The sequence below is a fragment of the Actinomadura sp. NTSP31 genome, assembly GCF_041951385.1.
Taxonomy (GTDB): Bacteria; Actinomycetota; Actinomycetes; order Streptosporangiales; family Streptosporangiaceae; genus Spirillospora; species Spirillospora napierensis.
Genome location: NZ_JBGNUT010000004.1, coordinates 170,925 through 226,652, shown reverse-complemented (window position 1 = coordinate 226,652; position 55,728 = coordinate 170,925). Strand labels below are relative to the sequence as shown.

Sequence of the window (55,728 nt, the reverse complement as noted above, 5' to 3'; positions counted from 1 at the left end):
GCTGGCCGTACTGCCGGACCGCGAATCTCGAGCCGATCCGATCTGCGGTGACCTCATCGAACAGCCGGTCGAGACCATCGCGCAGGTTGGTCGCGGTGGCGGCGGATGCCCGGACGTGCCCGACCGGCGGGAGTGCCTGCAGCAGCAGTGCCCGGCCCGCCGGGTTGAGATCGACCGCGATGCCGATGACGACGTCGTCGGTGCCGCGGTCGGCGCCGGCGAGCCGCGTGAAGGTCTCCTCGGGCACGATCTCCCGGCGCGGTCCGTCGCCGGTGCCGCCCTCCTGTTCGAGCCGGGACCGGTTGTTCAGGATGGCGACGTCGCCCGGCTCCAGTTCGATCGGCCCGTCGATGCCGTCGGTGGTCAGCCGGGCCCGGCCGTGCACCATCGCGATGAACTTCAGCGGGTCCTCGACCGGGGCGCGCGCCACCCACGGGCCTCGTGCCGCGAACCCGCCCGACACCAGCCCGCGAATTTCGACGAGGTCGAAGACCTCGGATAGTTGATCACCGGCCACGTTCGTACTCTCGCACAAGAAATACGCACTATCAATTATTCAGAGTCTGCTTACCTGGGCCCAGGCTGAGGGCATGACACACAAGCAGCACCCCATTGGATCCGGTTTCACCGCGGCCTCGACCACCGGTGACGTCCTCGCAGGTATCGACCTGTCCGGCAAGAACGTCATCGTCACCGGCGGCCACGTCGGGCTCGGCTTGGAAGCCACCCGTGCGCTGGCCAGGGCGGGCGCCTCGGTCACCGTCGGCTCGCGCCACCCGGATCGCTCGGCACCGGCCCTCGCCGGCATCGAGCGCGTCGAGATCGGCCGACTCGACCTGCTGGACCCAGCCTCGATCGACGCCTTCGCCACCCGCTACCTGGACTCCGGCCGTCCGCTCCACATCCTGCTCAACAACGCCGGGATCATGGCACCCGCCGAGCGGACTCTGGACGCACGCGGCTACGAAGCGCAGTTCGCGACCAACCACCTCGGCCACTTCCAGCTGACCCTGGGCCTGCTGCCCGCACTGCGCTCGGCCCACGGCGCCCGCGTGGTCAACACGACCTCGGGCGCCACGCGCATCTGCGACATCCGCTGGGACGACCCGCACTTCGCCACCGGCTATGACGGCCACCTCGCCTATGCCCAGTCCAAGACCGCCAATGTCCTGTTCGCCGTCGAACTGGACCGCCGGTGGGCCGAGGACGGGATCCACGGCTACGCCGCACACCCGGGCGTCATCGTCGGTACGAACCTGGGCAACTCGATGCCCGCCGACCAGGTGCAGGCCATGCAACGGGCCGTGGGGCTGGTCGACGAGTCCGGCCGGCCGATCATCGACCCCGGGAGCGGGAAGAAGACACCGCAACAGGGAGCCGCCACCATCGTCTTCGGGGCGACGAGTCCCCTGCTCGCCGACATCGGCGGCGTCTACCTCAAGGACAACGACATCTCGCCGCTGGACGACGCCCCCGATCCGGGTGTCCAGGCCGCCGACCTGATCCGCTCACAGAACGTCGTGCCGCATTCCATCGACCCGCGGTCCGCACAGCGCCTCTGGGAGCTGAGCGAGCAACTGATCAAGGCATGACCTCACCACTGTCCCGTCGAGATGTTCCGCCACCCGGCGACGCGGAGAAGGAGTCATCAATGTCATCGCGACCTGCGGGCAACGCCCGCACGATCGTCATCACCGGCGGGAACGCGGGCCTGGGTTACGGATGTGCCGCCGCACTCGTGAGCTCGACCGACGGGCCGTGGCACGTCGTCGTGGCGAGCCGGAACGCGGACCGTACGCGCGAGGCCGCCGGCAGGCTGGCCGATACGGCAGGCGCAGGGCACACGGCGGAGGCGATGTCGCTCGACCTCGCGTCCCTGACCTCGGTCCGAGCGTTCGCCGCCGAGCTGGCCGACCGAGTGGCCGCGGGTACGGTCCCCCCGCTGCAGGCGCTGGTGTGCAACGCGGGCGTGCAGGCCGGGACCAAGCAGACCCGGACCGCCGACGGCTTCGAATCCACGTTCGGGGTCAACCACCTCGGCCACTTCCTGCTCGTCAACGAGCTGCTCCCGGCTCTGCGGGCACCCGCACGGGTGGTCGTGGTGGCCAGCGGCGTCCATGACCCCGCGCAAAAGGCCGGCGTGCCCGTTCCCGCGTGGAACACCGCGCCCGCACTGGCCCACGGCGAGCTCGGGCCCGACGCGGCCTCCGACAACGCGTTCGTCGCCGGTCAGCGCCGCTACAGCACCTCCAAGCTCGCCAACATCTACTTCACCTACGCCCTGTCCCGCCGCCTGCCCCACGGCGTCACCGCCAACGCCTACGACCCGGGCCTGGTCCTTGGCACGGGGCTGCAACGATCGGCTCCCGCCCCGCTCCGATTCGCCGCCAAGCACGTCCTGCCCCGTGCCAAGCCCCTGGTGCGCCGGTTCCTGACGGACAAGGTCTACACCGCCGAGGAGTCCGGAGCCGCACTGGCCTGGCTCGCGACCGCCCCCGAACTGGCCGACACCACCGGCGCGTACTTCCACCAGCGCCAGGCCATTCGTTCATCGGACGACTCCTACGACGTCGCACGCGCGGATCAGCTATGGGAGGACAGCCTGCCGCTTACCGCCCGACCCAACTGAACCCCGACGTGGCTACAGCCCGCTCCGCCAGATCGGCGAGGCGCTGGCCGCCGGGCGGGGCGTCCACTCCGGTTCGCTCCGGCCAGCAGGTTGGTCACCGACCTGCTGGCCGTTCGTCGGACGGATTCTGACCCGCGTGGTCGGCTTTCGGTATCGCGCGCCCTGTACTGCGAGGTCCACATACCTGGACGGAGCGGCGGCACGGTCCCGGTCAGGCACATTGACTCTGTCGCAAACCGTGTGATTTCAGTTCGGCAGTAGCGTGCGCTTCCGGAGACAGGTTGAAGTTTGCCCGGCCGAACATCTGGCGTTTGAGCATCTTGACGCGGTTGACGTGGCCTTCGACGGCGCCGGAGCTGTAGGGCAGGGATAGGCCGTTGCGCACAGCTTCCAGGTCACGGCACAGGTTCCGGGCAAAGGAGACGAGCGCGGTCAGTGAGTCGTTCTCGACCGTGCTGATCCAGTCCCCAAGGCGGTCGCCTGCGAGCTCGGTCATCATGATCGAGTAATGGTTATAGCGCTACTATAATCCTTACCTGGAGGTGCGGTGAAGATCCCGATTGATGACTACAGCTGGGGGGTGGTGGTCGCCAACGACCTGGTCGCCACCTCACCCACCGTGCGGACCGGCGGAGACGCGCTGCCCGATCCGATCGCGCTGGCGGCCTTCCTCGCCACGCACCGGCTGCGACGCGAGGGCCCGCTCACCGATGAGGACGTCCGGCAGGTGCACTTCCTGCGCCGCGAGGTGCGGGGAATCATCGAGACCGAGACCGCCGACCAGGCGGTCGCGGGCGCGACCGTGCTGATCCGGCGTGCCGGGCTGGCCCCGACGCTGGAACGGCGGGACACGGGCCATTGGGAATGGCTGATCCCCACCGCGCCGGGAGCCGGCCTCGCCGACGAACTCGCCGCGCTTGTCGCCACCGGCATCCTGGGCGTCGTGCGAACGCTGGGGCACCGGCGTTTCCGTCCGTGTGCGGCCCCTGGCTGCCGAGGCGTGTTCGCCGACATCAGCCGGGCCGGAAGGCGCCTCTACTGCATGCCCGACCTGTGCGGCAACCGCGTCAACGTCGCCAACCACCGCGCACGCCACCATGAAAGGGGCCTGATCCGATGAACACTTCCCTGCTGCAGGGGGCCGTCCGCCTGCCCGACGGCGCCTACATCCGCGGCCGCGGCCTGCGCCGTCCGCTGCCCGAAGGGCCCACGCCCGACGTCGGCCTCTACCTCGGGTCCGGCCGGTTGCGCCGCCGCCACGAGGCCTCGCTGTCCTGGCCCCACGTCTGGATCGACTGGCCCGACTTCCTGCTGCCCCGCGACTCCGACGAGGCCGTCCGGCAGATCCATCACCTGCACGAACAGGCGCGTTCCGGTCTGTCGGCCGAGGTCGCGTGCGGCGGCGGCGTCGGCCGCACGGGCACGGTCATCGCCTGCCTGGCCATCCTGTCCGGGGTGGACGCCGCCGACGCGACCGACTGGGCCCGCGCGCACCATCACCCCAAAGCCGTGGAAACCCCTTGGCAGCGCCGATGGGTGAGCCGTTTCCCGCAGGCCGTCCCCGACCGCTGACAAGGCCTCGGACACGGTCCGCGTTTCCGGTGCCCGGGCCGTAGACGGTCCGGCGCCCCGGGTCTGTTGCCCTCGGATCCGAGCGTGCTGCAGGACGACGGCCAGGGCTCCGGTGCATGTCAGCGCACCATCGTCGGGCCCGTACGGGGCCGGGAAGGCAGGCCGTCCGAGAACGCGCGCCGAAGACCTGTCGCCCCAGCGTCCGCGACAGCCTCGGGCTGAGCGACTCGGTGGTGTCGAAGCACGCGAGCGCGCTGGAGACGGCCGGCTACGTCGAGATCCGCAAAGGCTACGTCGGCAACCGCCCCCGCACCTGGTTCGAGCTCACCCGCCAGGGCCGCCGCGCGTTCGACGAGTACGTCGCCACGCTCCAGCAGATCGTCGGCCGGCCCCTCGCCGACACCCCGGCCGAGAACGACCGCTGATCGCGCGAGCCGCCGGAGAAGCCGGCCCGCCCGAGACAGCTGAGGTTCGCAAGATTCAGGAGGAGATCAGGAGAGAGGTTCGGGTGCGCAGTGCGGCGTCAAGCGCCGAGAGCTCGGCGGTGTCGCGCTCGCCGAGGTGACCCTGGTCGCGCTCGGCCCGCGTCATCACCCGCACGACCCCGACGAACTCCAGAACCAGCGGCGACGAGCGCGCCGGCGGGACCGCCCGCCCACGGCCCGACGAGCAGGAGCGGCCCCCGCACTGGCCGCACCAGGTTGACCCGCATCGTGGCCCCGTGCACCACCCGGGCCGGGTGACGCTCTCCGCGCGCATGGTCGGTGAGCTCGGCAAGTGCGTCCCCCGGACATGCAGCCGCCACGGTCGACCATCGGTGCCGCAACCGAGCAGGCGGGGTGTTCACCGTCATCCGCCGATCCGAACGGCACATCGACTCGCAGGCGGGGGGCGGACATCGCGGCTCGCGCTGGCGGGCGTGCCCGCACTGGCGCTGGCACTGTTCGGGCTGACGCTGCTTCCCCTCGCCGAACTCGTTCTCCCCGAGCGGCGGGCCGCGCTCGCCCTGCCGTCGGCCCTCGCGCTCGCCGTCGCGCTGGCCGTGACCGGGATGACCGCCGAGACCTACGACCAGACGCGCCCCCGCCGCACCCACCTGGCCTACGTGATGAACGCCGACAGCGACACCGCGCACTGGGTGAGCGGTGACGCCGATCCCGGCTCCTGGACCCGGCGGTACGCCTCCGGCCACGACCAGGGCGGGCTCCCGCCCGGATACGCGCGCAACCTGCGCTGGACGGGTCCGGCTCAGCCGATGCGGGCGGCCGAACCCAGCGTCCAGATCGTCTCCCGCGACGGCGACCTGCTCCGGCTGCGGGTGAGCACCGGACGCGGCGCCCGCTCGGTGACGCTGCGCTTCGACCGCCCGATCACCGAGGCGTCAGCGGCCGTACCGGGCTCCAGGCCCGCACGCGTGGCGGTCGACGGGACACGACCCAAGACCTGGCCGGGCGAGGTCCGCTTCCGCGGCCTCCCCGCCGGCGGCGCCTCGATCACCGTGCGCGTACCGGGCGGCCGGCGGCTCACCGCGATCGCGGAAACGACCGGTCTCACGACCGTGCCCGGCTTCGTGCCGCCGCCACGCGATCTGGTGCCCTCCACGCGTGAGGACGGCGACCTGACCGCCGTGACCCGCACCTACAACCTGCGGTAAAGCGCTTGCCGGCCGCCTGGGCGCTCTCAAACCAAGCAGGCCCGCCTGGGCAACCACCGCTCCCGGCCCTGACCGGCAAACCCCGCCGGGAATCTGTTACAGCGCCGTTCAACCTTGCGGGTGCCGAAAATATCATCCACGCAAGTGAGAGCCCATGCGGCTGGTGCAGTGCTGCTGGTCGTTCAGCTGCGAACGGCCGTACGGGAGGTGCTCGCCGCGCCATGATGGTCGGCTGTGCTGTTGCGACTGGCCTACCTGACGGTGACGAACACCTTCCGATGATGCGCCTGATTCCGATGAGTGATGGGGGCAAAGACACCGATATTCTGGTGCTGCGTCATCAACTCGCGGTATTGGAACGTCAGTTGAGCTGGCGATCAGGCGACGAAGTTCTTGGAGTTGCAGTAGGGCTCGATCAAACCGTTGCGGTCGCTCAGGCAGACCGTGAGCCGCACCGGGCTGCCGTCCTTGACGCTGACGACCTTGTACTGGATGTTGCGGCTCTTACCGCTCTTGTTCTCCATGGTGGCCAGGACCAGGTCGGGACCGTTGCGGATCAGGTCGAGTTCCACGTACACCCACTTGTGGTCGCCGCCCTGATTGTCGCGGGCGGCGATGACGGACTTGTTCTTGGGCTGCGCGCCGTTGCCGTCGTACCAGAACAGGCCCGTGCCGCCCTTCGGCCCCGAGTCCCGGGTGTTGACGGACCCGCTGGTGCCATGCGCCAGCGCGCTGATCTCACCCGCATGAGCCGCCGTAGCCGACAGCGCCGGCACCCCCAACGCCATCGGAACGATCATCGCCGACACAGCCAGCCGCTTGTTCATCGTGACCTTCCTTCTGCTCATCGAAACTCCTACGAGAGTTGAGAGCTCTCAGCCATCCCGGATGTGACGTCTACGGCGGTAATGCGACGTAGGTCACACCTATGAAGGTCGCGTCTGACAAAGGTCATCGTCGTCCACCCTCTCGACGTCGAGGCCACGCTCACCGAGTACGAGCAGGCCCCATCCCCCATAGCGAGCCTCCACCGCCTGCGTCGCCGTCTTCCAACGGACCAACACCGTTTGAGCGGCACGTCGCCGGACCCATCTTTAGGACAGCCCCGATGGCGGTGGCGGTTACTGGTCGTCCGAACGTTAATGGGCTCATATGGTGCGCTAGGTTTCCGCCCGCGGAGTCTGCTGGGTCTAGATGGGTCGCTCGTTCCAGCAGCTCGCAGAATGCCGGATGTTCAGCTGGGGTGAACGCATCGGTAAGCGTTCGCTCCAGCACGATCACCTCCTGAGAGGCGTGGGCCAGCAGTTGCCGGCCCTCCTCGGTCGGTGTGGCGATCATGACCGTGGCATGCACCGGGGACGGCCAGCGCATGATGAGGTCGTTGTTCTGCAGGGTGTTGTGCTCCTCGTGGTTGCTGGTGTCATAACCGCGGGCGTCTGCTGCCCTGGGCAGGGAGCCACGGGAGCCGGAGCGGGGAGCCAACGGGCTCGAACCACACACGATCTCTTGCTACCCCATCAGTGCATCACTGCAGGTAGGAGACTCCCCGATCGACCCTCTCCGACGTGGTCGGAGGTCTCGCTTTTACCCGGGAGGTAATGGACGTGGTGACCGGGTGATCGAGAAGGTGGGCCGGGGTACGTTCCGAGGAGGGAATCGATGACGACCGGACTCACGCCCGACCAGATCACCGACGCCATGCCGTTCGCCCGCGCGCTCGGGGTGGAGATCGACGAGGCCGCGCCCGAGGAGGTCACCGGTCACCTCGACTGGGCGGCGGACCGCTGCACGGCCGGCGGGCTGATGCACGGCGGCGCCCTCATGGCGCTCGCCGACACCCTCGGCGCGGCCTGCGCCTTCCTCAATCTGCCGCCCGGCGCGTCCACGACGACGCTGGAGTCCAAGACCAACTTCTTCCGAGGTGTGAAGGAGGGCCGGGTGCGCGGCGTGTCCCATCCGCTGCACACCGGCCGGACCTCGATCGTCGTCCAGACCGACCTCTATGACGGCACCGGGCGCCGCGTCGCACAGGTCACCCAGACTCAAGCGGTGCTGCGCACGTGAGAGGGAGTTTCGGCCCGTATCTGGTGGAGGGCTCCTCGGCAGCGTCGGTCATTGGCCGCGCACCGTACGGCCGGAACTAGGGCTTGGTGAGGGGTTCGGCCTCGTAGGCTTTGTGGAGCAGGTCCACGAAACCGTGGGCTTCGGGGACGGGCGCGGAGCCGATCCGGTGGACGGCGATGCCCGGCGTCCAGGAGTTCATGACCACGGCGCCGGCCAGCGACGGCACGTCGGCGAGCGTGACCTCCTGGACGCGCTGGGGGACGCCGAGCCGGTCCAGTTGCCGCCGGACGATGCCCATCGTCGTCCCGACCAGCATCGGGGCGTCGGGCCACAGCACGGCGTCGCCGTCCCAGAAGGCGAGGTTCCAGATCGTGGCCTCGCTGAGCCGCCCGCGGCGGTCGACGAACGCGGCGTCGTCGAGGCCGTCCCGGACGGCCTGTCGCATGAAATAGGTCTTCGCCACCTCACCGACGTGCTTCACGGCGGGGAGGACCCGTTCGTACTCGACCGCGGCCAAGGCCAGCGGCCCCGCCGGGCCGGACGCGGGCGGCCTGGTGCGGACCAGGACGTCGAGCTCCGCGGCCCCGTCCGCGCCGAACTCCCCTGGCGCCGTGTACACGGTGGCGGTCAGCGAGACGTCCGCAGGACTTTCCTGCAACGCCGTCCGCAGGTAGGACCGCACCCGGTCGTCGGGCAGCGCCCGGCCGAACAGTTCCACCGACGCGGACCGCAGCCGCTCCAGGTGCAGGTCGAGGCCCCGAATCCGGCCCCCGCGCACCTGCATGGCAGTGAAATGGGCGTAGCCCGCGAAGGCCAGCGGCGCCAGTTCCCCGGCGGTCGCCGCGCGGCCGTTGCGGTGGGCGAGTGTGGTCATCAGTGTCTCCAGCAGTGCGTGAATGGTCGCTCGCGGTCGACGTTAGCGCCTGATCCGGGACTCGGTCTTCGAGTTGTCGATCTTGTTGTTGAGCGGGTGGGCGGCCGTTGGGCGAGCGGGAGAAGAGCTGGTGCGCGTGCGTGTGCTCAGGTGGTGGGCGCTTCGGTGAGAGTGGGCCCGCGTTGCGTAGTCGCGGATGTTGCGGCGTCTTACGAACCCCCCGCCTTTACGTTGTAGATTTTTGGGCGACGTGCTCGTCGAAGAAGGCGAAGATGCGCTCCCAGGCGTCGGGGCCGTTCTCGCGGCCCTTGCCCAGCCCGAAGGCGATCTTCGAGACGGGGCCGAGCAGGCCCGGCATCTCGGTCTCGGTGAGGAAGCTGTGCCCGCTGCCCGGGTACTCCTTGACGTCGTGCGGGACGTCCGCCGCGGTCAGGACCCGGTCCAGCTTCGCGGCGGCGCCGCGCAGCGTCCGGTCCTCGCCGCCGTAGCTGGCGACGATCGGGCACGTCCCGCGCAGCGCCTCCTCCGGCCTTCTCGGCAGGATGCCGTAGTTCACCGCGGCGGCCGCGAAGTCGTACTTCGCGGCGGCGACCAGCGCGAACCCGCCGCCCATGCAGAAGCCGCAGACGCCCACGTCGCCGGTGCAGTCGTCGCGGGCGGCCAGCCACGCCCGCGTGGCCTCCACCGCGTCGTAGGCCGGGCCGCGGCCGGCGCGCATCTGCAGCAGCGCCTTGCGGACGCACCGCAGCCACGGCGCCCCGTCATACAGGTCCGGGAGCACCGCCAGGTAGCCGCGGGAGGCGAACCGGTCGGCCTGCGCGCGCATGTCCTCGTTGGCGCCGAGCGCCTCGAACACGATGACCACGGCGGGCCACGGCCCCTCCCCCTCGGGGACGGCGAGGTACGCGGGCAGTTCCCGCGCGCCGGCGGGAATCATGATGTCGGCCATGGCCCCGCATCCTGCCGCAGGCGTACGCCGTACGTACAGAGCCCGGCCGCAGCCGGTCTCCGCGGGCCGTCAGACCTTGCGCCACCGGGGCACCCAAGCCCCGTCCTCGATCTCATAGTCGCCGAACAGGTCGGGCGCCTCCGTGCGCATCAGCTCGCCGATCTTGCCGAAGAGCAGGCGGATCTCCTCCTCGGCCCCGGGCGCGGTGCGGTTCTCCAGGGTGTGGCGCAGGCTGCGGACGTTGGCCGTCCAGACCAGCCCGGTCCCGACGCCCTCGGGGGCGAAGCGGCGCATGAAGGAGGTCTTGTGCTTCTTCTCCTTGAAGGGGGTGCCCTCCTCGTCGAGCCCGAAGTGCTCGGACATCCACCCCTGGAACTCCTCCATCTGCTCCAGCATGGCGGTGGCGCGCTTCATGAGCTCGGCGTCCTCGCGGGCCCACTCGGGGAACCAGAAGGGGATGTCCTGGAGGCGGACGTAGCGCAGGGACTCCTGCGAGATGGCCACCCCCGGCCGGTGCCGGACGAGCTCGTGCGTCAGCACCCGGCTGACGTTGTGCAGGACGAAGCTGAAGCTGACGTGCTCCAGCACCGAGCCGTGCAGGCTCCGGAGGATGTTCTCCAGGTAGGCGGAGGAGTCGGTGCGGACCTTGGTCACGTTCGGGTTGAGGCCCGGCTCCCAGGAGCGGTAGCACAGCCGCCCGGCGAACTCCGCGAGGTTCTGGGGGTCGTTCAGCTCGCCGTCGAGGTCGCCGCGGTCGAGCCGCTCCAGCCAGCTCTCCCCGCCGACGTCCCGCAGGTACCGGGCGACCTCGCCGTAGTCCAGCTCGGGCCGCGCAACGAGGAACACCTCAGGCTCGACGCTCTTCACTCTGCTCCCCCCACGGGTCGTCTCTTCGCCTCATAGGAAACCACCCCGGCGGGGCCGCCGCGACCCGCCGCGGGCGCCAGAGCAGGTGTCATGGGTGAATTGTGGTGATGGTCATGTGGTTACCTCGGAGACCTGGCCATCGACGCGAACGGGAGGACGGATGGCGGCCGAGCTGAAGGTGCTGGGGGCGTGCCCGCTGGACTGCCCCGACGGCTGCTCCTGGGTGGTGACCGTCCGGGACGGGAAGGCCGTCCGGCTGCGCGGCAACCCCGACCATCCGTACACGCGCGGGGCGCTGTGTACGAAGGTCAACCGGTGGCTGGAGCGGGCGGAGCAGCCCGACCGGATCCTGTACCCGATGCGGCGGGTCGGCGCGAAGGGCGAGGGCCGGTTCGAGCGGATCACCTGGGACGAGGCGCTGGACGAGATCGCCGGGCGATTGCGCGGCGTCATCGGCGAGCACGGCGGCGAGGCCGTCTGGCCCTACTGGGGCACGGGCACGCTCGGCTACCTGCAGGGCTGTGAGGGCTACGGCGGGCGGCGGTTCTTCAACGTGCTGGGAGCGTCGGCGCATGCCGTCGACATCTGCTCGGCGGCCGGCGCGGCCGGGATGAAGGCGACGGTCGGCTCGGCGGGCGGCATGGACCCGCAGGATCTCGCGCACGCCCGGCTGATCCTGCTGTGGGGGACGAACCCGCTGACCAGCGGCCACCATGTGTGGAAGTTCGTCCAGGACGCGCAAAGCCGGGGCGCACCTGGTGGCGATCGACCCGGTGCGGACGCGGACGGCGCAGCAGGCCGACGAGCACCTGGCCCCGCTGCCCGGCACCGACGCGGCGCTCGCGCTGGGGCTGCTGAACGTGATCGTGGGGCTCGGCGCGCAGGACGAGGAGTTCCTCCGCGACCACACGCTGGGGTGGGAGGAGTTCCGGGAGCGGATCGCGGAGTTCCCGCCGGAGCGGGCGGCGGAGATCACCGGCGTTCCGGCCGCGGACATCGTCGCGCTGGGCGAGCGGATCGCGCGGACGCGCCCGACCGCCATCCGGGCGACGCAGGGCCTCCAGCGGCACTCCGGCGGCGGGGCCGCGCTCCGGGTACTGGCCGGCATCCCGGCGGTCACCGGGGACTGGCGGCGGCACGGCGGCGGCCTCGCGTTCTCGACGTCGGGCCACATCAAGCTCGACAAGGCGGCCCTGTACCGGGACGACCTGCGCCCGGGCCCGGTGCGCACGCTGTCGATGAGCCGGCTGGGCGAGGGGCTGCTGGACGTCCAGGACCCGCCGGTCAAGGCGCTGTTCGTCATCGCGGCGAACCCGGCGGGCAGCACCCCGCACCAGAACAAGGTGCGGCGGGGCCTGGCGCGCGAGGACCTGTTCACGGTGGTGCTGGAGCAGTTCCCGACCGACACCGTGGACTACGCCGACATCGTGCTTCCCGCGACGGCCCAGCACGAGCACGCCGACCTGCACGAGGGGTACGGGCATCTGTACCTGACCTGGAACGAGCCGGCCGTGGCGCCGCCGGGCGAGTGCCTGCCGACGTCCGAGACGTTCCGGCGGCTCGCGCGCCGGATGGGCGTCGAGGAGCCCGCCGTGTACGACTCCGACGAGCGGCTGGCCGAGCAGCTGCTGGCCTCCGGCCATCCGTGGATGGCGGGGATCACGCTGGACCGGCTGCGCAAGGAGGGGTTCGCTCGGCTGGCGGTGCCGGACCCGTTCGTCCCGTACGCGGACGGTTTTCCGACGCCGTCGGGGCGGCTGGAGTTCCGGTCGGCGCGGGCCGCGGGGGGCCGGCGCGGACCCGCTGGCCGGCTACGTCCCGCCGGCCGAGGTCGCCGACGCCGAGCGGGCCGGGCGCTATCCGCTGGCGCTGATCTCGGCGGCGTCGCACGAGTTCCTCAACACCCAGTTCGGCAACAACCCGGAGCTGCGGCGCCGCGCGGGCGAGCTGACCGTGCGGGTGCATCCGGACGACGCGGCGTCCCGCGGCCTGGCGGAGGGGCAGCGTGTGCGGGTCGGCAACGAACGCGGTTCCTTCGAGGCCGTCCTTCGGGTGACCGACCAGGTCAGGCCCGGTGTCGCGGCGACCGCCAAGGGCCACTGGCCGAGGTTCGCCGGCGGGGCGAACGCCAACGCGGTGGTGGACGAGCGCGCCACCGACCTCGGCGGCGGCCCGGTGTTCCACGACACCCGGGTGGAGATCACCGCGGCCGGCTGACCGGCGTCCCGATACGGTATGCGCCGTACGGAGGGATCGATGACGTTTCAGGCGATGCTGGACCGGGCGCGCAAGTACGAGCGGCAGGGCCGTTCGGCGGAGGCCGCGGAGGCGTACGCGTCCGCGGCGCAGGACGCCGAGGCGCGCGGGGACCGGCCGGCGGCCGCCGCCGTGCGGGCCCGGCAGGCCCGCGCGCTGGCCGCGGCGGGCCGGGTGGACGAGGCGCTCCGGGTGCTGGACGGCGCCGAACGTGCTGCGGCCGCGCTGCCCGGCGGGCCGCAGGTCCGTGCGGCGCTGGACGGGCAGGCGGCGCACGTGCTGGCCGCCGCCGGCAGGACGGGCGACGCGGCACGCCGGGCGTGGGGCGCGATGGCGGGTTTCCGTTCGCTGCAGGACCACAAGCGCGCCGACGTCGCGGGCGTGCACGCCGCGCGGCTGATCGTCAAGGACGCGGGGCCGCGCGGGGCGCTCGGCCCGCTGCGGGACCTGCTGGCGACGATGCCGCCCGGCGGCGACGGGCACCGGCAGGTGGCCGTGCTGCTCGCCGAGGCCGAGCGGCGCCCCGACCGCGACCATGACGTCCTGATCACCGATCCGGACCGCGCCGCGTGGGGACGGCTCGCCGCGGCGCTCGGGGTCGGCGCGCATCTGGCGGTCGGGAACGGCGTCCCCTGGAACACGCTCGCCACCCCGGACGGCGCCCGCGACGACCGGGTCCTGCTCGAACGCGACTGGGGCATCACCGACACCGCGGGCTGGCGCGAGCAGATGGACCGGCTGCTGAACGCCGAGAACAGCGACCCGGCCGTCCAGATGGTCCTCGACCGGCGCGGCCGGGGCACCGACCCGCACGCCTGGCGGTCGGCGATCGTCGCCTGGTGCCGCGAACGCGACATCTCCGACGACACCATCGGCGAGGTCGTCGCGCTGGCGGAGACGATCCGGCGGTACGAGGCCCGGTTCCGCGCGGACGGGCTGCTGGCGCCGGACGGCCTGGTCGAGAGCGTCTACGGCTACGACTTCGGCCGTGCGGTGAACATGGCCCGCTGGGGGCTGAACGCCGGGTACTGCGACGCCGAGGAGGCCGAGAAGTGCGTCCTGCGGGCGGGCCACCACGCGAACCGGGTCTACCCGTCGTGGACGTCGTTCTCGGCGGGGTACATCCTCGGCCGCATGCTCCGGTTCGACGAGGGCGAGTTCGGTGAGTGGTACGACCGGTCCCTGACCGGCCACCGCATCCTCGCGGACGATCCGGCCAGCCCCTGGCGCCGCATGGCGTGGGGTTAGCCGGCGGCCAGCGCGTCGATCTCGGCCGTGATCTCCCGCCGTCCTTCCTCGTCGAGGGACGACGCGGTCACGGCGTTGCGGGCGAGCGCGGCGAGTTCGGCGCGGCCGAGGCCGAACACCTCGGCGGCGACGCGGTACTCGCCGGTGAGCGTGGTGTCGAACATGGGCGGGTCGTCGCTGTTCAGCGTGACGAACAGGCCCTCTTCCAGCATGCGGGGCAGCGGGTGCTCAGCCAGCGACGCGACCTGCCCGGTCCGCAGGTTGGACGTGGGGCACACCTCCAGCGGGATCTGGGTCTCGCGCAGGCGGGCGGTGAGGCGCGGGTCGTCCAGGCAACTGGTGCCGTGGCCGATCCGCTCGGCGCCAAGGCCGTCGATGGCCTCCCAGATCGTCTCGGGGCCGGTCATCTCGCCGGCGTGCGGAAGGCTGCGCAGCCCGGCCGTGCGGGCGGCGCGGAAGGCGTCGCGGAACGCGTCCCGGTGCGGCGGGCGGCACTGCTCGACGCCGCCGAGGCCGAATCCGACGAGGGCCTCGGGCGGATGGGCGAGGGCGTGGTCGAGGGTGCCGCGGGCCGCCTCGGCGCCGAACTCGCCGGGGATGTCGAAGATGTAGGCGACGCGGATGCCGTGCCGGTCGCGGGCCTCGCGGGCGGCGAGGTCGAGGGCCTCGGTGATCGCGGGCATCGGCATGCCGGCGCGCTGGTGGGTGTAGGGGGTGACGGTCAGCTCGACGTACCGGGCGTTCTGCGCGGCGAGGTCGCGGGCGGTGCCGAGGACGAGGGTCCCGACGTCCTCGGGGGTCCGCACCAGGCTCGACACCGCCTCGTACACCTCGGCGAAGTGCGGGAAGTCGCGGAACTCGTAGAAGGCGCGCAGTTCGCGCTCGTCCGGCGGGACGGGGCCGCCGGGGTGGCGGCGGGCCAGTTCCAGGACGGTGGGGACGGAGGCGGAGCCCACGAGGTGGACGTGCAGCTCGACCTTCGGGAGGGCGTCGATGAACGCCTCGAGGGGGGATGTTCTGGTCAGCACGCCGCGAAGCTAACAGCCGTCCGCCCGGCCGGAACAGCGAAATCGGGTGAACCTGCCACAAGATTGTCAGGAACGTCCGGCTGGGTTCCCGGCCCGGCGAGAATGGGGGCATGCGCGCCGCCCGGTTGATCTCGCTCGTCCTGCTCCTGCAGTCGCGGGGGACGATGACGGCGGGCGAGCTGGCCCGGGAGCTGGAGGTCTCGGAGCGGACCGTGTACCGGGACGTGGAGGCGCTGTCGGCGGCCGGGGTCCCCGTCTACGCCGACCAGGGCCGCAACGGCGGATACCGCCTCGTCGGCGGGTACCGGACGCGGCTCACCGGGCTCAGCCGGGAGGAGGCGGAGGCGCTGTTCCTGTCCGGGCTGCCCGGCCCGGCCGGGGAGATGGGGCTCGCCGACGCGGTCGCGGCGGCGGAGCTGAAGGTGCTCGCGGCGCTGCCTGCGACGCTGCGGGACGCGCCGGTGCGGGCCGGGCAGCGCTTCCACCTCGACGCTCCGGGCTGGTTCGGCGACGCCGGAACCCCGCCGCTGCTGCGCGACCTCGCGCGCGCGGTGTGGCGGGACGAGACCGTCGTGCTGCGCTACCGCAAAGACCGGGAGGTGACCCGGACCGTCGACCCGTACGGGCTCGTGCTGAAGAACGGCACCTGGTACCTCGTGGGGCGGGTCGGCGGGCAGCCCCGCACGTACCGGGTCGACCGCGTGAAGGCGGTGGAGCCGGCGGGCGCGGTGTTCGAACGGGACGAGACGTTCGACCTCGCACGGCAATGGGACGAGCAGGCGGCGGCGTTCGTCCGGTCGATGCTGCGCGAGGAGATCACCGTGCGGCTCACCCCGGACGGCCTGCGGCTGCTGCGCTTCGCGGTCGAGCCGGTCGCGGCCGAGCAGGCCGCCGAGACGGCCGGGGAGCCCGACGAGCGCGGCCGGCGGGTCGCCACGCTGCGGGTCGAGTCGCTGGAGGTCGCGGCGTCCCAGCTGATGCAGCTCGGGGCGGAGGTCGAGGTGCTCGGCCCGCCGTCGCTGCGTGCGCGGATCGCGGACGGCGCCGCCAGGCTCGCGGCGCTCTACGCCGGCTGAGCCCGGCTTCGACCACCGGCATCACGGGGCCGCTGTGACCATGCACACATAGGACGGTAACCGAATATTTCGGACACCGATGTAAGTTGTGCAGCGGACGACGGTGCGATGCGCCGCGCCGCCGAGGGCGGCCGCGGCCGGAGGTGACGTGAGCGATCAACTGGCGGAACGACCCCTGCCCCGGCGGCTGCCCGCCATGCTGGTCCAAGAGCGGGCGCGGCCGGAGCGGGTGCGCGAGCATCCCCGCGCCTGGTGGCTCGCGGTCGCGACCGTCTGCTTCGGCGCGTTCATGGGCCAGCTCGACGCCAGCGTCGTCACCCTCACCTACGGCAGCCTCCGCGGGGAGTTCGGGGCCTCCCTCGCCGCCGTGGAATGGGTGTCCCTCGGCTACCTGCTCACGCTCGTCGCGCTGCTGATCCCGGTCGGCCGGCTCTCGGACGCGCGCGGCCGCAAGCTGCTCTACCTGCACGGGTTCGGCGTGTTCGCGGTCGCGTCGGCGGCGTGCGGGCTGGCGCCGTCGCTGCCGGCGCTGATCGCCTTCCGGGTCGTGCAGGCCGCCGGGGCGGCGATGATGCAGGCGAACAGCGTGGCCCTGGTGGTGACCAGCGCGCCGTCCGGCCGGACGCGCGGCGCGCTCGGCGTGCAGGCCGCCGCGCAGGCGCTCGGGCTGGCGCTCGGGCCGACGGTGGGCGGGGCGCTGGTGTCCACGCTGGGCTGGCGCTGGGTGTTCGGCGTCAACGTGCCGATCGGGATCGTCGCGCTGGTCGCGGCCCACTACCTGCTGCCGCGGACGCGCGAGCACAGCGAGTCCCGCGAGCTGGACCGGGCCGGCGCGGTGCTGCTGACGGTCGCGACGACCGCGGGCCTGCTCGGCGTCTCGGCGGCGTCCGGGCTGCCGGTGCCGGCGTGGGGCGTCGTGGCGCTGTTCGCCGTGGCGGCCGCGAGCGGCTGGGCGTTCGCGGCCCGGCAGCGGAGGGCGCCCTCCCCCCTGCTGGACCTCGGCCTGCTGCGGGTGCGCGCGGTGTCGGCCGGGCTCGCCGGGGCGCTCGGCGCGTACCTGGTGCTGTTCGGCCCGCTGGTGCTGGTCCCGATCGTGCTGACCGACCGCGGCTCGTCGGAGCTGCTCGCGGGGCTGGTGCTGACCGCGCTGCCCGCCGGGTTCGGGATCGGCGCGGTCGGCGGCGACCCGCTGCTGCGCGGCATGGGCGACCGGGCCCGCGGCGTGCTCGGCGCCGGGATCGCGGCGGCGTCGCTCGCGGCGCTGCTCTTCCTGCCCCTGTCCCCCGGCTGGCTGGCCGCGCAGTCGGCCGTCCTCGGGCTCGGGCTGGGCGTGTTCACCCCCGCCAACAACGCGCTGATCATGAAGGCCGTGCCGGCGCGATGGTCGGGCACCGGCGGCGGCCTGGTCAACATGGCGCGCGGCCTCGGGACCGCGCTCGGGGTCGCGTTCGTCACGCTGGCCCTGCACCTCGGGCCGGACGGCGGGCGTCTCGACGGGACGCACTGGGCGATCGCCATGCTGCTCGCGGTGGCGGTGGTCACCGTGGCGGCGGCGTGGGCGGCGACGGGCGGGCGGAACGGCGCGCACGGACGGAACGGCGGGTACAGGGAGCCCGGCTAGAGTTGCGCGCATGTCCGAGCCGCCGCCCCCCGAACCCGGCACGCCCGCGCGCGCGACGGACGCGCGCCTGCTCACCGAGACCGTGACCCGGCTGCGGCGGTCGCTGCGCGCCTCGATCCGCACCGAGTACCCGTGGGAGACGCTGCCGATGGCGCAGGTCGAGCTGCTGCAGGTGCTCGCCGAGCGCTCCCCCGTCCGGATCGGCGACCTAGCCGCCCGGCAGCGCCTCGCCACCAGCACCGTCAGCGGGCTGGTCGGCCAGATGATCAGCGCGGGGCTGGTGGCGCGGGCCGTCGACCCCGCCGACCGGCGGGCGTCCGCGGTCACCCTCACCGACGCCGGCCGCGACCAGCTCGCCGCGTGGGCCCGGGCGCACGAGCGGCGCCTGAACACCGCGCTGGAGGGCCTCGACGAGACCGACCGCACCGCCATCCGGGACGCGCTGCCCGCCCTCGTCCGGCTCACCGACCAGCTCGACGGCCTGGTCTGACGCACCCTGCCGCCGGGTGGTGCGGCCCGTCACGTACACGGTGGCGCCCGCGGCGCCCAGCTCGGTGGCGATGCCACGGCCGGCGCCGCGGGTGCCGCCCGCGTCGAGTGCGATCGTGCCTTTCAGTTCACGGCTCAGGGGGACGATGCCGGCGCGAAAACCTGACAGCCCTCGTCACCTTTTCGTCCCGGGGGGGGCGCCGGTCCGGCGGGGTCAGGTGAAGATGCTGACTCCGCCGGGTCCGACGAGGAGGCCGACGACGATGAGGACGATGCCCCAGATCAGCTCGCGCCGGGCGAGGATCACGTAGATGCCGGCGATCACCAGGATCGCCGCGATGATGGACAGAAGTGCAATCATGGCGAACGGAATCCCCGGAAAGAACCCGACAAAACCACCGTCTTGATTCGGTCAACCCCGAACCGGCGTTTCGGCGCGGGAGAAGCCCGGCCGAAGGGGCGCGCACGGAGGGGTTTCCGTGCGGAGGGGGGACGCGTCCCCCCTCCGCCGGGATAACGGCGATCACGCGCGCCGCGCGGCGCGGTGGCCGGTCACCGAGTCTTCCGCGTCCGCCGGGACCGGTCCATGAACCACGGGACCATTTCCGGGCGCCCGCGATGGTGCTTCAGGACGAGACCCGGCTCCTGCGTGCGGCGGGTTGACATTTGGCCCCGAACGAGCAGGCCCCCTCACCGGTCCCGGCAGAGCCGCAGCACGTTCGCCACGATCCGGTGCCCCGCGCCGCCCGCCGCGGTCAGGATCGACTCCGGATGGAACTGCACCGCCCACCGCCGCCGCTCCCGGTCCTCGACCGCCATGACGACGTCCCCGGTCAGCGCCGTCACCTCGAAGCCCTTCACCCGCTCCGGGGTGGCGTGCAGCGAGTGGTACCGGGCCGCGGTGAACTCGCCGGCGAGCCCCTCGAACAGCGCTCCCCCGGTCACCCGCACCCGGCCGGGCTTGCCGTGCGACGGCTCCGGCAGCAGCGTCAGCTCGCCGCCCGCGTGCTCGACCATCGCCTGCAGACCGAGGCACACCCCGAACACCGGCAGGTCCCGCTCGTCGAGGTCGTCCAGCAGCCGCCGGGTCGCGAAGTCGTCCGGACGGCCCGGGCCGGGCGACAGCACCACCAGGTCCGGCGCCTGCTCGTCCAGCATCCGCGCCGGGAACCCGTGCCGCAGCGTGACCACCTCGGCGCCCTGCTGCCGGAAGTAGTCGGCGAGGGTGTTGACGAACGAGTCCTCGTGGTCGACGAGCAGCACCTTCAGCCCCTCGCCCGGCGTCTCCGGCGCCGGCGCCGGCTCCTCGGCCGCCGCCCCGGCGGCCTGCCGCTGCGCGGCCTCCAGCGCCCCGAGCAGCGCGCTCGCCTTCAGGTGCGTCTCGCGCTCCTCCTCCTCGGGGTCGGAGTCGTACAGCAGCGTCGCGCCGGCCCGCACCGTCGCGATCCCGTCGCGGATCTGCGCGGTGCGCAGCGTCAGCCCGGTGTTCATCGACCCGTCGAAGCCGACGCAGCCGACGGCGCCGCCGTACCAGCGGCGCGGCGAGTCCTCGTGGTCCTCGATGAACTGCATCGCCCACGCCTTCGGCGCGCCGGTGACCGTGACCGCCCACATGTGGGTCAGGAACGCGTCCAGCGCGTCGAACCCCGGGCGCAGCCGGCCCTCGATGTGGTCGACGGTGTGGATCAGCCGCGAGTACAGCTCGATCTGCCGGCGGCCGAGCACCCGCACGCTGCCCGGCACGCAGATCCGCGACTTGTCGTTGCGGTCGACGTCGGTGCACATCGTCAGCTCCGACTCGTCCTTCGCCGACGACAGGATCGCGCGGATCTGCCGGGCGTCCTCCAGCGCGTCCGCGCCGCGCTTGATCGTCCCGGCGATCGGGCAGGTCTCCACCCGGTCGCCGGCGACCCGCACGAACATCTCCGGCGACGCCCCGACCAGGTACTCGCCGTCGCCCAGGTTGAACATGAACTCGAACGGCGCGGGATTGGTCTCGCGGAGCCGCTCGAAGAACGCCGCGGGCGCGTCGCAGCGGCCGTACATGGCGTGGCCGGGCGTCACCTCGAACAGGTCGCCGCGGACGAACCGCTCCTTGGCGTCCCGCACCATCTGCGCGTACACGCCCGGCACCGGCTGCGGCGGCAGTTCCCCCCGCCCGGGGACCGGCGTCGGCTCGGTCGCGCGCGGCAGCCCGGCCGTGCTCGCCCCGCCGACCTCGAACTCGTACGACATGCGGTGCGAGGTCTCCCGCTTGCGGTCCACGACGACCATCTCGTCGGCCAGGTGCAGCACCAGGTCACGCTGGTCGTCGGGCCGCTCCAGGCGCGTCCGCAGCGGCTCGAACTGCAGCGACAGGTCGTAGCCGAACGCCCCATACAGGCCGAGGTGCGGGTCGTCGCACCGGAACAGGTCGACGAGCGCGCGCAGCGCCGTGAAGACGGTCGGCTGACGGCTGCGCTCCTCCTCGGTGAAGAACTCCTCCGTCGGCGGGACGAAGACCTCGAACACCTCCGGCGCGTCCGCGCGGACCTCGCCGACCGGACGCAGCGCCCCCGCCACCGCCGGCAGCACGACCCGGCCCCGCCCGTTCAGCGCCCGGACCGTCACGCCCCGCCCGCGCGCGACGATCTCCAGGCACGGATCCACATAGGCCATGTGCCAGCGGCTGTAGCGGCCCGGATACTCCATGCCCGAGCTCAGCACGCCGCCGCGCCGCTCCCCCACGGCCGCGACCAGGGCGTTGAGCACCGCGGATTTGCGCTCGGAGTCGACCGGGACGGCCGTACGGGTCACCCGCACGCCCCCGGCCGTGACGAACTCGCCGGTCCCGGCCTGTGGTACGTCTGCCTGCTGTGAGACGGTCTCCACCGCGGTGGCCCCTCGTTTTCGGGCCCTGCATCCGGCGGACAACGAGAAACGACCGCCGGTGAGGGCGGTCGCCTGGTCTGGACATGCACGAACCGGCGCCGCCTCAGCGGCGCCACCACCACTGTCGGGTCGCGGTTCGCATGGAGGGATGTTAGCACCCTGTTGGTCCAGGGGGGCGACCCCCTGGAACCCCCGTTGCGGCCGGCAGGCCGTTTCCCGCTCCGCTGGCGCTCCGCGCGAAACGGCCTGTCGGCCGTCGGGCAGGCCCGCTCCGCTCGCTGCACTCGCTCCGCGTGCCTGCCCGTGGCGGTGGCTGGGGTTCACACGCCGGGGCGGGCGCATGCCCATGGCGGTGTGCGCTTTGGGGGGTTGAGCTGGGGGTTCGGGGTGGTGGAACGGTCCAGCCGAGTCGTGCCGCGGCTGATATCGGGCTGTTATCGCGCCTGGATAGCCTGTCCCGGTTTCACCCCCTGGCACGGCCCGTCTCGCGATCCGGGCGGGCCGCGCGCCGAACGCACGAGGAGGATCCCTTTGGCCTCGCAAGACCCGCCGGAGCCGGCCGCGCGCTCCGACCGCAGCCCGTGGAACTGGCTGCTGGTGGTTCCCGTCGTCGTCCCGCTGCTGACCTTCCTGTTCAACAGCGACGGCCCGCGGCTCGCCGGGTTCCCGGCCTTCTACTGGATCCAGTTCGCCTTCATCCCGCTCGGCGTCGCCTGCACCGTCGTCGTGTACCTGATGACCCGGAAGAAGGACTGACCCATGGCGCACGGGCACACGACCGAAATGGTCGTCTTCGTGGTGCTGTTCCTGCTGGTCAGCGGGCTGGGATTCGTCGCCGCGCGGTGGCGGCGGCCGGACAGCATGCACTCGCTGGACGAGTGGGGCCTCGGCGGCCGCAGCTTCGGCAGCTGGATCACCTGGTTCCTGATCGGCGGCGACCTCTACACCGCCTACACCTTCGTCGCCGTCCCCGCGCTGGTGTTCGGCGCGGGCGCGGCCGGGTTCTACGCGGTCCCCTACACGATCGTCGTCTACCCGCTGGTGTTCCTCGTGCTGATCCGGCTCTGGTCGGTGTCGCACGTGCACGGATTCGTCACCCCGGCGGACTTCGTCCGGGCCCGGTTCGGCTCGCCGACGCTGGCGCTCGCCATCGCGGTCACCGGCATCGTCGCCACGATGCCCTACATCGCGCTGCAGCTGGTCGGCATCCAGGCCGTGCTGAAGACGATGGGCGTGAACGGGCACTGGCCGCTGATCATCGCGTTCATCGTGCTGGCGGCCTACACCTACCAGTCCGGGCTGCGCGCGCCGGCGCTGATCGCCTTCGTCAAGGACGTGCTGATCTACCTGGTGATCATCGTGGCGGTGCTGTACATCCCGTCCAAGCTCGGCGGCTGGGGCGACGTCTTCGACGCGGCGCAGGCCAAGTTCGCCAAGTCCCCGGCGCCGACCGACGGCGTGCTGCTGAACGGCACCAACCAGCTGAACTACGCGATGCTCGCGCTCGGCTCGGCGCTGGCGCTGTTCCTCTACCCGCACAGCGTCACCGGCGTGCTGGCCAGCAAGAACCGCAACGTGATCAAGCGGAACATGGCGGCGCTGCCCGCCTACAGCTTCGTGCTCGGGCTGATCGCCCTGCTCGGCTTCATGGCGATCGCCGCGGGCGTCAAGCCGGTCGTCACCGACGGCAGCCCCGACACCAACACCGTGGTGCCGCTGCTGTTCGACCACATGTTCCCCGACTGGTTCGCCGGCGTCGCCTACGCCGCCGTCGGCATCGGCGCGCTCGTCCCGGCGGCGATCATGTCGATCGCGGCGGCGAACCTGTTCACCCGCAACATCTACAAGGAGTACCTGAAGAAGGACGCGACCGAGAAGCAGGAGGCGCTGGTCAGCAAGCTGGTGTCGCTGGTGGTCAAGGTCGGCGCGGTGCTGTGCATCCTGGCGCTGGACCCGCAGTTCTCCATCGACCTGCAGCTGATCGGCGGCGTCATCATCCTGCAGACGCTGCCGTCAGTGGGGCTCGGCCTGGTCACCCGCTGGTTCCACCGCGGCGCGCTCCTCGCCGGCTGGGCGGCCGGGCTGATCACCGGGCTGTGGATGCTGTACGACATCCCGAACCCGGCCAAGCACAAGGCGCACTTCGGCGGTTCGGCGTTCCAGCTGAGCGACCTCGGCCTGGACACCGACAAGACGGTCTACGTCGGCATGCTCGCGCTGGCCGTCAACGTGGTCGTCGCGGTGGTGGCGACCGCGGTCCTCCGGGCGGCCAAGGTCAAGGACGGCGTGGACGCCACCCGCGAGGCCGACTACCTGGCCGACCAGGGCGACCCCAAGGTCACGGACCTGGAGCTGTCCAGCAGCACCTGATCCCGCCCCGTTCCGGCTCCCTCCGGCCCGCCGGGCATCATCCGCGTGTGAGAGCCATCGTGCGCGCCGGGCTGCTGCCCGGCGCCGTCGTGTGCGGCGCGATCGTCTGCGGCGCCGGGCCCGCGGCGCTCGCGGCCGGGCCGGTCGTCACGCCGGCCCGCGCCCGGCCCGGCGAGACCGTGGCCGTGTCCGGGGTGTGCCCGGCAGGCGACCGGGGCGTCCGCGTGGCCGGCGCCGCGACCGGCGAAGGCGCGGTGCGGGCCGGCCGGTTCCGCGTCGAGGCGCGGGTGACCGGAGAGACGGGGCGCCGCCCCGTGACGGTCAGGTGCGTCCCCTCCGGGCGGGCCGGGCGCGCGCCGCTGGAGGTGCGGCGGCCGCACCGTCCCCGGCCGCACGGCTGGGCCATGGGCGGCGGGGACCAGCTCGACGTGCCGTGGACGTCGGTGGCGCTGGTGCTGATGGCGGGCGCGGCGGGCACCGGCGCCGCGGCGCTGGTGCGGTCCCGCTTCCGCCGGACGCGCGGCTGATCCGCACGCCCGGGCGGAGTGGCGCGGGGGCCGAGGGGCGCGGAAGCCGGGTCAGGCGCGGCCGTAGGCGTCCTCGAGGCGCTCGATGTCGTCCTCGTCGAAGTGCCCGAACGCGATCTCCATGACGCGCACCGCCGGGCCGTCCGAGCCCAGCCGGTGCGTCTCCCCGGCCCGGATCAGCACCCGCTCGCCCACCTCGGGCAGCGTCCGGCGGCCGGCGACCTCGAACACCGCGCCGGGGTCGAGGGCGACCCACAGCTCGTCGCGGTCCCGGTGCCGCTGCAGGCTCAGCCGCTGCCCGGGCTCCACGTGGATGATCTTGACGGTGGACGGCTCGTTCAGGGTGAACTGCTCGAAGCCGCCCCACGGGCGGCGCTCGGTCAGCACCGCCGGCTCGGGCCGCCCGCCGCCGCGCACGGGCGCGTCGGTCTGCGCGGGCGCGTCGTCCTGCGCGCGGGCGTCGGTCTGGGCGGGCACGTCGGTCTGCACGGTCACCTCGGGGATCGCGGGTCGGGGGACAACTGCGGGACGCGGGCGCCGGACGCGGCCGCCGGCAGCCCGCCGAGGACGAGGTCGGCGAGGCCGTCGACCACGGCCTCCCGGGGCACCTCGTCGGCCTGGTCGAGCCACCAGTCGCCAGCCGTCTGCACCATGCCGACGATCGCGTGGCCCCACACGTAGGCGCGGGTGCGGTCCGCCAGCTCCCCCTCGGCGATCATCACCTCGGCCAGCTCCCGGCTCACGTCGCGGATCATGGTGCTCATCGCGCTGTGCGTGGCGGTGTCCTCCGCGCTCGCCCGGTGCATCAGGAAGCGGTAGAGGTTGAGGTTCTTGGAGATCGTCGCCAGGTAGGTGTCGATGGTGGACCTGGTGCGCGCGCGGATCGTGTCGTCCCGGGAGAACTCCTCCCGGATGCCCTCGATCAGCTTGCGCGTGTGCCGCTCGGCGAGCGCCTGGTACAGCCCGCTCTTGTCGCCGAAGTGGCGGTAGAGGATGGGCTTGCTGATGCCCGCCTCGGCGGCGATCGCGGCCATGGACGCCTCGGGGCCCTCGCGCTGGATGACCCGGTCGGCCGCCTCCAGCAGGGCACGCCGGCGGCCGGGATCGCGCCTGGATCCCGGTGCCCGTCCGCCCGCCTCGCCCGTCATGGTGCGATCACCGTAGCCGGGCGGTGCGGGCGGGACGCGCGGGGGTCCGGGTGAACGGCGGGCGGGGCATGCACCGAACGGTATCCGCGGGTGTTACCCGGTGACAACACCGCCGGCCTGCGCGGGGTCCGCGCGGGGCGGGGGCGGGCCGGGAGCGCGGTCCCGGCCCGCCCGTGCCGGTGGCCTCCGGCGCGGCGGCCCGTCAGCGGACCGGCAGGCCGGTGACGGTGCGGCCGATGACCAGGCGCTGGATCTCGCTGGTGCCCTCGAAGATCGTGAAGATCTTGGAGTCGCGGTGCATCCGCTCGACCGGGTACTCGCGGGTGTAGCCGTTGCCGCCGAGGATCTGGATCGCCTCCTCGGTGACGTACACCGCCATCTCGCTGGCCATGAGCTTGGCCATCGAGCCCTCGGCGTTCTGGAAGTCCTTGCCGTTGCGCGCCATCCACGCGGCCCGCCACACCATCAGGCGGGCGGCGTCCAGCCGGGTCTTCATGTCGGCCAGCTTGAAGGCGATGGCCTGGAAGTCGCCGATCTTCTTGCCGAACTGCTCGCGCTCCTGCGCGTACTGCAGGGCGTAGTCGTAGGCGGCGCGGCCGACGCCGAGGGCCATCGCGCCGACGGACGGGCGGGTGGTCTCGAACGTCTTCATCGCGGCCTGGCCCTTGGAGCTCTTGCCCTCGCGGGACCGCGCGATGCGCTCGTCGAACTTCTCCTTGCCGCCGACGATCAGGTGGCTCGGAACGCGCACGTCGTCCAGGACGACCTCGGCGGTGTGCGAGGCGCGGATGCCGTGCTTCTTGAACTTCTGGCCCTGCTTGAGGCCCGGGGTGTTCGGCGGGACGATGAAGCTGGCCTGCCCGCGGCTGCCGAGGTCGGGGTGGACCGAGGCGACGACCACGTGGACGTCGGCGATGCCGCCGTTGGTCGCCCAGGTCTTGGTGCCGTTCAGCACCCACTCGTCCTTGGCCTCGTCGAAGACGGCGCGGGCCCGGATGGAGCCCACGTCGCTGCCCGCGTCGGGCTCGGAGGCGCAGAACGCGCCGAGCTTGACGTCGTCGGTGGTGCCGAACATCTGCGGCACCCACTCGCTGACCTGCTCGGGGGTGCCGACGGCGGCCACGGAGGCGGCGGCGAGGCCGGTGCCGACGATGGACAGCGCGATGCCGGCGTCGCCCCAGAACAGCTCCTCGAAGGCGACCGGGATGCCGAGGCCGGTGGGCTCCAGCCACTGGGTGGCGAAGAAGTCCAGGGAGTAGATCCCGACCTTGGACGCCTCCTGGATCAGCGGCCAGGGCGTCTCCTCCCGCTCGTCCCACTCCTCGGCGGCGGGGCGGATGACGTTCTCGGCGAACTCGTGCACCCAGTCCCTGACCTCGCGCACGTCCTCGCTGAGCTCCAGCGAGAACGGCGTGGACTCCGCGCTCGTCATGTAATTGACCCTTTCTCCAATATCCGCGTGTTACCAACGGTAGCAGGACGAAGTGCTACCGGTGGTAACACGGTGGCCGGAGTCACAGCGGAGACCGGTGCGCGGCCCGGTTCAGCCGCGCCCGGAGGAGAAGGAGCGCGCGGCGGCGTATCCGGGCACCTCGATCATCGGCGGCCGCTCGCCCACCGCGACGTCGCTGGTCCGCGGGTCGTGCCCGGCGGCGGAGCGGCGGAACTGGGTGAGCGCGGTGGCGGGCGCGCCGAGCGGGATCATCCGGCCGTGCCGCTCCAGCCGCGACCAGGCGGTCAGCATGATCTGGCCGGACATCGCGCCGAGCGCCTCGGTGGACTGGTGCGCGTGCACCCGGCGGCCGAGGTCGACCTGCGCGATCGCGTCGAGCCCGGCGTCCTGGTAGACGTCCAGCAGCAGGCCGAGCTCCACGCCGTAGCCGGTCACGAACGGCAGCCGCTCCAGCAGCGCGCGGCGCCCCGCGTACTCGCCGCCGAGCGGCTGCATGACCCCGGCGAGCAGCGGCCAGTGCAGGTTGATCAGCGGGCGGGCGACCAGCTCGGTGACCCGGCCGCCGCCGCCCTCGACCCGCCGCTCCCCCTCGATCAGCGGACGGTCGTAGCAGCCCTTCACGTACCCGACGGACGGGTCGGTCAGCAGCGGCCCGAGCAGGCCCGTCACGTAGGAGGAGGTGAATCCGCGCAGGTCGGCGTCCACGAACACGATCAGGTCGCCGGAGGTGGCAGCGAGCGACTTCCACAGCGCCTCGCCCTTGCCGGACATGCGGCCGTGCCCGGGCAGCACCTCGTCCTGCGCGACGACCTCGGCGCCGGCCGCGGCGGCCACGGCGGCGGTCCGGTCGGTGGAGCGGGAGTCCACCACGACGATCTCGTCGACCAGCGGGACCCGCTCCATCAGGTCGGTGCGGACGGCGGCGACGATCGCGCCGACGGTCGCCTCCTCGTCCCGCGCGGGCAGCACGACGCTGATCCCGGCGCCGCCCTTGGCGTCCAGCAGGACGTGCGCCGGCCAGTCCCCGGCCGTGCTCGTGCGGCGCCGCAACCACGATGCGACCTCTGGCAGCACGCGCTCTCCCTCCCGTGCGGACGGTCCCGCGACCGGCCCTCACCATGAGGAAACACCGGACACGTCCAGATCATTCACCGTCCGCGCGGCGAACGGGCGACCGACCCGCAGAGTTGACACGGGCGCAACACGCCCGTCACTCGGCGGCGTGCTTGTCCAGGAACTCGTAGACGTCGGCGTCGTCCACCCCGGGGAAGGCCCCGGGCGGCAGCACCGACAGGACGTGCGAGTGGGCGCGGGCCGACGGCCAGGCCATCCCCTCCCACCGCTCGGACAGCTCCTTCGGCGGCCGCTGGCAGCAGTCGCCGTCCGGGCAGGCCGACTTGACCCGGCGGGTGGTCTCCCGGCCGCGGAACCAGCGCGAGTCCTCGAACCGGACGCCGAGCGTGATCGCGAAGTCGCGCTCGTGGCTGGGGTCGATGTGCGACAGGCACCAGTAGGTGCCCTTCGGGGTGTCGGTGTACTGGTAGTAGACGGAGAAGCGGTCCGCGGCGCCGAACACGTGCCGGCCGGCCCACTCGCGGCACATCCGCTGGCCCTCGATCGCGCCGTCCTCGTCCTGCGGGAACGCCAGGCCGTCGTTGGCGTAGGCCTTGTAGATCGTGCCGTTCTCGTCGTTCTTGGTGAAGTGCAGCTGCAGCCCGAGATGGTGGGTCGCGATGTTGGTGAAGCGGTGCGCGGCCATCTCGTAGGAGACGGAGAACACGTCGGCGAGATCCTCCACCGACAGCTCCCGGGCGTCCTTGGCCTCCTGGAGGAACGGCACGACGCTGCGCTCGGGCATCAGGATCGCGGCGCCGAAGTAGTTGGCCTCGACGCGCTGGCGCAGGAAGTCGGCGAAGTCGCGGGGCTGGTCGTGGTCCAGCGCGATGTGCCCGAGGGTCTGCAGCAGGATCGTGCGGGGCGTGTGCATGCCGAGCTGCTCGCGCTCCAGGTAGATCCGCCGGTTGCGCAGGTCGGTGACGGACCGGACGGAGCGCGGCAGGTCCTGGACGTACTGCAGGCTGAAGCCGAAGTGGCCGACCAGGGTCATCAGCATGCCCTGCGAGACCGCGCCGCCCCGGTAGCCGACCGCGTCGAGGGTCAGCGCGGCGACCTTCTCGATCTCGCCGAAGTAGTTGCCGCGCTCGTGCATCTGGCGGCGCAGCTCGGCGTTGGCCTTGCGCGCCTCCTCCGGGCTCGCGGTCGGCTTGGTCCGGCTGCGCTTCAGCTCCCCGTACAGGGCGAGGATGTGCTCGATCACCTCGTTCGGCATCCGCTTGCCGACCTTGAGGTGCGACAGCCCGAGCGTGCGGTACAGCGGGTCGCGCTGCGCCTCCTCGAGCTGGATCTCCAGCTGCGCGCGGCGGCTGGGCGGCTGGCGGCGCAGCAGCTCCTCCACCGGGCACTCCAGCGCGGCGGCGAGGGCCTGCAGCAGCGACAGCTTGGGCTCGCGCCGGCCGTTCTCCAGCAGGGACAGCTGGGACGGGGCGCGGCCGACGCGCTCGCCGAGGTCCGACAGCGTCATGCCGCGGCCGCGCCGCAGGTGCCGCAGGCGCTGCCCGAAGGTGACGAGGTCGACGTCGCTCGTCAAGTTGAGGGGTTCTTCTGGCCGCAAGGTCGTCACGGCTTCATGGTAGCGGAAATTTCGCGATTCTTCTGTTACTCGCGAGTTCATTAAGGGGTTGCGCCGGGGCATAGTCATGACCAAGCACCCAGGGGACGACACAGAAGGGCAAGACGATGAGCGAAAGTCGCCTCAAGGGCGCGGCCGAGGAGCTGCAGCGGCAGTGGGAGACCGACGAGCGCTGGAAGGGCGTCGAGCGGACCTACTCCGCCGAGGACGTCGTCCGGATCCGCGGCTCGGTCCAGGAGGAGCACACCCTCGCGCGCCTCGGCGCCGAGCGGCTCTGGAAGCTCCTGCACGAGGAGGACTACGTCCACTCCCTCGGCGCGCTCACCGGGCTCCAGGCCGTCCAGCAGGTGAAGGCCGGGCTCAAGGCCATCTACCTGTCCGGCTGGCAGGTCGCGGCGGACGCCAACCTGGCGGGCCAGACCTACCCCGACCAGAGCATCTACCCGGCGAACTCGGTCCCGGCCGTCGTGCGCCGGATCAACAACGCGCTGCTGCGCGCCGACCAGGTCCAGTGGGCCGAGGGCCAGGGCGACACGCACTTCCTCGCCCCGATCGTGGCCGACGCCGAGGCCGGCTTCGGCGGCGTGCTGAACGCCTTCGAGCTGATGAAGGGCATGATCGCCGCCGGCGCCGCGGGCGTGCACTGGGAGGACCAGCTGGCCTCCGAGAAGAAGTGCGGGCACCTCGGCGGCAAGGTCCTCATCCCGACCTCGCAGCACATCAAGACCCTGAACACCGCCCGCCTCGCGGCGGACATCTCGGGCGTCTCGTCTCTGATCATCGCGCGGACCGACGCCGAGGCCGCGACCCTGATCACGACGGACGTGGACGAGCGCGACCGCGAGTTCATCACCGGCGAGCGCACCGCCGAGGGCTTCTACCGGGTCCGCAACGGCATCGAGCCGTGCATCGCCCGCGCCAAGGCCTACGCGCCGTACTCCGACCTGATCTGGATGGAGACCGGCACCCCGGACCTGGAGCAGGCGCGCAAGTTCGCCGAGGCGGTCAAGGCCGAGCACCCCGACCAGATGCTGGCCTACAACTGCTCGCCGTCCTTCAACTGGAAGGCGCACCTGGACGACGCGACCATCGCCAAGTTCCAGCGCGAGCTCGGCCACATGGGCTTCAAGTTCCAGTTCATCACGCTGGCCGGCTTCCACGCGCTCAACTACGGCATGTTCGACCTGGCGCACGGCTACGCCCGCGAGGGCATGACGGCCTACGTCGAGCTGCAGGAGCGCGAGTTCGCGGCGGCCGAGAAGGGCTTCACCGCGGTCAAGCACCAGCGCGAGGCCGGCACCGGCTACTTCGACATGGTGAGCACCGCGATCAGCCCGGACTCCTCCACCACGGCGCTGAAGGGCTCCACCGAGGAGGGCCAGTTCCACTGAGCCGGTCCGTGAGCCGGTCCGGCCGTCAGGCCTGATTCCCCCCGAGCAGAAGGCCCCCGCGTCCCTACACCCGCGGGGGCCTTCTGGCGTCCGGACCAAGATCGGTCAATTCTGCGGACAAGTCTCGACATCTTCCGATATTGGGGGCATCGTAAGCACGCTTGTGATCACTCAAGGGAGAGGATCCATCCGATGGCGCAGCGCCACCCCCGCTTCCATCCGTTCCGGGCGACCCCCGGGCGCACGCTCCCGATCGCCGTCGCCGCCCTCTGCGTCGTCGCGCTCGCCCCCGCCGCGTCCGCCGCCGCGCGCCACGACCGCTACGCCCCCGGCTCGGAGGGCGTCGGTGACGCCTACTTCCCGCTCGAGGGCAACGGCGGCTACGACGCGCAGAACTACTCGCTCGACCTGACCTACGACCCCCAGTACGACCAGCTCGACGGCGTCGTCACCCTGACCGCGCGGGCCACCCAGGACCTGTCGAGCTTCGACCTGGACCTGTCCGGCATGGACGTCCAGCGCGTCAAGGTCGACAAGCACAAGGCCGACTACAAGCGGCGCGGCCAGGAACTGGTCATCACGCCGCGCAAGGGCCTGCGCAAGGGCGCGACGTTCACCACCGTCATCACCTACGGCGGCGTCCCGCAGACGATCGTGGGCTCCCCGATCGTCTTCGGCTCCCCCTACGGCTTCCTGCACACCCCGGACGGCGCGTTCGTCGGCGACGAGCCCAACGGCGCGTCCACCTGGTTCCCGGTGAACGACCACCCGAGCGACAAGGCCACCTACGACTTCGAGATCACGGTGCCGAAGGGCCTGACCGTGGTCGCCAACGGCCTGCCCGACGGTCAGCGGGACGAGTCCGCGACGTTCAGCCGCCGCGCCGCCGCCACCGCGGCCAGCACCTTCAAGTGGCGCGAGCGCTACCCGATGGCCAGCTACCTCGCCACCATCGACATCGGCAAGTGGGACGTCAAGCAGGGCAAGTCGCCCGGCGGCATCAACAACTACACCGCCGTCGACCCGGTCCTGCTGGCCGACCAGCCGGACGCGGTGAACTTCTTCTTCGACACCACCAGCGAGGCCACCGACCTGTGGTCGCAGCTCTTCGGCCAGTACGCCTTCGAGACGACCGGCGCGATCGGCGACGACGCCCGCTACAACGGCGAGCCGCTCGGCTTCTCCCTGGAGACGCAGAGCAAGCCGGTGTACTCCGCCGTCCGCAACACCTCCACGATCGCGCACGAGCTCGCGCACCAGTGGTTCGGCGACGCCGTCTCGCCGCAGCGCTGGAAGGACGTGTGGCTGAACGAGAGCTTCGCGACCTTCGCGCAGTGGTACTGGAACGAGAAGCACGGCGGCGCCACCGTCCACGACCAGGCCCGCACCACCTACAACTCGCGGCCGTTCCCGGACCCGGCGGGCCGCCCGTTCTGGTCGGTCGTGACCGCCGACCCGCAGCGCGACACGATGTTCAACCAGCGGGTCTACAGCGGCGGCGGGATGGCGCTGGAGTTCCTGCGCGAGAGGATCGGTGACGACAAGTTCTTCACCCTGCTGCGCACCTGGTACGCCCAGCACAAGTACGGCAACGGCAACACCGAGCAGTTCACCGCCCTGGCCCAGAAGGTCTCCGGCCAGGACCTGACGCAGTTCTTCAAGGACTGGCTGTACTCCCCGATCAAGCCCGACCTCCCGCAGGGCTGACGGGTACGACATCGCCGACTCGCGGCCGGGTCGTCGTCATGGCGGCGCTCATGACGACGACCCGCCGCGATTGAACGCCGTTCGGGTGGACGGCCGGCGGGCACTGTGCGAAATTACGTGGTCGCCGGGGCGGAACCTGTCTAGGCTCCCGGCAAGTGGGCGTCCTTCCGTGGGTGTGGTGGTACGGGTTCCGCCGCCACGCCGCCTACCCGCTCGGCTCCCTGGCCGAGTCGCTGACCAACACCGCGTTCGGCTTCATCCGCGCCTACGTCCTGCTGGCGCTCTGGCACGCCCGGCCCGCGCTCGGCGGCTACGACGCGGCCGACGCCGTCACGTTCTGCTTCATCACCCAGGCGCTGATCGGGCCGGTGCAGATCTTCGGCGGGATGGACCTCACCGAGCGGATCCGCAACGGCGACGTCGCGATCGACCTGCACCGGCCGATCGGGCTCCAGGGCTGGTGGCTGGCCGAGGACCTCGGCCGCGCCGCCGGGTCGCTGCTGCTGCGCGCCGGGCCGCCGCTGGCGGCGGGCGCGCTGATGTTCCCCTTCCACTGGCCCGGCCCGATCGGGCTCGCCGCGTTCGCGGCGGCCGTCGCGCTCGGTGCCCTCGTGAGCTTCTCGATCCGCTACCTGGTGGCGCTCGGGATGTTCTGGCTGCACGACGACCGGGGACTGAACGCGGTCACGCTGGTGATGTCGCTGTTCTTCTCCGGGATGATCCTGCCGCTGGTGGTCTTCCCCGGACGGCTCGGCGACATCGCCCGCGCGCTGCCCTGGTCGGCGCAGATCCAGGTGCCGGCCGACGTCTTCCTCGGCCGCCGCACCGGCGCCGGGCTGCTCGGCGCGCTGGCGTTCCAGGCCGGGTGGGCCGCCGCCCTGCTCGCCGCCGGGTGGCTGCTGACCCGCGCGGCGCGGCGGAGGCTGGTGGTCCACGGTGGCTGACCGGGGAGCCGGGCCGGTGCGGATGTACGTGCTGCTGGCGTGGACGTGGCTGCGCGCGGCGGCCCAGTTCCCGGTGTCGATGGTGCTGCTGGCGCTGGCCACCGCGGTCGTCAGCGGCCTGGACGCGGTGGCGATCGTGGTGCTGTTCTCCCGCGCGCCCCGCATCGCCGGGTTCACCGCGCCCGAGGTGCTGTTCCTGTACGGGACCAGTGCCCTGTCGTTCGCGATCAGCGATATCGGCCTGGGCACGACCGAGCAGCTCGGCGAGCGGGTCCGGCTCGGCACGCTGGACGCGGTGCTGGTGCGGCCGGTCAGCCCGCTGGTCCAGATCGCGACCGAGCAGTTCTCGCCCCGCCGACTCGGCAAGCTCGTCCCCGCGGTGACCGTCCTCGCCCTCGCGCTGCCCCGGCTGGACGGGCCGTGGACGCCGGGCCGGGTCGCGATGGTCCCGCTGATGGTGGCGTCCGGAACGGCGATCTTCGCGGGGCTGTGGGTGCTGACGGCGGCCGTGCAGTTCGTGGTCGTCGACGGCCACGGCGCCGCCAAGTCGCTCACCTACGGCGGCGCTTTCCTCACGCAGTACCCGATGACGATGTTCGCCCGCGACTTCGTGCGCGGGGTGACCTTCGTCGTGCCGCTGGCGTTCGTCAACTGGCAGCCGGCGCTGTACGTCCTGGACCGGCCGGACCCGCTGGGCCTGCCGGGGGCGGTCCGCTTCGCCTCCCCCGCCGTCGGCGCCGCGCTGTGCGGCGCGGCGGCGGTGGCCTGGCGGGCGGGGATCCGGCACTACCGATCGACGGGGAGCTGACACCGATGGCGACGACCGGGGACGAGCCGATGATCCGGGCGGCGGACGTCGTCAAGGCGTTCACCGTCCGGACCCGCTCCGGGGTCCTGCGGCGCGGCCGCACGACGCTGCGCGCGGTGGACGGTGTCTCGTTCGCCGTCCGGCCCGGCGAGTTCGTCGGCTACCTCGGGCCGAACGGCGCGGGCAAGTCGACCACGATCAAGATGCTGACCGGGATCCTCACCCCCTCGTCCGGCGCCCTGCGGGTGTGCGGGCTGGACCCGTCGCGCCGCCGGACGGCCCTCGCCCGCCGGATCGGCGTGGTCTTCGGGCAGCGCACCACGCTGTGGTGGGACCTGCCGCTGCGCGACAGCCTCGCCCTCGTCCGGCGGCTGTACCGGGTCGACGCGGCGGCGCACCGGGCGCGGCTGGCGGAGCTGACCGCGCTGCTGGAGCTGGAGCCGTTCCTGCACACGCCGGTGCGGCAGCTCAGCCTCGGCCAGCGGATGCGCGGCGACCTCGCCGCCGCGCTGCTGCACGACCCGGAGCTGCTGGTGCTGGACGAGCCGACGATCGGGCTGGACGTGGTGAGCAAGACGACCGTCCGCGACTTCCTGGAGCGCACCAACCGCGAGCGCGGCACCACGATCCTGCTGACCACGCACGACCTCGGCGACATCGAGCGGCTCTGCCGCCGCGTCATGATCATCGACCGCGGCCGGCTCGCTTACGACGGCGGGCTGGACGAGCTGCGCCGCACCGTGGACGCCGACCGCACGCTGGTGGTCGAGCTGGCCGAGCCGGCGCCGCCGATCGTCCTCGGCGAGATCGGGGCCGACCGGGTGGAGGGGACACGGCAGTGGCTGCGGGTGCCGCGCGAGGCGAACGCCGCCGCGCTGGTGGCGGCGCTCGCGCAGCGCTACGAGGTCCGCGACATCTCGCTGCGCGAGGCCGGCATCGAGGAGGTCCTCGCCGGGCTCTACCGCGGCGACCACGCGTACTGGTGCTCGGGACGGCCCGTCGCGCCGTAGCGCAGCGTCACCGCGACCCGGCCGGCCTGGGCGAGCCCGGCGAGGTAGCGCTGCGCGGTGGCGCGGGAGATCCCGACGAGGTCGGCGACCTCCGCCGCCGAGCGCGGCTCGTCCGCCGCCCGCAGCGCCTCGGTGATCAGCCGCGCCGTCACCGGCGACTGGCCCTTCGGCGCGGCCGGCTCGGCGTGCAGCGGCGCGTACAGGGTGCGCAGCGCGCCGTCGAGCGCGGCCTGGGACAGCTCGCGCCCGCCGGCCAGCGCCGACCGGTACCGGGCGTAGGCGGTGAGCCGCTCGCCGAGCGCCGCGGCGGTGAACGGTTTGATCAGGTAGTGCAGCGCGCCGCGCGCGAGCGCCTCCCGGACCACGCCGGGGTCCGCCGCCGCCGTCGCCATGATCACGTCCGCGGCCAGCTCGGGCAGCAGCGCCAGGCCCGGCTCGTCCGGCAGGTAGACGTCCAGCAGCACGAGGTCGGGACCCAGCTCGGCGGCCATCGCGCGCGCCTGCGCCGCCGTGTGCGCGAGCCCCCGGACGGCGAAGCCCGCCAGGCCCGCCACGAACCCGGCATGGACCTGCGCCACCCGGAAGTCGTCGTCGACCACGAGGACCCCGATCACCGCACCGCCTCCGCACTCGTCATCGCAACGCCCCCGCGTCCCGTCACCGCGGCGCCTCCGCACCCCGTCATCGCGGCGCCTCCGCGCCCCGTCACCGCGGCGCCTCCGCGCCGAGGACCCCGGGCAGCCGGGCGACCGCGACCGCGCCGGACCCGCCGCCGCCCGGGTCGACGAAGGCGACGTCGCCGCCGCGGGCGCGGGCGGTCCGGCGCGCGAGCCCGAGGCCGAGGCCCCGCGCCCGGCCGCCGGCCGCCTCGCGCGTGGACACCCCGTCGTCGAACACGGCCTCGCGCAGCCCCTCCGCCAGCCCGTCGCCGGAGTCGGCGACGGTGACGTGCAGGTCGCGGCCGTCGCCGAGCAGCTCGACCTCGACCCGGGCGGGACGCCGGCGGCCCAGCCGGGCCGCCTCGACGGCGTTGTCGACGAGGTTGCCGACGACCGTCGTGACGTCCAGCGGCTCGGCGACCCGGCCGGGCACGTAGCTGGCGGAGCCGACGTCCAGCCGGACGCCCTTCTCGGCGGCGACCGCCGACTTGGCCGCCAGGAACGCCCGCAGGTAGGGGTCGGTGAGCGGGTCGGGCTGCTCGTCGGCCTCCGGCGGCCGGCCGACCGCGTCCTCCATCAGCGTGCCGAGGTACCCGGCGGCCTCCTCGGCGTGGCCGAGCTGGAGCAGCCCGGACAGGGTGTGCAGGCGGTTGGCGTACTCGTGCCGCTGCGCGCGCAGCGCGTCGAACAGGGTGCTGACCGAGTCCAGCTCGCGGGCGAGGGTCTCCAGGTCGGTGCGGTCCCGCAGGGTGACGACGGCGCCGAGGTCGCGGCCGTCGCGGCTGACCTCCCGCCGGTTCACCACCAGCACCCGCTCCCCCGCGGTGACGAACAGGTTGGCCGCCTCGCGCCGCCCGGCCAGCACGTCCCGCAGCGCGCCCTCGGGGGCGAGGCCGGCGGCGCCCGCGCCGCGCTCGGGAGCGACGCCGAGGAGCCGGGACGCCTCGTCGTTGCAGACCGCCACGCGGCCCGCGGCGTCGACCGCCACCACGCCCTCGCCGACCCCGTGCAGGACCGCCTCCCGCTCCTGGACCAGCTCGACCAGCTCGTAGGGCTCCAGGCCGAGCGTCTGGCGCTTCAGCCGGCGGCCGATCGCGGCGGACGCCAGCACGCCGAGCAGCACCGCCCCGGCGATGAACAGCGTGAGGTCGCGCAGCAGGCGGGCGAGCTCCCGGTCGATCGCGCCGGCGTCGAACCCGACGCTGACCTCGCCGAGGACACCGCCCTGCGGCCCGTACAACGGGACCTTGCCGCGGGCGGACAGGCCGAGGGTGCCGCGCTCGACGTTGACGACCTCGTGCCCGGCGAGCGCCGCGGACGGGTCGGTGCTCACCCGCCTGCCGACCTCGGACGGCGTCGGGTGCGAGTAGCGGATGCCGTGCCGGTCGGTCACCACGACGAACAGCGCGCCGGTGCGGATCCGGACGCGCTCGGCGCGGTCCTGGACGGCGTGCCCGGGATCGCCCGCGGCCACCGCGGCCTCGATCTGCGGGTCGACGGCGACGGCGCGCGCGACGGTGAGGGCCCGCTGGCCGTACTCCTGGCGCAGCTCGCCGTTGAGCATCCAGGCGACCAGCCCGTAACCGAGGCAGGCCACGACGACGACCACGGCCACCTGCAGGATCAGCACCTGCCGGGCGAACGGGATGCGGGGCCGGACGGACATGCCCCGCACCGTAGACCACGCCGGGCACCGCCGCCCAGACCTCGGCGAGCAGAATGAGCAAAAGTGCGGAATACGCGCTCAACGTGGGGATTCGCGGCTTGCGAGCACATCGCTGGCAAGGGTTCCGGTGACGCGGGCCACATCCCTACCGTGCCGCCATGCCCAAGCGAGCAACCACCCCACAAGACGCGGACGGCGGCCGCGCCGGCGCGGGCGGCGACGCCGTCATCGAGCTGCGGGGCGCCACCAAGCGCTTCCGCTCGTCCGGCGGCGTGCACACCGCGGTCCGCGACCTGAACATGACCGTCCGCGCCGGCGAGTTCGTCGCCGTGGTCGGGCCGACCGGCTGCGGCAAGTCGACCACCCTGTCGCTGGTGTCCGGCCTGGAACCGGCGTCGGAGGGCCGGGCGCTGGTGCACGGCCGGCCGGTCGACGGGATCCCCGACGGCGTCGGTTACATGTTCCAGAACGACGCCGTCCTGCCGTGGCGGAGCGTCCTGGACAACGTCGCGGCCGGTCCCCGCTACCGCGGCGCGTCCAGGCGCGAGGCCCGCGAGCGCGCCCGCGGATGGGTCGAGCGGGTCGGCCTCGCCGGCTTCGAGGGCTACTACCCGCACCAGCTGTCCGGCGGGATGCGCAAGCGCGTCGCGCTCGCCCAGACGCTGGTGAACGAGCCGTCGGTGCTGCTGATGGACGAGCCGTTCTCGGCGCTGGACGTGCAGACGCGCAGCCTCATGCAGGACGAGCTGCTGCGGCTGTGGTCCGGGTCGGGCGCGGCGGTCGTGTTCGTGACCCACGACCTGGAGGAGGCGATCGTCCTGGCCGACCGGGTCGTGGTCATGACGGCCGGGCCCGCGACGATCAAGGGCGCGTTCGCGGTGCCGCTGGAGCGGCCGCGCGACGCCGAGGAGGTCAGGCTCACCGGCGGGTTCCTGGACATCTACCGGGAGGTCTGGGACTCGCTGCGCGAAGAGGTGCAGATCACCCGCGAGAGGGGTGCCGGCCATGCCGCGTGAACCGGAGACCATGCAGGCGGCGCAGCTCACGCAGGTGGACGGCGCCGCCGTGCCCGCCGGCGAGACCGCCCCGGCCGACGGGACCGCCCCGGCCGGCGTGCCGGGCGGGCGGGGCGAGAGGGCGGCGATCGCGCGGATGCGGTCGGCGGGGCTACGCCGCAGGCTCGGCGTCAACGCCGTCCGCGTCCTGCTGATCGCGGCGTGGCTCGGCTCCTGGGAGCTGACGGCGCGCACCTGGATCGACCCCTTCTACTACTCCATGCCGTCCAAGATCTGGGACCGGCTGGTCGGCTGGTTCACCGACGGCACGTCGCAGGGCTCGATCTGGGAGCAGATCTCCTACACCCTGCAGGAGGCGCTGGCCGGGTTCGTGCTCGGCGCCGCCGGCGGCGTGGTGCTCGGCATCGTGCTCGGCCGCAGCCGCTACCTGTCGGACGTGTGCGCGCCGTTCATCAAGGCGGTGAACGCGATCCCGCGCATCATCCTGGCCTCGCTGTTCATCATCTGGTTCGGGCTCGGCATGGAGTCCAAGATCGCGACGGCGTTCGTGCTGGTGTTCTTCGCGGTGTTCTTCAACGCCTTCCAGGGCGCCCGCGAGGTGGACCGGAACCTGGTGAACAACGCGCGGATCCTCGGCGCCGGGCGGCTCCAGGTGCTGTGGACGATCGTGGTGCCGAGCGCCACCTCGTGGATCCTGGCGTCCCTGCACTCGGCGTTCGGGTTCGCCATCATCGGCGCGATCGTCGGCGAGTACACCGGCGCCGACAAGGGCCTCGGCCTGCTCATCAACCACTCCCAGGGCGTGTTCGACTCGGCCGGGATCTACGCCGGGATGATCATCATCACCGTGCTGGCCCTGCTCGCCGAGTGGCTGCTCACCCTCCTCGAGGGCCGGCTGCTGCGCTGGCGCCCGCCGGCCGCCGGGGCCGACGCGCAGATCTGACCGGATCCCCCACCTCCGCACGACCAGGAGAACCACCATGCGCACCACCACCCCCATGCGGGCGACCGCCGCCGCCGTCGCCGCCCTCACCGCCCTGTCCCTGTCCGCCTGCCGCGACTCGCGCGGCGGGGGCGGCGGGGACGCGGACGGCGGCACCGTCAAGATCATGGTCGGCGGCATCGACAAGGTCATCTACCTGCCGGCGAAGCTGACCGAGCAGCTCGGCTACTTCAAGGAGCAGGGGCTGAAGGTCCAGCTGCTCACCGAGCCCGCCGGGGCGCAGGCCGAGAACGTCCTGATCTCCGGGGGCGTGCAGGGCGTCGTCGGCTTCTACGACCACTCCATCCAGCTGCAGACCAAGGGCAAGTGCGTGCAGAGCGTCGTGCAGATGGCCGACGTGCCCGGCGAGGCCGAGATGGTCGCGGCCGGCAGGGCCGGTTCGCTGACGTCCCCGGCCGGGTTCAAGGGGAAGAAGCTCGGCGTCACCAGCCCGGGCTCGTCCACCGACTTCCTCACCCGGGCGCTGGCCGTCCGCAACGGCGTCAAGACCTCCGACTACTCGACGGTGAAGGCGGGCGCGGGCCAGACGTTCATCTCCACCATGGACAACGGCGGCATCGACGCGGGCATGACGACCGACCCCACGATCGCCAAGCTCGTCGGTACCGGCAAGGCGAAGGTCATGGTCGAGATGCGCACCGAGGAGGGCACCCGCCGGGCGCTCGGCGGCCTCTACCCGTCCAGCTCCCTCTACATGGACTGCTCGTACGTGAAGTCGAACGCCGAGACCGTGCAGAAGCTCGCCAACGCCTTCGTCAAGACGCTCGGCTGGATCAAGCAGCACAAGCCGGCGGAAATCGCCGCGAAGATGCCGGCCGACTACGCGGGCGGCGACGCCAAGCTGTACGAGAAGGCGATCGGCGACTCGATCAGCATGTTCAACGGCGACGGCGTCATGAAGGCGGACGCGGCCGAGAACGCCCTCAAGGTGCTCGCGCAGTTCTCGCCCGAGGTGAGCGAGAAGAAGGGCGGGATCGACCTGTCGAAGACCTACACCACCCAGTTCGTCGCCAAGGCGAAGCAGTCCTGACGGAGGGCCGCCCCCGGAGCGGGGCGGGGAACGCGGGCCGGACCTTTCGCGGGGGTCCGGCCCGCCCGTGTCTCCGCGGGCCCGCGGCCCGCCCCGCTCAGCAGCCCGATCAGACGCGCGGTCCGCGGCCGGCGGCGGAGTAGAAGTCCGCGTCGGCGGCCTCGTCGTCGCGGCGGCCGGGGCCCCAGCGGCGCGGCGCCCAGGTCGGGACCAGCAGCGCGAAGCCCATCATGGCGTACGCCCCCGAGCCGAGCAGTGTGCGCAGGCCGTCGTCCATGTCGCCCGACGGCGGCACCTTGGCGGGCAGGTCCAGGATCCGGCCGGGGTCGACCAGGAAGGCGACCGAGAGGCCGAGCAGCGCCAGCGCGGGCACGAGCGAGACCAGCGGCGACGCCCAGCGCGCCACGATGATCACGCCCATCACCAGGCCGACGGCGGCGAGCAGCGCGAAGGCCCCGTAGATCCGGGTGCGGTCGGTGATCTCCTGTCCGGTCCCGTCGAAGGACTGGCCGCCCTGCACGAAGCCCCAGGCCGCGCCGTACGCCAGCGCCGGGGTCAGCAGGACGCCGAGGAAGAAGCCGAACGCATGGCGCACCGCGCATCACATCCCATCGAACGCGCGCCGTTCCGGTACGCGTCCATCACAACATGCGCACCGTGTGCAGCGCAGTAAATCCGGACTTATCGCGCCGCTTTGGTCGATGACGGGCAGGACCTGCAGCGAATCTTCAGGGAACGTCCAGCAAACCGCCAACCACCCCGCCCACCCGGGCGTCCAACCGTCAACAAGATCACGTAGGCGGGAGCGTGAACCCGTTCCGCCCCCGCGGCGGACAGAACAAGGAAGGGCCGCACACCGGAACGTCCTCGGGGGACACATTGATCAGACTGAGGGAGCCCGCCGCCGGCGGGATCCACGCCGGCGCGCCGAGGGCGCGCCGGGCGGAACGCGGCCTGGACGCGGCCGTCGACGCCGCCGTCCTGCTGTTCGCGTTATGGACGCTCGTTTACCACCTCGGCCTGCTGGTACGGCCGCCGACCTGGGTGCTGCTCGCCTGCTGGCTCGGTGCGGCCGCGGCGGCCGCCGCCGTGTACGCGGCGCGCGTGCTGCGGCACGGGGCCGCGCCCGAGCCGCCGTGGCCGGAGCCGCCCTGCCCGGAGCCGCCCGCGCCGGGGGTCTCCGCTCCCCCGCGCGCTCTCGCTCTCACCGCCGTCATCGCGGCGATCACGGCGGGCACGAGCGCGGGACTGCACACCTCCGGCGCCCCGTGGTGGTGCGCCTGGGCGTTCGGCCTGGTCAGCGTGGCCGCGTCCGCCGCCTGCCTGCTGCGCCGCCGCGTCCCCGCCGGCGAAGCGGCGCCCGGTGACGCCCGGCCGTCCGAGCCCGACGGTCTCGCGCCCGGCCGTCCCGAGGGGTTCGGAGCGGACGGGCCCGCGGCGGCCACCGCGCCCGCGAGCCGGTGGGGGACGCCGCTCGCTCTGGCCACCGCCGCCGGGTTCTCCGTCGCGTCGCTGTTCATCGTCAACTCCGACGGCGACGACTCCTACTTCGTGTCGCGGTCGGTCGCGACGGCCGCGACGGGACACATCCCGTTCAGGGACGTCATCTTCACCTCGGGCAGGACCGGGCCGATCGCCGGGGAGCCGCCGGTCTCCTCGATCGAGGTGCTCGCCGGGGCCCTCGCGCGGCTCGCCGGGATACCGGCGGCCTCCTTCGTGTACTACCTGATGCTGCCGGTGGTCGTCTTCATCGCGGTGTGGGCGGTGTGGCGGCTGGCCCGCGCGTGGGCGCCGCGCCGCGCCGCGCTGTGCTTCGCGATCGCGGCGGTGTACCTGCTGTGGTCCGGGCTCGGCCCCGCGTCGCTCGGGTCGTTCCATCTCCTGCGGATGTGGCAGGGCAAGGCCGTGCTGGTGTCGGCGCTGGTCCCGCTGTTGTACGTGCACCTGACGCGCTGGGCCGAGCGGCGGTCGCGGCGGGACCTGGCGATGCTCGCCGCCTGCGGCGTCGCCGGCACCGGGCTCACGTCCTCGGCCGCGTTCGTCCTGCCCCTGGTCGTCGGCGCCGCCGCCGTCCCGCTGGTCGCGTCGGGGCGGGTCCGCGACGGGCTGGCCGCCTGCGCCGCGCTGGCCTACCCCGTCGGCGCCGGCCTCGCGGTGACGCTGATGCACCACGACACCACCGTCACCGGGTGGGTCGGCTCCGCCTCCGACGACTACCGGTGGGTGCTGCTCTACGCCGCGCCGGGCGTCCTCGCGGGGTGCGCGCTGTGGCTGGCCCCCTGGACGGCGCGGCGCGGCGTCCCCGCGCTCGTCGGCGCCGGTGTGGCCGCGCTGGTCACGCTCCTCCTCGTGCCGGGCATGCTCGGCCTCGCGGCGGACGTGACGGGGGCGGGACAGGTGCTCTGGCGGACGATGTGGGTCGTGCCCGCGCCCGTGCTGATCGGGCTGCTCGCCACGGTGCGCGTCCCCCTGCCGGCGGGCGTGCGGCGAGGAAGGGAGCGCACGATCGGCGTCCTCGCCGCCCTCCTGCCCGCCGCCGCGCTGGCGATCACGCTGGTCGCGGGCGGGACGCCGGTGTGGTCGGCGTCGAACGGCTCGGTCGTCGCGTCCCGGCCGTCCTGGAAGCTTCCCCCCGCGCAGGTGGGGACGGCCCGCGCGGTGGTGGCGCTGGCGCGTACCGGCGGCGTGGTGGTGATGCCGCAGGCGTACATGCGGGCGGTGCCGCTGCTCACGGCCCGCGTCCACGCGGCCAATCCCAACTCCCACTACCTCAGGAACCTGCCGGTGCCGGCGCGGTTCGTCGAGGACCGGCGCGTGCTGACGGCGGCGGTGCGCAGGCCGGGCGGCCGCAAGCCCCCGCTCGCCGAACTGCGGGGCGCCCTGCACCGCGCCGGCGTCGCCGTCGCCTGCGCGCGGCCCCGCGACCGGTACGGGCTGGCACTGCTGGAGCAGGCCGGCTTCGGGGGCCGCCGCCGGGTCGGCGGTCTGATCTGCCTCTTTCCGGAACGAGGAGGCCGTACCCCTTAGGGCCGTTTCGACCGTGTCTGTCCGGGCATCGGCGCTGCATTCGATCCGACGCACGTTGGAGGACAGACAATGTCGACCGCCATCATGGTCGTCATCGCCGTGGTCATCATCGCCGCCCTGGCGGCGGTCGCGTTCCTGGCCTGGAGGCAGGCGCGGACGCGGCGGCTGAAGCGGCGGTTCGGCCCCGAGTACGAGCGGGCCGTCCGGGAGCACGGCGGCCGCGCCGCGGCCGAGCGCGAGCTGCTCGGCCGCGAGCAGCGCCATCAGGAACTCGAACTGCGCGACCTCGACCCGCGCCGCCGCGAGCAGTACCGCGAGCAGTGGGTGCGCGTCCAGGAGCGCTTCGTCGACGCCCCCGAGTCGGCCGTCGAGCAGGCCGACGGCCTGGTCACCGTCGTGATGGGCGAGCGCGGCTACCCCACCCACGGGTTCGAGGAGAAGGCCGCCCACCTGTCGGTGGAGCACGGCCGGACGCTCGACCACTACCGGCGCGGCCACGACATCAGCGGGCGCGCCGCGGACAAGCAGGCCTCCACCGAGGAACTGCGCCAGGCCATGGTGCACTACCGCGCCCTGTTCGAGGAGCTGCTGTCCGTCCCGGTCCAGCGCCCCGCTCCCGAGGACGCCGGTGAGGACGCGCCGCGCGCCCCGGCGGCGCGCGAGCCGGAGGCGGGCGCGCCGGAGGCGGGCGCGGAACCGGCGCCCGAGGCGGGCGCCCGGGTGCCCGGTCCCCGCGAGGGCGACCGCGCGGGCGACCGCGACGACGAGCAGACCCCGAGGAGCTGAGCACCGATGGAGCACACGCGACCGGAGCAGGCGGCCTCCCCCGCCGGCCGCACGGCCGCAGAGGAGCGGGCCCGCGCCGCCGGGACGGCCGACCCGGCCGTGGCCGGCGACACCCACGTCGCCGGGCCGCCGCCGAAGCCCCCGGAGGCGGCCGAGGACACCTCCCCCGACCCCCTCCCCGCGGCCGGGCTCGCCGACGGCGAGGTGGCGACCGGCTTCCCGAGCCCCGGCACCGGCGGCGCGCAACCCGGCCTGCGCCCCACCGCGTCCCGCCTCGGCGGAGTCCCGGAGCGGCTGCTCGACCCGGCGGACGCGGAGCGGTTCCGGGAGCGCTGGCGCGACGTGCAGTCCGCCTTCGTCGACGACCCGGCGGACTCCGTCCGCAAGGCCGACACGCTCGCGGCGGAGGTCGTCGACGCGCTGAGCGGCGCGGTCGCGGCGCACCGCCGCACGCTCTCCGAGGACCTCGGCAAGCACGACGAACCGGACACCGAGCGGCTCCGGCTCGCGCTGCGCGGGTACCGGGACCTCCTGGACCGGATCTTCGCGGCCTGACCCGGCCGGCGGCCGGGTCGGGCCGCCGGCCATTGAGGAATCGGTAGACGGCCCCGCGTGCCGCGCTCGCGATCCCGGGTGGAGGGGAGGCCCCCTTCACCACCGCGAGCGCGGCGCGCGGGGCCCGGCCGCGCTCCTCGTCAAGAGGGGGCCCGAGGGTGAATACTGAACGCCATTCGGTTAGACGCCCCCCGAGCGGAGGAGCAACGGTGCCCGAGAACTTCGCGATGACCATCGACGGCGCGGCGGTGGACGCGCCCGCCACCTTCGGAGTGGTCAACCCGGCGACCGGCGAGGTGGCCGAGCAGGCGCCCGACGCCTCCCGCGAGCAGTTGGACGCGGCGATGGCCGCCGCCCAGGCCGCCTACCCGGCATGGCGCCGCGACGAGGCGGTCCGGCGCAAGGCGCTGCTGGCCGCGGCCGACGTCATGTTCGCCCGGTCCGAGGAGATCGGCCGCATCCTCACCCTGGAGCAGGGCAAGCCGCTCGCCGACGGGACGATGGAGGTCGTCGGCGCCGGGGTGTGGCTGAAGTACTTCGCCGAGTTGGAGCTGCCCCGCGAGGTCATCCAGGACGACGACAACGCCGTGGTGGAGGTCGTCCGCCGCCCGATGGGCGTCGTCGCCGCCATCACCCCGTGGAACTTCCCGCTGCTGCTCGCGATCTGGAAGCTCGCGCCGGCGCTGCTGGCCGGCAACACGATGGTGCTCAAGCCGTCCCCGTTCACCCCGCTGTCCAGCCTGAAGCTCGGCGAGGTCCTGCGCGACGTGCTGCCGCCCGGCGTGCTCAACGTGGTGACCGGCGGCGACGAGCTGGGCGCCTGGATGACCGCGCACGACGTCCCGCGCAAGATCAGCTTCACCGGCAGCGTGGCCACCGGCAAGCGGGTCGCCGCGGCCGCCGCGCCGGACCTCAAGCGGGTCACGCTGGAGCTCGGCGGCAACGACCCGGCGATCCTGCTGGACGACGCCGACCCGGCGGCGGTCGCGGCCAAGGTGTTCGGCGGCGCGTTCCAGAACAACGGCCAGGTCTGCTCGGCGATCAAGCGGGTGTACGTGCCGGAGGCGCTCTACGGCGACGTCGTGGACGCGCTCGCCGAGCAGGCGAAGGCCGTCAAGGTCGGCAACGGCTTGGAGGAGGGCGTCCAGTACGGGCCCATCAACAACCGGCCGCAGTTCGAGCGGGTCGGCGAGCTGGTCGCCGACGCCCTCGCCGGCGGCGCCCGCGCGGCGGCGGGCGGCAAGCCGATCGACGGCCCCGGCTACTTCTTCGAGCCGACGATCCTCGCCGACGTCTCCGACGGGACCCGGATCGTGGACGAGGAGCAGTTCGGGCCCGCGCTCCCGGTCATCAAGTACACCGATCTGGACGACGCCCTCGCCCGCGCGAACGGCACCCACTTCGGGCTGTCGGGCTCGGTGTGGAGCGCCGACGCCGACCGCGCCGCCGAGGTCGCGGCGCAGCTGGAGTGCGGCACCGCGTGGGTGAACACCCACCTCGCGCTCGCGCCGCACCAGCCGTTCGGCGGCTTCAAGTGGAGCGGCGTCGGCGTCGAGAACGGCCCGTGGGGCCTGTACGGCTTCACGGAGATGCAGGTGATCCACCGCTCGAAGCACTGAGCGTCCGGCGGGAGGGGCCGGCCGGACGGGCCGGTCCCCTCCCCCACCGCCTCCTCCTTCGATCGACATGTGCGGTAAGTCACGACTTCGAGTCCGGAAAGTGACATCACCACTACTGGCGGTCCGCTGCCGGAATGGGACACTTTCTGAGCGGGGGCCGTGGGGACCGCACCTGCCGACCGTGGAGGGGCCGGATGCAGACATGGGACGTCATGCGCCAGGACGACCTCGGCAACCAGTTCCAGGTGGCTTCGCACGACTCGCGGGTCTCCGCGCTCGCGCAGGTCCTGGCGATGGAGAGCGGGGTCCCGCACAAGCAGGCCTACTGGGTGCAGGGGCCGCCCGGCCCGGCCGTCCGGACCAACCGCGACCTCTACCTGATCTTCCTGCAGCTCGGCCAGGAGGCGCGGGCGGCGTCCTGGTCGCTGTCGGCGTTCCTGCGGGCGCTGTGGAAGGTGTCCGCTCCGCTGCGTGACAACGAGCGGCTCGAACCCGACGACGTCGCGGCGATGTTCGCCGCCGCGTCCACCACCCCGCCCGCCGAGTTCGACCCGGCGTGGAGCGCCAAGGACCTGTCGCTGCCCGGCCACCGGCCGGAGGGGTACGCCGACTGGGAGCGGGTCGTGCTGTCCCAGCTCGCCGACCTGGAGGAGTTCCTCGTCAGCCCGCCGGGCCCGCAGGCGCGGTTCGGCGTCGACGCGCCGCGCCCGCCCGGTTCGGGGGCCCGCGCCACCCCGGCCCGCTGGTACAACTTCGACCCGGCGACGTACCTGGAATGCGCGGTCGCCGGAAGCCTCGGCGGCTGGGACGCGGCGGACGGCGCGCGGGTGCCGCTGCCCACCGCGGCCGGGGAGCCGCCGGCCCGCTCCTACGTCCGCGAGATCACCGAGATGAGCTGGGGCGACCTGGCGCGGATCGCGGTGTGCGGGCAGATGTACGAATGAGCCGCCGGCCCGCGCGACCGCGGCGTTCTGTCGGCGGCCGGTGGTAGGACTGGGGCATGGACGGCAGGCCGGTCGAGATCCGCGACCGCGGCGGCTGGCTGGAGGCGACCGGGCGCCCGCACCGCGCGCTGCGCCCTTTCCTGCGCGCCTATCAGGGGTACTGGGAGCCGGAGGCCGTCCCGTCCCGGATGCGCACGCTCCCGACCCGCAGCGCCGTCGTCATCGTCAACCTCGGCCCGCCGATGCGGCTGGAGGTGCCGGGGCCCGGCGCCGCCGCCGAGCTGGGGTCGTTCGCCGCCGGGATGCACGACGGGCACGGCGCCTACAGCACGCCGGGCGGGCAGCACGGCGTGCAGCTCGACCTCAGCCCGCTGGGCGCGTACACGCTCCTCGGCGTCCCGATGGCGCGGATCACCAACGCCGCCGTCGAGCTGCCCGACCTGCTCGGGCCGGAGGCGGCGGAACTCGTGGAGCGGCTCGCCGCGACGCCGTCCTGGGGTGACCGGTTCGATCTGCTGGACGCCTTCCTGCTGCGCCGCCTCGAGATCGGCCCCGAGCCGGACCCGGAGGTGGCCCGGGCGTGGCGGCTGCTGCGCGGCAGCGACGGCGCCGTCGGGGTCGCGCGGCTCGCCGCGGACGTCGGCTGGAGCCGCCGGCACCTCACCCAGCGGTTCACCGAGCAGGCCGGGCTGCCGCCCAAGGTGATGGGCCGCGTGCTGCGCTTCCAGCGCGCCGTCGAGCTGCTGTCGCGCCACGGCCTCGGCCTGGCCGACGCCGCCGCTCTCAGCGGCTACTACGACCAGGCGCACCTGAACCGGGAGTTCCGCGCGTTGTCGGGGTGCACGCCGTCCGAACTGCTCGGCGGGCAGCTGGAGCAGCAGCGCGTCACCACCGCCGCCGAGCCCGCCTGACCGGAGCCCCGACCGAGACGCGGGCCGGGCGCATGGAACGGGCCTGAGCGGCAATACCGCAGACGAGTCCCCCGGAGGTGCACGATGGCCTGGCTCGGAGTGGTCCTGCTCGTCGCGGGCGGCGCCACCGTCCTCACCGCCGACGGGCGCCTCGGCGGCGTCGACCTCGCCCTCGCGGGCGCCGTCGCGCTGGCCGTCGGCGCGTTCCTGCTGGTCGTGGCGATCCTGAGGCTGCGCCGGCGGCGCCGTCCCGGCCCGGTGGCCGCGGGCGCGCAGGCGTACTACCGGACGTCCACCGGCAAGATCGTCGCGATGGTCGTCGCCGTGCTGTACATCGTGTCGCCGATCGATCTCATCCCGGACGTGTTCCTGCCGGTCGGCGTCGTGGACGACGCCACCGCGCTCACCTGGCTGCTGTTCGCGTTCGGCCAGGAGTACACCCGCCGCTCGCGCGCGCGGCGCGCGGTCGCCGCCGGGCCGGAGCGCGCGGCGGAGCCTAGCCCCGGCTCACTCCCCCGCCGAGGTTCATCACGATGACGCCCAGCACGATGATCACCGCGCCGGCGATCGTCAGCGGCTTGAGCTGCTCGCCGAACAGGAGCACGCCGCCGGCGAACGCCCCGATGGTGCCGAGGGCGGACCAGATCGCGTAGACCGGTCCGACGTTCAGCGAGGTGAGCGCCTTGGCCATGAACGCGAACGAGATCAGGTACCCGGCGACGACCAGCACCGACGGGCCGAGCCTGCTCATCCCCTCCGAGGCGCGCATCGCCAGCGTGGCGGTGACCTCGAACGCGATCGCGAAGGCCAAGAGGACGTACGGCATCGCAGGAGTCTATGGGACGCCTTCCGGTCCTTTCAGGCGGCCTGGGCGGCGATCGCCTCGAACACCTTCATGTCGGCGTCCCATTGCGTGCCCGGACGCGGCCAGTGCAGCGCGATCTCGGTGATGCCGAGTTCGGCGTACCGGCCCGCGAGGTCGGCGAACGCCTCCGGCGAGGCCAGCCACGGCTCGTCGGTGAACCCGGTCAGCAGGACGCGGTCGTCGAGGTCGCGGCCTTCGGCCTCGCACGCCTTGCCGAGCGCCTCCAGTCGCTCGCGGACCACGTCCTGCGGCGCGCGGCCCTCGGCGCGCCCGCTGGTCACCCAGCCGGAGCCGTGCCGGGCGGCCAGCCGCATGCCGCGCGGGCCGTCGCCCGCGATCACGAACGGGACGCGCGGCCGCTGCACGCAGCCGGGCTCGGAGACCACCTCGCGGGCGGTGTAGAACGCCCCCTCGGACGTCGTCTCGGGGCCGCGCAGCACCCGGTCGAGCAGCTCGACCCATTCGGCGAACCGGTCCGCGCGCTCGCCGGACGTCCAGTCGCCCCCGAGGACGCCGGCGTCGGAGTTGCGGTTGGTCCCGCCGGACCCGATCCCGATGGTGAGCCGGCCGCCGCTCACATGGTCGATGGTCTTGATCGCGTGCGCGGTCGGCACCGGGTGCCGGAAGTTCGGCGAGGTGACGAGGGTGCCGAGCCGGACCCGCGAGGTGACCGCCGCCGCGGCGGCCATCGTCGTGTACGCGTCGTACCAGGGCGTCGTCCCGCGCCAGGCCAGGTGGTCGTACACCCAGGCGTGGTGGAACCCCAGCTCCTCGGCGCGCCGCCACAGGTCCCCGGCCTCCGGCCATGACTGCATCGGCCACATCACCGTGCTGATCCGCGGTGCGGTCACTGCTCCCCCGTCCTCGCCATGGACGCCCCGCCCCGGGGCGCCGCCCCCATCCCATCATCCGGGCCGGACATCCGGTCACGCCCGGGCGGAGGCGAGCCACCGGTGCAGCGCCCACCACCAGTGCGCCGTCCCCGCCACCGCCGCCCCCGCGGCCGGATCGGCCAGCGGACGGCCGGTCAGCTCCTGGAACCGCCGTATCCGGTACTTCACCGTGTTGCCGTGGACGTGCAGCGCGGCGGCCGCGGGCTCGATCCGGCCGCCGTGGTCGAGGTAGGCCAGCGCCGTCTCGGCGAGCCCGCGGTGGAACGGGTCGCCGGGGTCGAGGCCGCCGAGCAGCCGGTCCGCCAGCAGCCCGCCGAGCTCCGGCTCCGCCTCGGTCACGGTGAGCAGCGCGAGGTCGGCCAGTTCGCGCAGCCCGGTGAGGCCCGCCGCGGCCCCGGCCCGCAGCGCGCGGCGGCCCAGCCCGTACAGCGGCGCGACGCCGGCGGGCCGCGCGGGCGGCGCCGCGACCAGCAGCGGCCCGGACGGCGGCAGGGCCGGCAGCCGCACCACCAGTGCGGCGAGCCGCCCGTCCACCAGCCCGCACAGCCCCGGTCCCGCCGCGAGCAGCCGCGCCTCCAGCCGCGCCGCGACCGCCGGGTCGCTGACGTCCGACACCACGCAGTGGTACTCGGCGCCGCCGTCGAGCGGCGCCGGGACCGCGACGGCCTCGCCGTGCAGCAGCTGCCGCAGCGTCTGCACGTGCCCCTCCCGGCGGGTGCGGGCCATCTCCAGCTCCGCGACCCGGTGGGCGTGCACCATCCGGTGGACGAGCGCGGTGGTGATCTCGTCGATGCGGCTGACGCCGTCCAGCAGCACCGCGTCCGGCACCCCCGTGCGCCGGCCGTCCTCGATGAGGATGCGGACGAGGTGGGCGCGGCCCGCCTGGAAGCCGTCCAGGAACGCCGCGACCGGCACGCCCTGCCGGGCCCGGTCGGAGCCGAGCCGCTCGGCGGCGGCGAGCACCTCCTCGCCGGGGCCGCCGTCCTCCAGCGCGGCGAGCACGCCCCGCACCAGCGCGCGGGTGTGCCGCCGGGTCTCCTCCTCGGGCAGCGCGGCCACCAGGTCGGACCGGCCGCGCGCGGCGCGGACGGTCGTCTCGAGCAGCCGCGGGTCGTCGCTGTGCTCGATCAGCAACCGCAGGAACCGGTCGCCCTCGCTGGGCTCCATGCGGCCATTGTGTCCCCTCGTTGTCCCGGCCGGACAACGGGACCCGGGCCGCTTGGGCCGGCCGCCCCTAGCGGGCGGCCCGCCGGGTGGTGTTCGGTGGAGGCAGTGCCCGGCCACAGCCCGAGGAGTTCGCCGATGCCCGATGACGAGCAGTTCCTGGAAAAGCTGCCGACCGACCTGATCTTCCGGCTGCCGCCGTCCTTCGACGACGTCGAGGACGAGCGCCGGCACCGCAAGGAGCGGCTCGCCGCCGCGCTGCGGATCTTCGGCAAGTTCGGCTTCGAGGAGGGCGTCGCCGGGCACATCACCGCCCGCGACCCCGAGCGCCCCGACCACTTCTGGGTCAACCCGTTCGGGATGTCCTTCAAGCACATCAAGGTCAGCGACCTGATCCTGGTGAACCACCAGGGCCAGGTGGTCGAGGGCCGCTACCCGGTGAACGAGGCCGCGTTCGCGATCCACTCGCAGGTGCACCAGGCGCGCCCGGACGTCGTCGCCGCCGCGCACAGCCACTCCACCCACGGCCGCGCGATCTCCGCGCTCGGCCAGAAGCTGGAGCCGATCACCCAGGACGTCTGCGCGTTCTACCAGGACCACGGCCTGTTCGACGACTACACCGGCGTCGTCACCGACCTGGAGGAGGGCAAGCGCATCGCCGCCGCCCTCGGCGACCACAAGGCCGTCATCCTGCGCAACCACGGCCTGCTGACCGTGGGCGACACCGTCGACGCCGCCGCCTGGTGGTTCATCACGATGGAACGCTCGTGCCAGGTGCAGCTGCTGGCGAAGGCCGCCGGCCAGGTCGTCCCGATCGAGCACGACAACGCCGTCCTCACCCACGAGCAGATCGGCAACGACCTCGTCGGCTGGATCAACTACCAGCCGCTCTACGACCAGATCACCCGCGAGCAGCCCGACCTGTTCGAGTAACCCGCCCCGGACCCCGGCGGCCCCGGCGCATCCCCGTTCGCGCCGGGGCCGTGGCATGCCCTCCGCCGGGCGGGCCCAGCCGGGATCAGCGTTCACGCGCGCCCGGGTCGTGGTGGGCCAGGAGGGTGCGGGCCATGCGTTCGAAGGCGGCCCGGTCGGCGGCGGAGAGCGGGGCGAGCAGGTCGTCGTCCAGTTCCGCCGCGCGGCGGGCGACCTCGTCCAGCTCCGCGCGGCCCTCGGCGGTCGGCTCCACCACGTAGCGGCGCCGGTCGGACGGGTCGCGCTCGCGCCGCACGAGCCCGGCCGCCTCCAGCCGGCCGACCACCTCGACCAGGTCGCTCGGGTCGATGCGCAGCCGCGTGCCCAGCTCGCGCTGCGAGGCCGGGGACGTGTCGTCCAGCGCGGCCAGCACGGCGAAGTGCCAGAGCCCGAGGCCGTGCTCGTCCATCAACCGGCCCATCCGGACGCGGCCCGCGCGTCCCACCCGGGCCAGCACGAACGTGGTGATGCCGAGCAGGCGGGGCGGCAGCGGCCCTGCGGTGTCGTCCATCAGCCTATTGTAGGGTTACACCCATCATTGGTGAGCACCCACGAATAGGAGGGCGCCATGGACGCGCTCTACCCGCGGCTTCTGGTGGACGACTTCGACGCCTGCGCCCGGTTCTACGAGGCGGCCCTGCACGAACTGCTCGGCGTCCGGCCGGTCAAGCTGCTCCCCGACGCCCAGTACGCCAACTGGGACCTCGGCGGCGAGTGCGTGCTGGTCGTCATGGGACGCGCCCGGATGGCGGAGACCGTCGGCACCGCGGACCTGCCCGCGCCGTCCGGCCAGGACGGGTCGATGCTGGTGCTGCGGGTGGACGACGTCGACAAGGCCGCCGCCGCGCTCGCCGCCCTCGGCGGCGTCACGGTCGCCGAACCGGCGGACCGGCCCGACTGGGGACCGGGGCTGCGGACGGCGCACCTGCGCGACCCCGGCGGCAACCTGCTGGAACTCCAGTCGTACTGATCCGGTCACCCGGGCGCCCGGACGGGGCGCTCGGCCCGGCGGAGGAAGCCTCCGCCGGGCCGACCCGGTGTGAGCCCGTGCCCACAGCACATCACGCAGGCCGAGACGGACGCTTGTCCCCCGGAGACGAAAAGGAACGCGCCGCCCCGCACGCGACTGACAGGACGGGGGTCCGTCAGTCGTCGTCGCGGGACGCCTCGGCCAGCGGCAGCAGCACCTGGAAGCGCGTGTCGCCCGGCAGCGACTCCACCTTGATGTCGCCGCCGTGCCGGTCCGCGACGATCCGCCAGGAGATGTCCAGGCCGAGGCCCGTCCCCTGCCCCACCGGCTTGGTGGTGAAGAACGGCGTGAAGATCCGGTCGATGTTCTCCTCGGGGATGCCGCAGCCGGTGTCGGCGATCTCCACCATCGCCTGGTCGTTCACGCGGGCCGTGCGGATGGTGAGCGTGCCCGAGCCCTCCATCGCGTACAGCGCGTTCACGATCAGGTTCGTCCAGACCTGGTTCAGCTCCGCCGCGTACACCGGGACGGGCGGCAGCGACTCGTCGTAGACGGTCTTGACCGTCACGCCCGGCCCGAACTTGCGCTTGAGCATCGTCAGCGTGCTGTTCAGCAGCTCGCGCAGGTCGACCCGCTGGTAGGCGGCGCGGTCCAGCTGCGAGTACTGGCGGGCGGAGTCCAGCAGCGCGGTGATCCGGTCCATCGCCTCGGAGATCTCCGCCTGGAGCTGCCCGACCTCCATCACCTCCGCCAGCCACCGGATCGCCGCGGGCAGGTGCTCCCCGGCCGCCCGCGCGACCTCCGCGGCCTCCGCCACCCCGACCCCGGCGGACACCAGGCCGGGCGCGAGGTCCCAGGCGTCCCCGACGCCGTGCTCCTCCAGCCAGTCGCCCAGCTCGTCCTCGGCGTCGCTGACCTCCAGCGGGCTGCGCCGCGTCCCCGGCGCGGCGGCCAGCGTGGGCCGCAGCGCCACGAGCGCCGCCAGCCGCGTGCAGTCGGCGCCCTGCGCGGCGAGGTCGGCCAGGCTCTTCTGCGCGGCGAGCAGCCGGTCGCCGAGTTCGGCGCTGGCCCGCGCCGCGGCCGCGGCCGGGTTGTTCAGCTCGTGGGTGAGGCCCGCGGTGATCGTGCCGAGCGCGGTGAGCCGCTCGCGCTGGTCGACGGCGCGCCGCAGGTTCGTCATCCCGAAGAAGATCCCGGCCAGCAGGTGCGTGGCCATCGGGAACCACTTGCGGACGGCCTTGCTGAACTTGCGGGCCGGCAGCACGAACACCCGCGACGGCCGCGTCGCCCGGAGCGTGTGCTGGTACTTCTGCTCGATCTGGTCGTCCAGGTAGGCCTGGACGGCGCCGCCGTAGGTGCCGGGACGCGACGTCCGGCTGGTCTCGACGGAGTGGTCCCGGACCTGCTGGCTCATCACCATCTCGCCGTCCAGCAGCACGTACAGGAACTCGGCGGGTTCGCCCTGCGCGCAGATCACGCCGTCGGCGGGGATCTCCGCGACGGTCCCGCAGGCCGACAGCCATTCCAGCTTCTGGTCGTCCAGGTCCTCGAAGAGGAACAGCGAGCGCAGTTCCTCCGGCGATGCGGTGATGGTCGTCATGCCTGCTCCAGGTAGCGGTGGACGAGGGCGACGGCCATCGCGCCGTCGCCGACGGCGGACGCGACGCGCTTCATCGACTCCGCGCGGACGTCGCCCGCGGCGAACACGCCCGGGACGCTGGTCTCCAGGTGGTAGGGCTGGCGGGCGAGCGGCCACCCGGGCGGGCGGCGCCCGCCGGCGACCAGGTCGGGCCCGGTGACGACGTACCCGCGCTCGTCGCGCTCGACGAAGCCGTCCAGCCAGTCCGTGCCCGGTTCGGCGCCGATGAACACGAACAGCCAGTGCGCGTCGATGGTCTTCTTGCCGCCCGGCCACGCGAAGGTGAGGCGTTCGAGGCGGTCGGCGCCCTCCGCGGCGCACACCGTCTTGCCGGTGTGCACCTCGATGTTGGGCGTCTCCTCGATCTGCTCGATCAGGTAGTGCGACATCGACTTCTCCAGGCCGTCCGCCCGGACGATGATGTGCACCTTCCCGGCGTACTTGGCCAGATGCACGGCGGCCTGGCCGGCGGAATTGGCGCCGCCGACGACCGCGACCTCCTCGCCTGCGCACGACGGCGCCTCGGTGAGCGCCGCGCCGTAGTACACGCCGCGTCCCACGAAGTCCTCCACGCCCTCGGCGTTCAGCCGCCGGTAGGAGACGCCGCTGGCGAGGATCACGGCGTGCGCGGCGATCTCGGTGCCGTCGGCCAGCCGCGCCACCCGCGCCGTCCCGTGCGACTCCAGCGCGGTGACCTCGCCGGCCTGCAGCAGCTCGGCGCCGAACCGGTCGGCCTGCCGGCGGGCCCGGTCGGCGAGCTGCGC

At 73.1% G+C, this 55,728-nt stretch carries 55 protein-coding genes and 2 pseudogenes (2 of these 57 running past the window's edge); 34 read left to right on the top strand and 23 right to left on the bottom strand.

Annotation, left to right across the window (positions count from 1 at the left end; genetic code table 11):
• A protein-coding gene (locus tag ACA514_RS08510) for an AraC family transcriptional regulator (protein ID WP_375040466.1) crosses the window boundary here: on the bottom strand, positions 1–517 show its 5' portion. 428 nt of this gene lie to the left of the window's left edge; only the first 517 of its 945 coding nucleotides appear in the window; it begins with the start codon at positions 515–517; its stop codon lies off the left edge, out of view.
• A 73-nt stretch (positions 518–590) separates the two neighbouring features.
• Between ACA514_RS08510 and ACA514_RS08505 the strand changes: the two genes are divergently transcribed.
• On the top strand, positions 591–1,592 hold the full coding sequence (locus tag ACA514_RS08505) for an SDR family NAD(P)-dependent oxidoreductase (protein WP_375040465.1): 1,002 nt from the start codon (positions 591–593) through the stop codon (positions 1,590–1,592).
• 59 nt (positions 1,593–1,651) lie between these two features.
• The gene (locus tag ACA514_RS08500) at positions 1,652–2,629 is read left to right on the top strand and encodes an SDR family NAD(P)-dependent oxidoreductase (protein WP_375040464.1); all 978 of its coding nucleotides are present in this window, start codon (positions 1,652–1,654) and stop codon (positions 2,627–2,629) included.
• 211 nt (positions 2,630–2,840) lie between these two features.
• Here the strand turns inward: ACA514_RS08500 and ACA514_RS08495 are convergent, their stop codons facing one another.
• On the bottom strand, positions 2,841–3,125 hold the full coding sequence (locus ACA514_RS08495; RefSeq protein WP_375040697.1) for a transposase: 285 nt from the start codon (positions 3,123–3,125) through the stop codon (positions 2,841–2,843).
• A gap of 51 nt (positions 3,126–3,176) precedes the next feature.
• Here ACA514_RS08495 and ACA514_RS08490 point away from each other — a divergent pair, with 51 nt between their 5' ends.
• From ACA514_RS08490 to ACA514_RS08475, 4 genes are all read left to right on the top strand, one after another.
• Positions 3,177–3,749, top strand: a complete 573-nt coding sequence (locus tag ACA514_RS08490; protein WP_375040463.1) for a CGNR zinc finger domain-containing protein — start codon at positions 3,177–3,179, stop codon at positions 3,747–3,749.
• Entirely contained in the window at positions 3,746–4,201 is a 456-nt protein-coding gene (locus tag ACA514_RS08485; RefSeq protein ID WP_375040462.1) for a protein-tyrosine phosphatase family protein, read from the top strand. The genes ACA514_RS08490 and ACA514_RS08485 overlap by 4 nt, the downstream gene beginning before the upstream one ends.
• A 116-nt stretch (positions 4,202–4,317) precedes the next feature.
• The gene (locus tag ACA514_RS08480; RefSeq protein WP_375040461.1) at positions 4,318–4,626 is read left to right on the top strand and encodes a transcriptional regulator; all 309 of its coding nucleotides are present in this window, start codon (positions 4,318–4,320) and stop codon (positions 4,624–4,626) included.
• A gap of 494 nt (positions 4,627–5,120) precedes the next feature.
• Positions 5,121–5,855 (top strand): hypothetical protein, encoded by a 735-nt coding sequence (locus ACA514_RS08475; RefSeq protein ID WP_375040460.1) that lies wholly within the window; start codon positions 5,121–5,123, stop codon positions 5,853–5,855.
• A gap of 377 nt (positions 5,856–6,232) precedes the next feature.
• On the opposite strand, the gene ACA514_RS08470 is transcribed toward ACA514_RS08475, so the two are convergent.
• The gene (locus ACA514_RS08470) at positions 6,233–6,703 is read right to left on the bottom strand and encodes a hypothetical protein (protein ID WP_375040459.1); all 471 of its coding nucleotides are present in this window, start codon (positions 6,701–6,703) and stop codon (positions 6,233–6,235) included.
• 811 nt (positions 6,704–7,514) lie between these two features.
• Between ACA514_RS08470 and ACA514_RS08465 the strand changes: the two genes are divergently transcribed.
• Positions 7,515–7,919, top strand: coding sequence for a PaaI family thioesterase (locus tag ACA514_RS08465; RefSeq protein ID WP_375040458.1), 405 nt, complete (start codon positions 7,515–7,517; stop codon positions 7,917–7,919).
• A 76-nt stretch (positions 7,920–7,995) separates the two neighbouring features.
• Here the strand turns inward: ACA514_RS08465 and ACA514_RS08460 are convergent, their stop codons facing one another.
• The 3 genes from ACA514_RS08460 to thyX form a co-directional block, all read right to left on the bottom strand.
• Positions 7,996–8,793 (bottom strand): aminotransferase class IV family protein, encoded by a 798-nt coding sequence (locus ACA514_RS08460; protein WP_375040457.1) that lies wholly within the window; start codon positions 8,791–8,793, stop codon positions 7,996–7,998.
• Positions 8,794–9,019: 226 nt separating this feature from the next.
• Complete coding sequence (locus ACA514_RS08455; protein WP_375040456.1) at positions 9,020–9,742, bottom strand: dienelactone hydrolase family protein; 723 nt, start codon at positions 9,740–9,742, stop codon at positions 9,020–9,022.
• 69 nt (positions 9,743–9,811) lie between these two features.
• Positions 9,812–10,609 (bottom strand): FAD-dependent thymidylate synthase, encoded by a 798-nt coding sequence (thyX, locus tag ACA514_RS08450; RefSeq protein WP_375040455.1) that lies wholly within the window; start codon positions 10,607–10,609, stop codon positions 9,812–9,814.
• A 160-nt stretch (positions 10,610–10,769) separates the two neighbouring features.
• Here thyX and ACA514_RS08445 point away from each other — a divergent pair.
• The 4 genes and pseudogenes from ACA514_RS08445 to ACA514_RS08430 form a co-directional block, all read left to right on the top strand.
• A pseudogene (locus tag ACA514_RS08445) lies at positions 10,770–11,252 on the top strand (molybdopterin-dependent oxidoreductase); the annotation flags it as partial.
• 70 nt (positions 11,253–11,322) lie between these two features.
• A pseudogene (locus ACA514_RS08440) lies at positions 11,323–12,117 on the top strand (molybdopterin-dependent oxidoreductase); the annotation flags it as partial.
• A gap of 133 nt (positions 12,118–12,250) precedes the next feature.
• Positions 12,251–12,826: a molybdopterin dinucleotide binding domain-containing protein gene (locus ACA514_RS08435; RefSeq protein WP_375040696.1), complete on the top strand. Its 576-nt coding sequence runs from the start codon at positions 12,251–12,253 to the stop codon at positions 12,824–12,826.
• A 39-nt stretch (positions 12,827–12,865) separates the two neighbouring features.
• The gene (locus ACA514_RS08430; protein ID WP_375040454.1) at positions 12,866–14,113 is read left to right on the top strand and encodes a DUF1266 domain-containing protein; all 1,248 of its coding nucleotides are present in this window, start codon (positions 12,866–12,868) and stop codon (positions 14,111–14,113) included.
• Here ACA514_RS08430 and add read toward each other — a convergent pair.
• Entirely contained in the window at positions 14,110–15,141 is a 1,032-nt protein-coding gene (gene add, locus ACA514_RS08425; protein ID WP_375040453.1) for an adenosine deaminase, read from the bottom strand. The two genes, ACA514_RS08430 and add, sit on opposite strands and share 4 nt — an antisense overlap.
• A 110-nt stretch (positions 15,142–15,251) precedes the next feature.
• Between add and ACA514_RS08420 the strand changes: the two genes are divergently transcribed.
• From ACA514_RS08420 to ACA514_RS08410, 3 genes are all read left to right on the top strand, one after another.
• Positions 15,252–16,217, top strand: coding sequence for a helix-turn-helix transcriptional regulator (locus tag ACA514_RS08420; protein ID WP_375040452.1), 966 nt, complete (start codon positions 15,252–15,254; stop codon positions 16,215–16,217).
• A 148-nt stretch (positions 16,218–16,365) separates the two neighbouring features.
• Entirely contained in the window at positions 16,366–17,838 is a 1,473-nt protein-coding gene (locus tag ACA514_RS08415; RefSeq protein ID WP_375040451.1) for an MFS transporter, read from the top strand.
• Positions 17,839–17,848: 10 nt separating this feature from the next.
• Positions 17,849–18,328, top strand: coding sequence for a MarR family winged helix-turn-helix transcriptional regulator (locus ACA514_RS08410; RefSeq protein WP_375040450.1), 480 nt, complete (start codon positions 17,849–17,851; stop codon positions 18,326–18,328).
• Between the two features lie 213 nt (positions 18,329–18,541).
• On the opposite strand, the gene ACA514_RS08405 is transcribed toward ACA514_RS08410, so the two are convergent.
• Together ACA514_RS08405 and ACA514_RS08400 are read right to left on the bottom strand one after the other, a co-directional pair.
• Entirely contained in the window at positions 18,542–18,688 is a 147-nt protein-coding gene (locus tag ACA514_RS08405) for a GPGG-motif small membrane protein (RefSeq protein WP_285913828.1), read from the bottom strand.
• Positions 18,689–19,017: 329 nt separating this feature from the next.
• Positions 19,018–21,198, bottom strand: a complete 2,181-nt coding sequence (locus ACA514_RS08400; RefSeq protein WP_375040449.1) for an anthranilate synthase component I — start codon at positions 21,196–21,198, stop codon at positions 19,018–19,020.
• Between the two features lie 531 nt (positions 21,199–21,729).
• Here ACA514_RS08400 and ACA514_RS08395 point away from each other — a divergent pair.
• Genes ACA514_RS08395 through ACA514_RS08385 form a run of 3 tightly spaced genes read left to right on the top strand, consistent with a single transcriptional unit; the run spans position 21,730 to position 24,095 of the window.
• Entirely contained in the window at positions 21,730–21,954 is a 225-nt protein-coding gene (locus ACA514_RS08395) for a DUF3311 domain-containing protein (RefSeq protein WP_375040448.1), read from the top strand.
• Between the two features lie 3 nt (positions 21,955–21,957).
• Positions 21,958–23,568: a monocarboxylate uptake permease MctP gene (mctP, locus tag ACA514_RS08390; RefSeq protein WP_375040447.1), complete on the top strand. Its 1,611-nt coding sequence runs from the start codon at positions 21,958–21,960 to the stop codon at positions 23,566–23,568.
• 47 nt (positions 23,569–23,615) lie between these two features.
• Positions 23,616–24,095 carry a hypothetical protein gene (locus ACA514_RS08385; protein WP_375040446.1) on the top strand — a complete coding sequence of 160 codons (480 nt, stop codon included), beginning with the start codon at positions 23,616–23,618 and terminating at the stop codon, positions 24,093–24,095.
• A 51-nt stretch (positions 24,096–24,146) separates the two neighbouring features.
• Here the strand turns inward: ACA514_RS08385 and ACA514_RS08380 are convergent, their stop codons facing one another.
• The 5 genes from ACA514_RS08380 to ACA514_RS08360 all read right to left on the bottom strand — a co-directional run bounded on the left by ACA514_RS08380 (position 24,147) and on the right by ACA514_RS08360 (position 29,343).
• Positions 24,147–24,590 (bottom strand): phosphomannose isomerase type II C-terminal cupin domain, encoded by a 444-nt coding sequence (locus tag ACA514_RS08380; protein WP_375040445.1) that lies wholly within the window; start codon positions 24,588–24,590, stop codon positions 24,147–24,149.
• On the bottom strand, positions 24,587–25,243 hold the full coding sequence (locus tag ACA514_RS08375) for a TetR family transcriptional regulator (protein WP_375040444.1): 657 nt from the start codon (positions 25,241–25,243) through the stop codon (positions 24,587–24,589). Before ACA514_RS08375 ends, ACA514_RS08380 begins: the two co-directional genes overlap by 4 nt.
• Positions 25,244–25,445: 202 nt before the next feature.
• A complete protein-coding gene (locus ACA514_RS08370) occupies positions 25,446–26,675 on the bottom strand; it encodes an acyl-CoA dehydrogenase family protein (RefSeq protein WP_375040443.1) in 1,230 nt (409 codons plus the stop codon).
• Positions 26,676–26,786: 111 nt separating this feature from the next.
• On the bottom strand, positions 26,787–27,770 hold the full coding sequence (locus ACA514_RS08365; protein ID WP_375040442.1) for a glucosyl-3-phosphoglycerate synthase: 984 nt from the start codon (positions 27,768–27,770) through the stop codon (positions 26,787–26,789).
• 136 nt (positions 27,771–27,906) lie between these two features.
• A complete protein-coding gene (locus ACA514_RS08360; RefSeq protein WP_375040695.1) occupies positions 27,907–29,343 on the bottom strand; it encodes a helix-turn-helix domain-containing protein in 1,437 nt (478 codons plus the stop codon).
• A 149-nt stretch (positions 29,344–29,492) separates the two neighbouring features.
• Here ACA514_RS08360 and aceA point away from each other — a divergent pair, with 149 nt between their 5' ends.
• The 5 genes from aceA to ACA514_RS08335 all read left to right on the top strand — a co-directional run bounded on the left by aceA (position 29,493) and on the right by ACA514_RS08335 (position 35,245).
• Positions 29,493–30,776, top strand: coding sequence for an isocitrate lyase (gene aceA, locus ACA514_RS08355; protein WP_375040441.1), 1,284 nt, complete (start codon positions 29,493–29,495; stop codon positions 30,774–30,776).
• Between the two features lie 192 nt (positions 30,777–30,968).
• The gene (locus tag ACA514_RS08350; protein ID WP_375040440.1) at positions 30,969–32,483 is read left to right on the top strand and encodes a M1 family metallopeptidase; all 1,515 of its coding nucleotides are present in this window, start codon (positions 30,969–30,971) and stop codon (positions 32,481–32,483) included.
• Positions 32,484–32,638: 155 nt separating this feature from the next.
• Complete coding sequence (locus ACA514_RS08345) at positions 32,639–33,427, top strand: ABC transporter permease (RefSeq protein ID WP_375040439.1); 789 nt, start codon at positions 32,639–32,641, stop codon at positions 33,425–33,427.
• Between the two features lie 22 nt (positions 33,428–33,449).
• Positions 33,450–34,235, top strand: coding sequence for an ABC transporter permease (locus tag ACA514_RS08340; RefSeq protein WP_375040694.1), 786 nt, complete (start codon positions 33,450–33,452; stop codon positions 34,233–34,235).
• 5 nt (positions 34,236–34,240) lie between these two features.
• Positions 34,241–35,245, top strand: coding sequence for an ATP-binding cassette domain-containing protein (locus ACA514_RS08335; protein ID WP_375040438.1), 1,005 nt, complete (start codon positions 34,241–34,243; stop codon positions 35,243–35,245).
• Here ACA514_RS08335 and ACA514_RS08330 read toward each other — a convergent pair.
• Entirely contained in the window at positions 35,194–35,859 is a 666-nt protein-coding gene (locus ACA514_RS08330; RefSeq protein WP_375040437.1) for a response regulator, read from the bottom strand. The two genes, ACA514_RS08335 and ACA514_RS08330, sit on opposite strands and share 52 nt — an antisense overlap.
• 91 nt (positions 35,860–35,950) lie before the next feature.
• Positions 35,951–37,570, bottom strand: coding sequence for an ATP-binding protein (locus ACA514_RS08325; protein ID WP_375040436.1), 1,620 nt, complete (start codon positions 37,568–37,570; stop codon positions 35,951–35,953).
• A gap of 158 nt (positions 37,571–37,728) precedes the next feature.
• Here ACA514_RS08325 and ACA514_RS08320 point away from each other — a divergent pair, with 158 nt between their 5' ends.
• The 3 genes from ACA514_RS08320 to ACA514_RS08310 are packed head-to-tail and all read left to right on the top strand — an operon-like array spanning position 37,729 to position 40,619.
• Positions 37,729–38,586 (top strand): ABC transporter ATP-binding protein, encoded by an 858-nt coding sequence (locus ACA514_RS08320; protein ID WP_375040435.1) that lies wholly within the window; start codon positions 37,729–37,731, stop codon positions 38,584–38,586.
• Positions 38,576–39,529, top strand: coding sequence for an ABC transporter permease (locus tag ACA514_RS08315; protein ID WP_375040434.1), 954 nt, complete (start codon positions 38,576–38,578; stop codon positions 39,527–39,529). The genes ACA514_RS08320 and ACA514_RS08315 overlap by 11 nt, the downstream gene beginning before the upstream one ends.
• 37 nt (positions 39,530–39,566) lie before the next feature.
• Entirely contained in the window at positions 39,567–40,619 is a 1,053-nt protein-coding gene (locus tag ACA514_RS08310) for an ABC transporter substrate-binding protein (RefSeq protein WP_375040433.1), read from the top strand.
• Positions 40,620–40,728: 109 nt separating this feature from the next.
• Here ACA514_RS08310 and ACA514_RS08305 read toward each other — a convergent pair whose 3' ends face one another.
• Positions 40,729–41,214 carry a hypothetical protein gene (locus tag ACA514_RS08305; RefSeq protein WP_375040432.1) on the bottom strand — a complete coding sequence of 162 codons (486 nt, stop codon included), beginning with the start codon at positions 41,212–41,214 and terminating at the stop codon, positions 40,729–40,731.
• A 284-nt stretch (positions 41,215–41,498) separates the two neighbouring features.
• Between ACA514_RS08305 and ACA514_RS08300 the strand changes: the two genes are divergently transcribed.
• From ACA514_RS08300 to ACA514_RS08270, 7 genes are all read left to right on the top strand, one after another.
• Complete coding sequence (locus tag ACA514_RS08300; protein ID WP_375040431.1) at positions 41,499–43,646, top strand: DUF6077 domain-containing protein; 2,148 nt, start codon at positions 41,499–41,501, stop codon at positions 43,644–43,646.
• A 69-nt stretch (positions 43,647–43,715) separates the two neighbouring features.
• The gene (locus ACA514_RS08295) at positions 43,716–44,432 is read left to right on the top strand and encodes a hypothetical protein (protein ID WP_375040430.1); all 717 of its coding nucleotides are present in this window, start codon (positions 43,716–43,718) and stop codon (positions 44,430–44,432) included.
• Between the two features lie 6 nt (positions 44,433–44,438).
• Entirely contained in the window at positions 44,439–44,987 is a 549-nt protein-coding gene (locus tag ACA514_RS08290) for a hypothetical protein (protein ID WP_375040429.1), read from the top strand.
• A 209-nt stretch (positions 44,988–45,196) separates the two neighbouring features.
• Positions 45,197–46,606: an aldehyde dehydrogenase family protein gene (locus ACA514_RS08285; RefSeq protein ID WP_375040428.1), complete on the top strand. Its 1,410-nt coding sequence runs from the start codon at positions 45,197–45,199 to the stop codon at positions 46,604–46,606.
• Positions 46,607–46,800: 194 nt separating this feature from the next.
• Entirely contained in the window at positions 46,801–47,550 is a 750-nt protein-coding gene (locus tag ACA514_RS08280) for a hypothetical protein (protein WP_375040427.1), read from the top strand.
• Between the two features lie 56 nt (positions 47,551–47,606).
• Positions 47,607–48,461, top strand: a complete 855-nt coding sequence (locus tag ACA514_RS08275) for a helix-turn-helix domain-containing protein (RefSeq protein WP_375040426.1) — start codon at positions 47,607–47,609, stop codon at positions 48,459–48,461.
• A gap of 84 nt (positions 48,462–48,545) precedes the next feature.
• Complete coding sequence (locus ACA514_RS08270; RefSeq protein WP_375040425.1) at positions 48,546–48,998, top strand: YkvA family protein; 453 nt, start codon at positions 48,546–48,548, stop codon at positions 48,996–48,998.
• Here ACA514_RS08270 and ACA514_RS08265 read toward each other — a convergent pair.
• From ACA514_RS08265 to ACA514_RS08255, 3 genes are all read right to left on the bottom strand, one after another.
• A complete protein-coding gene (locus ACA514_RS08265) occupies positions 48,958–49,287 on the bottom strand; it encodes a DMT family transporter (RefSeq protein WP_375040424.1) in 330 nt (109 codons plus the stop codon). The two genes, ACA514_RS08270 and ACA514_RS08265, sit on opposite strands and share 41 nt — an antisense overlap.
• A 32-nt stretch (positions 49,288–49,319) precedes the next feature.
• Positions 49,320–50,177: an LLM class flavin-dependent oxidoreductase gene (locus ACA514_RS08260; RefSeq protein WP_375040423.1), complete on the bottom strand. Its 858-nt coding sequence runs from the start codon at positions 50,175–50,177 to the stop codon at positions 49,320–49,322.
• 75 nt (positions 50,178–50,252) lie between these two features.
• The gene (locus ACA514_RS08255) at positions 50,253–51,386 is read right to left on the bottom strand and encodes a helix-turn-helix domain-containing protein (protein WP_375040422.1); all 1,134 of its coding nucleotides are present in this window, start codon (positions 51,384–51,386) and stop codon (positions 50,253–50,255) included.
• A 135-nt stretch (positions 51,387–51,521) separates the two neighbouring features.
• Between ACA514_RS08255 and ACA514_RS08250 the strand changes: the two genes are divergently transcribed.
• Complete coding sequence (locus tag ACA514_RS08250) at positions 51,522–52,316, top strand: class II aldolase/adducin family protein (protein WP_375040421.1); 795 nt, start codon at positions 51,522–51,524, stop codon at positions 52,314–52,316.
• A gap of 85 nt (positions 52,317–52,401) precedes the next feature.
• Here ACA514_RS08250 and ACA514_RS08245 read toward each other — a convergent pair whose 3' ends face one another.
• Positions 52,402–52,866 (bottom strand): MarR family winged helix-turn-helix transcriptional regulator, encoded by a 465-nt coding sequence (locus ACA514_RS08245; RefSeq protein ID WP_375040420.1) that lies wholly within the window; start codon positions 52,864–52,866, stop codon positions 52,402–52,404.
• A 57-nt stretch (positions 52,867–52,923) separates the two neighbouring features.
• Between ACA514_RS08245 and ACA514_RS08240 the strand changes: the two genes are divergently transcribed.
• Positions 52,924–53,325 (top strand): VOC family protein, encoded by a 402-nt coding sequence (locus ACA514_RS08240; RefSeq protein ID WP_375040419.1) that lies wholly within the window; start codon positions 52,924–52,926, stop codon positions 53,323–53,325.
• A 175-nt stretch (positions 53,326–53,500) separates the two neighbouring features.
• On the opposite strand, the gene ACA514_RS08235 is transcribed toward ACA514_RS08240, so the two are convergent.
• Both ACA514_RS08235 and ACA514_RS08230 read right to left on the bottom strand, forming a co-directional pair.
• Positions 53,501–54,925: an ATP-binding protein gene (locus ACA514_RS08235; RefSeq protein ID WP_375040418.1), complete on the bottom strand. Its 1,425-nt coding sequence runs from the start codon at positions 54,923–54,925 to the stop codon at positions 53,501–53,503.
• On the bottom strand, positions 54,922–55,728 hold the end of the coding sequence (locus tag ACA514_RS08230) for an FAD-dependent oxidoreductase (protein ID WP_375040417.1). The gene runs 840 nt beyond the window's last position; the window shows 807 of its 1,647 coding nt (coding positions 841–1,647); its start codon lies beyond the right edge, outside the window; its stop codon occupies positions 54,922–54,924. The genes ACA514_RS08235 and ACA514_RS08230 overlap by 4 nt, the downstream gene beginning before the upstream one ends.

Excerpts from the sequence above, each read along its gene's own strand:
- ACA514_RS08505 (WP_375040465.1), top strand. The coding sequence starts at position 591 with ATGACACACAAGCAGCACCCCATTGGATCCGGTTTCACCGCGGCCTCG.
- ACA514_RS08500 (WP_375040464.1), top strand. The coding sequence starts at position 1,652 with ATGTCATCGCGACCTGCGGGCAACGCCCGCACGATCGTCATCACCGGC.
- ACA514_RS08495 (WP_375040697.1), bottom strand. The coding sequence starts at position 3,125 with ATGACCGAGCTCGCAGGCGACCGCCTTGGGGACTGGATCAGCACGGTC.
- ACA514_RS08485 (WP_375040462.1), top strand. The coding sequence starts at position 3,746 with ATGAACACTTCCCTGCTGCAGGGGGCCGTCCGCCTGCCCGACGGCGCC.
- ACA514_RS08480 (WP_375040461.1), top strand. The coding sequence starts at position 4,318 with ATGTCAGCGCACCATCGTCGGGCCCGTACGGGGCCGGGAAGGCAGGCC.
- ACA514_RS08470 (WP_375040459.1), bottom strand. The coding sequence starts at position 6,703 with ATGAGCAGAAGGAAGGTCACGATGAACAAGCGGCTGGCTGTGTCGGCG.
- ACA514_RS08465 (WP_375040458.1), top strand. The coding sequence starts at position 7,515 with ATGACGACCGGACTCACGCCCGACCAGATCACCGACGCCATGCCGTTC.
- ACA514_RS08460 (WP_375040457.1), bottom strand. The coding sequence starts at position 8,793 with ATGACCACACTCGCCCACCGCAACGGCCGCGCGGCGACCGCCGGGGAA.
- ACA514_RS08455 (WP_375040456.1), bottom strand. The coding sequence starts at position 9,742 with ATGGCCGACATCATGATTCCCGCCGGCGCGCGGGAACTGCCCGCGTAC.
- ACA514_RS08430 (WP_375040454.1), top strand. The coding sequence starts at position 12,866 with ATGACGTTTCAGGCGATGCTGGACCGGGCGCGCAAGTACGAGCGGCAG.
- ACA514_RS08420 (WP_375040452.1), top strand. The coding sequence starts at position 15,252 with ATGCGCGCCGCCCGGTTGATCTCGCTCGTCCTGCTCCTGCAGTCGCGG.
- ACA514_RS08410 (WP_375040450.1), top strand. The coding sequence starts at position 17,849 with ATGTCCGAGCCGCCGCCCCCCGAACCCGGCACGCCCGCGCGCGCGACG.
- ACA514_RS08405 (WP_285913828.1), bottom strand. The coding sequence starts at position 18,688 with ATGATTGCACTTCTGTCCATCATCGCGGCGATCCTGGTGATCGCCGGC.
- mctP (WP_375040447.1), top strand. The coding sequence starts at position 21,958 with ATGGCGCACGGGCACACGACCGAAATGGTCGTCTTCGTGGTGCTGTTC.
- ACA514_RS08375 (WP_375040444.1), bottom strand. The coding sequence starts at position 25,243 with ATGACGGGCGAGGCGGGCGGACGGGCACCGGGATCCAGGCGCGATCCC.
- ACA514_RS08370 (WP_375040443.1), bottom strand. The coding sequence starts at position 26,675 with ATGACGAGCGCGGAGTCCACGCCGTTCTCGCTGGAGCTCAGCGAGGAC.
- aceA (WP_375040441.1), top strand. The coding sequence starts at position 29,493 with ATGAGCGAAAGTCGCCTCAAGGGCGCGGCCGAGGAGCTGCAGCGGCAG.
- ACA514_RS08350 (WP_375040440.1), top strand. The coding sequence starts at position 30,969 with ATGGCGCAGCGCCACCCCCGCTTCCATCCGTTCCGGGCGACCCCCGGG.
- ACA514_RS08340 (WP_375040694.1), top strand. The coding sequence starts at position 33,450 with ATGTACGTGCTGCTGGCGTGGACGTGGCTGCGCGCGGCGGCCCAGTTC.
- ACA514_RS08335 (WP_375040438.1), top strand. The coding sequence starts at position 34,241 with ATGGCGACGACCGGGGACGAGCCGATGATCCGGGCGGCGGACGTCGTC.
- ACA514_RS08325 (WP_375040436.1), bottom strand. The coding sequence starts at position 37,570 with ATGTCCGTCCGGCCCCGCATCCCGTTCGCCCGGCAGGTGCTGATCCTG.
- ACA514_RS08320 (WP_375040435.1), top strand. The coding sequence starts at position 37,729 with ATGCCCAAGCGAGCAACCACCCCACAAGACGCGGACGGCGGCCGCGCC.
- ACA514_RS08315 (WP_375040434.1), top strand. The coding sequence starts at position 38,576 with ATGCCGCGTGAACCGGAGACCATGCAGGCGGCGCAGCTCACGCAGGTG.
- ACA514_RS08310 (WP_375040433.1), top strand. The coding sequence starts at position 39,567 with ATGCGCACCACCACCCCCATGCGGGCGACCGCCGCCGCCGTCGCCGCC.
- ACA514_RS08295 (WP_375040430.1), top strand. The coding sequence starts at position 43,716 with ATGTCGACCGCCATCATGGTCGTCATCGCCGTGGTCATCATCGCCGCC.
- ACA514_RS08290 (WP_375040429.1), top strand. The coding sequence starts at position 44,439 with ATGGAGCACACGCGACCGGAGCAGGCGGCCTCCCCCGCCGGCCGCACG.
- ACA514_RS08280 (WP_375040427.1), top strand. The coding sequence starts at position 46,801 with ATGCAGACATGGGACGTCATGCGCCAGGACGACCTCGGCAACCAGTTC.
- ACA514_RS08275 (WP_375040426.1), top strand. The coding sequence starts at position 47,607 with ATGGACGGCAGGCCGGTCGAGATCCGCGACCGCGGCGGCTGGCTGGAG.
- ACA514_RS08270 (WP_375040425.1), top strand. The coding sequence starts at position 48,546 with ATGGCCTGGCTCGGAGTGGTCCTGCTCGTCGCGGGCGGCGCCACCGTC.
- ACA514_RS08265 (WP_375040424.1), bottom strand. The coding sequence starts at position 49,287 with ATGCCGTACGTCCTCTTGGCCTTCGCGATCGCGTTCGAGGTCACCGCC.
- ACA514_RS08255 (WP_375040422.1), bottom strand. The coding sequence starts at position 51,386 with ATGGAGCCCAGCGAGGGCGACCGGTTCCTGCGGTTGCTGATCGAGCAC.
- ACA514_RS08250 (WP_375040421.1), top strand. The coding sequence starts at position 51,522 with ATGCCCGATGACGAGCAGTTCCTGGAAAAGCTGCCGACCGACCTGATC.
- ACA514_RS08245 (WP_375040420.1), bottom strand. The coding sequence starts at position 52,866 with ATGGACGACACCGCAGGGCCGCTGCCGCCCCGCCTGCTCGGCATCACC.
- ACA514_RS08240 (WP_375040419.1), top strand. The coding sequence starts at position 52,924 with ATGGACGCGCTCTACCCGCGGCTTCTGGTGGACGACTTCGACGCCTGC.
- ACA514_RS08235 (WP_375040418.1), bottom strand. The coding sequence starts at position 54,925 with ATGACGACCATCACCGCATCGCCGGAGGAACTGCGCTCGCTGTTCCTC.